The following is a 53,574-nucleotide window of genomic DNA, read 5'->3' on the forward strand; positions in this document are numbered from 1 at the left end:
AGGGATATAGAGGTTATGGAAGAAGATCAGGATTTACTAATCTATTATCAGTTGATGGCTTTCCGCCACAGTATAATGATTGAATATATAGCACCTTCGGGTGAAAAACAGATGGAATTATCAGAATATTTGAAGAGAATTGAAGGGAATAAACGAAAATTAGATCATATGCTTACGTATTATTATCATTTTTTTCGAGGGATGTACGAATTCAGGAATGGAGAATATACGAAGGCAATTACTTATTATAAAAGAGCGGAACGTCAATTTCCTGCTATATCAGATTCGATTGAAAAAGCGGAATTTCACTTTAAAATGGCTGAAGTCTATTACCACATGAAAATGACCCACGTTTCGATGTACTTTGCAGAGCGTGCATATAACATTTACAAAAAATATGAACTCTATTCTGTTCGCCTTATTCAGTGTCATTTTGTCATTGCCGGGAATTATGATGATTTAGAGAATCATGAAAAGGCTCTTCCACATCTAAATCAAGCACTTAGAGGTGCAGATCTATTAAAAAAGAAAAATCCACAGATATACGCTTCTGCTTTTTACAACCTTGGCAACTGCTATCACAAAATGGACAACTTAAATAAGGCTGCAAGATATATTGAACAAGCTCTCATTCAATATAAAAAATTAAAATCAAAAAATTTGCCGCAAGCATACCACGACTTGGCGCTAATCAATTTCAAACAAAATAAGTATGATAAAGCCAAGGATTATTACCGAAAAGGGCTTAGAAGTGCTGTGGAACTTAAAGATTATCTGTTTATAAGCCTTTTTGAAGCTCTCGAGTCACTTTATATAAAACAGTGTGAAACTACATCACTTTTTAAAATTTTCAATCGACTGGAAACAAGCAAAGGATTCCCGTATTTGGAAGAGCTGGCATTGTTAGCCGGCACCTATCTAGATTATAATGGAAAAACAGAGGATAGTCTCATCTGTCTTAAAAAGATGGTCTATGCTCAAAAGCAAATATTGAAGGGGGAATGTTTGTATGAAGTCTAAAATGAAGATCGGTTTAGGAATTATGATAATTGGACTTGGCTTTCTCAGTCATTTTTCGAACAACGATGATATCAACACAGCTTCAAGAAACATCACAAGCGCACCCAATCATTATTTTGTTATTTAATCTAAAAATGAGTTTTTGGAATATCCTTTTAGCCGTTTAATTAGCGGCTTTTTTTATGTATTTCAATCCCTTAACAAATAGGTTCAATGACCTAATCTCAAAGATTCATTTTCATGGATTGACAGGTTTTATTCACCAATTCTTTTCTATAAAGTGGTAAAATATCTCGAGATATGTCACTTTAGTATTAGAGGAGAATGCTATGAAGACTCTGGATGTTCAAGCGTTGCACAAAGCCATTGATCAAACGCTGGAACAATTAAAACATCAATCAGACGAAATTGCCGAAGTTAAAAAAAGTGTTGAGGGCATTACATCACTTGATGATGCTTTAAAGGGGAAAGGGGGAGACGCGATACGTAACTTTTATGAAGAATGCCATACTCCATTCCTTCAGTTTTACGAAACTCTTATTGGGGAATATCAGTCTGCATTGAAAAAAATCAAAAATGCGCTGAATTCCTTTGAACCGAATCATAACGGATTTATATCGCAAACCTTTCTCGAACACGAGCTCGAACAAGGGGTGAATTCAGCCGACCGCACAACGAAGCGTTTGGTATCTAAAACAAACGCCACGATCGCAAAAGTCAGCCACATTGTCGATTTGCCTGATTTGAATGACAGCGGCTTTCACGAACAGAATCAGAAAGCCTTAAAGGAAATCAATCAGACAATTGAAAAGCTGCACACTTTTGACCGCGAACAGACAAGTGCTCTTAAAACCGCTGAAAACGACCTGGAAACGATGCAGAGGTACATAACCAGGCTTGAAAAAATGTACACAGGGCCTAAAATTGAAATTACCGGCTATCAAAAAGGTTCGATTTTAAAGCCAGATGAGATGGATACTTTGCGTGGTGGACAAGACACAGCAATGGGTGTCATGTTGGATAAGCTGGATAAGAGATCGAAGCTTGAAAAAGAAGTTAGCGAAGTTAGTGAACATGATGTTAAACTTTATAAGCTGAGAAAAAAACTCGAAAATACATCCGATTCAGCGGAATACCTTAAGATTGCTAAAGAAATTGGTTATGATAATCTCACACCAGAGCAAATGGAGCATGTTAAATCTATTGAGTTCTGGGATGACCCCCTTCAAACGACAATTGACAATGTTAAAGAGGTCGGCAAAGGCTTTTTAGACGGTGTAGCGGACGCAGGGGGAAAATTAGATGAGGCAGGGGAGAAATATTTAGGTCCTGTATATAAATCAGTTAAAGGCAGCGCTGTCGCTGGATATGATCTTGCGAAAGATTTTGTTGATGGCGGAATTCAGCTGGGGTGGAATATTGGATGGACAATTGACCATTTACATAAAGACCCACAAGTCGTTTTAGACACGGTTCTTGGATACGATTATAAAGGCGCTTTTATGAGTATGGTTGACACGTTGGCGGAAAAATGGGATGAGAAAGTAGTACATGGGGATGCGTATTCAAGAGCGCATTATTTTACTTATATGATCGGCAGCCTTTGGGGCTTGAAAAGCGGAAAATCTTCTGTTTCGACAGGCTCGAAAAATCTTGCAAAAGCGGGGAAAGCCGCGGTCAACAAGGCGAAGAAAGCCGGTAAGACTATAAAACAGTCAATTAAGCCACCTAATAATCGTTACACTCCTGCATTGCAAGGGATTCTTCAGGATGCACCGAATTCTATTAACGTGAAGAATACACCTCTGATACGTGAGCTGGTTGAGGATAAGAAGAAGAGTGTTTTATTTAAATTAACAAGTGGAAAAGTGAATGCTGTTGCTAAGGGCAAAAAAGAAACGTTGAAAAAATTAACAAAAGAACAATTGGCAACTAAGCCTAAAAATTCTCCTGTTCCGGAAAAATGGGAGAAAAAAGGCGGCAAAGTAGAAATAGATAAAGACGGTACTTGGGTATACACAAATAAAAAAGGACAAACGGTTAGATATACTGGAGGTTATCCAGACTTCACTCCATATATGCACCCTACTGTAAAACCTGTAGAGATTGAGGTTGCAAAACCAACCAATCGTTCAGCAGACTTCAAGCAGGCAAATTTAAAGGCTGGTTTAAACAAGGACTCTGATCCGCCTGTAGGTGCTTTAAACGAGCCACCAGAAGGATATACCTGGCATCATCATGAAGATGGAAAAACGATGATGTTGGTTGATAAAAAAGTGCATAGAGAATTTACCCATGTTGGAGGAGTTAATACTGTTAACGGTAAATAAAGAGGAGGAAATATGATATGGCGCAGATCATTAATTCACACGATCAACTTTCATTGGAACAAATCGAACAATTTGAATCAGAAAATAATGTTAAGCTGTCAGAGCTTTATAAAGAATTTTTATTAAAGTGGAATGGCGGTAAAGCAAGGCCAAATATATTTAAAATTTCAGATGAACAAGGTTCCAGTGTCTTAAACGTTTTTTATGGAATTGGGGATATGTATGATAATTTAGTGGATTTCTTGGACATAATGGAAGACCGTTTGCCTGAAGGATTTATTCCTATTGCAGAAGACCCCGCAGGAAATGTTATTTGCTTAGGAAATAAAGAGCCTTATTATGAAAAGATCTACTTTTGGGATCATGAAGAAGAGTCAGAGAATCCGGATGATATGAGCAATATGTATTTTCTAGCTGATAACATCAATGAATTTTTGGACAACCTTTATGAAGATGATGAAGAATAAAATGTGCTTTTAGAACCTTGATTGGCAACTGCCTTTCAAGGTTTTTTTATGTTTCAAATCCGAGAAAAATCCGACAAAAAGGAGTCTATGCAGGATTGCCGGCAGCATATAATCTCATCATCGGAAAATGACTGGACGCGGCTTGAAGAATTTATCCGATACTCTCATTTTGATGAATCGGCCGAAATTGTTGTCGGATACGATTTGGAAGACCGAGAGAAAACAGGAAACGGTCTCCTTAAAGTCATCCGGGACGGAGCAGGGAAACTAAAAGGAGTGAAATACCTGGCTGGCAAAATCATGAGGGTGTGACGCTATTCGGAGTCGATCGAAGAGGGTGAAAATTTTAGAGAAACTCATATTTCTTAAGCGTAATATTTTACCTTTTTAGAAGAATGAAAAGGATTTAACGATGTCGAAAAATGTCGATCGAAATATATGGAAAAAAACGATTTTTATAATATAAATATATAGGTAAAAATGATCAAAGGAGAGCAATCGGGAATGAATAAAGGGAAAATTAATAATTTAATTTCTAAAGCTGCACTAACTTCATTGTCAACCTCACTTTTATTTACAAGTGTAGGGGCTAGTTATGCTAAGGCAGTGGACGAAAGCGAAAAATTGGTTCAGACTTATGATGAATCAGGTGCTAAATTATTTTATACGTATGATGATAAAGGAAACATTATTAAAGAAACTACAAAAGACAAAAACAATAAGACCATCAATGAACTTAAATATGAATATAACGAACAGAATCAAGTCACAAAAACAATTGATTTTGACAATAATGTTACTGAATTTAGTTATAATAAAAAAGGACAGGTAGTCAAAATTAAGAATCCAGAAAAAGAAGAAATCAAGGTAAATGTAGGTAAAGATGGAGAAGTGAATTCTCTTATTTTAAATAAAACTGATAAGTATCAGATAGAAAAGTCGAATTATATAGATAAAGATGCTGGGGAGAAAGAAACAGATGGAACAGTTTTAGGTAATCAAATGACAGAGTACACTGTTAAAAACGATAAGCAAAAACTAGATAAAGTCACAACATTTGATGATCTATCACGTCTAAGGGAGTTAAAAACAACTGATGGAGAGGTTACATGGGTATATAATCAACTTACATTAAGTTCTATAAAAATTAAAAATAAAGAGCAAAAAATTAATCAAGATTTTATATATGATCAAGACAATAATGTTACAGACATTAATAATGATAATGGACAAACCAAAATTGAATATAATGAAGACGGTCAAACCACTAAATTACAATATAAGAATGGCGTACATGAAAAATTATCCTACGATAAAGAAGGGAAAATGATTGAGAGAACTGTCTATAATTCCTCTGATCAATTAATACATAAAAATAAGTATAATTATGATGATAAAGGAAATGTAATTGGTGAGACAACACTACAAGGAAAAACAGAATATAATTACGACGAAAATAATCAATTAATTGAAGAAAAAAATGATGCCCAAACTATTAAATATCAGTATGATCTTAAAGGGAATCTTCTAAACAAAGAAATAACAAACAATGTTTCAGGAAAAACAAATATTGTTAAGTTTAATTATAATAAATTAAATCAATTTGAATCACAAAATAGTAAATTTAATGCTAATGGTCAACTTAAAGAAAACAACAAATATAATTATATTTGGGATGAAGCTGGCAGATTAGCTGAAGTTAAGAATAAAAATTCTGGAGAAATTATAAAATATAAATATGATGAATATAACAGAAGAATACAAAAGCAGGTTGGCAACGATATCACGAATTATGTTTATGATGATAGTAATAATAAAGTGCTTTACGAAACTGATAACAACCATAATATTACCAAGGCCTACACTTATCTAAAAAATGGCGAAGTAAACAGTGTAAGTGACTTTAAGAAAAATGAAACATTTTATTATCATCATAATATAAGAGGGGATGTCACAGAAATTACAAATAGCAAAGGTCAAACGGCAGCGAGCTACGAATATGATTCGTGGGGAAATGTAGTTTCTGAAAATGGATATTATGCTGATGAGAACGATATACGCTATGCTGGGTATAAATATGATAAAGAGACCGAACTTTATTATTTAATGCATAGATATTATGATTCATCAAATCATACATTTTTATCAAGAGATCCATGGTATGGCTCTGAAGATGAATTGGTTACACATAACGGTTATAATTATGCTAATAACAATCCTTTAAAATATTATGATCCTACAGGTCAAAATCCTATAGCTTTAACGGCAATCGCAATTCCGGGAATAGGTGAAGTAGTTATCGGAGCGGCTCTGGCAGGAGGACTAATTTATGCAGGATATCTTGGTTTTCAAAGTTTATTCTCAAATCACAAAACCACTGTATTAAAGTTTGATATACCAAACAAATTGTTAAAAGACAATAAAACAGTAAACCTAGGGGCTTTTGATCAAAAGGTTAAAGGCAAAAAAGCTTACAAAAATAAAAAAACTGGCTGGACTGTTGAAAAGGATACCGCTGGACATGGGGGACGGAAATGGAAATTGAAAGATAAAAATGGTAAACGCGTTGCCTCGTTGGACGGAAAAGGTAGAATATTATCTAAGTAGGTGAAGAAATGAAATTAGCAACAACAGAATTATTAAAAGAGTTGTCAGAATACCAATTTTTCAACTGGGAAGATGATGAACAAAACGAATTTAATTTAATTATTGGTATGCCAGATGAAAAATTGAAGAAAAAAGACTTTTACAGTTCTTTTGGATTTGAATCAGTCGAGAACCCCTATTCTGAAATTTGCATTGAATCAAAAGAATGGATTGAGTTAGAAGATCAATTCTTTAAATGGGTCACCCCTTATTTAACCAATTTTGAAAATACAATAATTACTCCTTTTTTAAGTGCGTATTGGGAAGGAGAAATAGATTTAGAAGATATAGATGATCAAGATCAAGAGCTTAGCATCGCGTATAAAGAGTATAAAAATTTTCTGATTTCTAAAGGGTTATACAGTATGGAACCAACTTTGCTTGAAACATGTAGAGGATATAAGATCGAAAATATTAATGAATATTCCATTATTGGGAAGATGGCGGCAAGATCAAATCAATACCTATTCTTTTCAGATCATAATAAAGTTTTTATGTTTACTGACGCTCTTACATTGAAAATTTATTTTAAAGATCAGGATGTTATGGAAAAAGAAAAGGATTTGATTAATAAAACCTTGAATCCTAAGTTTTTATAAAGGCTAAGACAAACAACTTGCGGACACTGAACTTACGCTTGATGCGTTCGTTTGGTGTCTCTTTTTATATTAAGGAGGGGGTCATAATGTCTGCTGAACATTTGTCTTTTCTGCCATCCATAGACGAGAAAGAAACAAATACGGAGCTGAAAAAATTTGTCAGGTGGACAGGGCGCTCAAATACAGCCTTGATGATGAGTAAAGATCATAAAGGCCAAGTATCCCCTCTGAAAAATCAAGGACTTTGAAATTGATATGGGGATCGGGCTGAAAAAAGATAAATCAGATCAAGTGCCAAACCATTTATCATTTGGCAACAGCCCCTCGGAATTACTTGAGGGCTGTTGTTTTAAGAACAAAAAAGCAAGCAAATAACCTGCTTAAAACCTGATTTTGCCCTTGAAAAAGACTCGCAAAATCAAATCTCGGGTCTTTCTATTAAGCAAAGAGAGGGCCAACAAAGCGAGAAATATTACTTTGCGATGCAATTTTTAAATTGCCGCTCCAGTTCCTCTTTGTCCAAGTCCTTTCCAATGAAAACAAGTTCGCTTTGTTTTGTCTCGTTTTCGTTCCACTTGCGATCCGGACGTCCTGAAAACAGCATATGCAACCCTTGGAATACGATTCGATATTCTTCCCCTTTAATAGAAAGGATCCCTTTATAACGTAATAAATCTTCGCCTTTTTCCCGTACGAGATAACTCATCCAATGATCCACTTTTGCCAAATCAAGAGGCTTCTCTTCCCGAAAAGCAATAGAAGACACTTTATCATCATGATGATGGTGATGATGATCCTCTAGAAAATGAGGGTCGATTTCAAGTTTTCGATTGACGTCAAACGTATTGATCCCCAGGATATCTTTTAAATTGATCTTGCAATCTCTGGCATGCAGCCTCTTAGCCGCAGGATTAATGTTGACAAGTCTTTGCTCCAAGGATTCCAAATCGTCATTTGATACTAAATCTGTTTTATTGAGGATGATGACGTCAGCAAAAGCAATTTGTTCTTGAGCTTCATCCTGATCATCCAGATGTCTGGCGATATGCTTGCTGTCTACTACCGTGACGATGCTGTCAACTTCAAATATGTCGGACAGCAGCTCATCCATAAAAAAAGTCTGGGCAACAGGTGCTGGGTCAGCCAGTCCTGTTGTTTCGATTATAACCCGGTCGAATGCAACTTTCCCTTGATCCATTGAGAATACAAGAGTTCTCAGAATGCGAATCAAATCTCCGCGGACCGTGCAACAGATACAGCCGTTGTTCATTTCCAAAATTTCTTCTTCAGAATCAACGACGAGCTGATTGTCTATCCCGACTTCTCCGTACTCATTGACAATAACCGCAATCTTTTGATTGTGTTTTTCTGTAAGTATTCGATTTAAAAGTGTGGTTTTCCCGGCGCCTAAATATCCAGTGAGAATAGTGACAGGAATTTTCTTTTTAGTTAAAGGCATGATCAATCGACCTCATTTACAATTTTTTCGATACTTTGATTACTTTTTCTTTGTCTTTTGGAATCCCGGCGATGACGCCAGATGAACGTTCGAAACGTTGGCCATCATACAAATAACTTGCTTTTTCTTGATAATCTTCATTGGTACAAAGCGAGTCAATCAGGAGGGGGACATCCTCCGGTTTTAAATCTTTATACCATGTTCCTTTCGGATAGTGGATGACCACGCACTTATCTTGGCATCTTCCATTACACCGCGTGCGCGTTGTATGAATGACATCGTCAAGCTCCCGGTCTGAAATTTCTTGCCGAATCACTTGAGTCAGTTCCTCAGCTCCGACCCGATTGCAGCTGCTGCCGTTGCAGATAAAGATATGATGTTTCATATTACTTAAATCCCATGTCGCCATATGTATCTTTCCTCCGAATAAAACAGAATTATTACGATTTGAAAGAGGTAAAATGATAAAGAACTAAGTAAGCCCCGGTCGATAACTGTCCCGAAAGGTGATACCGATAACCGGGGAGACGGTGGGGTAAGCTCCGCATTTCATCGTCACCTTGAGCTTTTCACACCTTTCGCAAGCTCTCTATATTTCAGCCTTCTCTTGCCGCCTTTGGTTGTTTATTTATATGGTCTCTCTTTCAATACGGCAAACAAAACGTAATTATTACGATTTAAAAATCATTTTATCTCTTTTTCAAGTCAAACGCAAATAGAAGAGGTTAAACGGTGCCAATGAGATCTGAGCAGCTTTTTTTCAGCCAGAGCCTATCTGGCTCAGGGGAGGGTTTGCATTATACTATTGTACTGAATATAAAAGAACTTTACCCCTTTTCCTAAGCCGGAAAAATTGATAAAATTTTTAGCGGAGAATGAAAAAACACGATTCGGTTGGTAGTCCGGGTGCATGATTGATCATGCCAGTAACCTTCCCCTCCTCGGGATGTCCGTCATTCTCTGAAGTACATGTTGATGGAGGAGGGAATCGTTATGAAATTAACGGTTTACTATGATGGTCAGTTTTGGATAGGAGTCATTGAAGTTGTGATTGAAGGTAAGCTGAGAGCCGTCCGGCATTTGTTTGGCAAAGAGCCGAAGGATTCGGAAGTTTTGCATTTTGTTCATCATCAACTTTTACAGGCACTGTCACAAGCAGATCAGGAAGGAGTTAGGCTGGACGCCCGCCGCCCGCGCAAAATAAATCCGAAAAGGCTGCAGCGGCAAGTGTCTAAAGAATTGAAAAATGCTGGTGTGTCTCATAAGGCGCAAGAAGCGATAAAACAAGAGCTGGAAGCAAGAAAACGAAAGAAACAGCGGCTGACAAAAGAGCAGCGGGAAAAGGAAAAAGAACAAAAGTATTTACTCAGAAAGCAAAAAGCGAAACAAAAGCATAGTGGAAAATAGAATTTCTTTGGAGCAAAGTGAAGCTCAATAGAGGCGCGTTTTCCTGTATTGTATTAAAAAAAGGCTCTTTTTAAAAAGAGCCTTTCATAATGGAGTCAATAACGATAAGCAAGAGGGGAGAACATGTAAAATAAGGAGAAGGTCATAGGTTATTGCTTTTTAAAACAGAACCATTTTAGAACTTAATAGCCTCCATAACCACCGCCGAACCAGCTGGCACCAATGATGATTAAGAGAATGAACAGGACAACAATTAAAGCAAAACCGCTTCCGTATCCGTAACCTCCGCTCATATGTTTCACCTCCCTAAAGATACATAGTTTATCCTATGTCACTTTATCAATTCGGTATAGGATATTGATTTACATTTTTAAAAATAGTTGACCCATTTGCAACTGCGCCCTCATGCGGAGTCTTCGTGCAGAGAGGATGAAAATGGTGATTGGCGTCCTTTAAACGGAATATAATGCAATAAATCCACCGAAAAGGGCGCTGAGTAAATTGAATTTTCAATTAACTGAGGGAGACATGCTTTATATCATTAGAAACGGCCTTCAAACAACACAGTATCCCAAGCAAGTAATGATCGTTGGTGCCGGGTTGTCCGGGCTTGTCGCAGCGTCTTTATTAAAGAGTGCCGGGCACAGAGTGACGATCGTGGAAGCGAATGACAGAGCGGGAGGACGTGTTTTTACTTCCCGTGCGCCCTTTAGCGAAGGGTTGTATTTCAATGCCGGTCCGATGCGCATCCCCGATATTCATACTTTAACGATAGAATACATTAAGAAATTTAATCTGCCTGTCAATGAGTTTATCAACAGAACCCCCATGGATATTCTTTACGTCAACGGCGTGAAAACCCGTCTTCATGAGTTTGAAAGACATCCGGGTGTTTTAAGATTCCCGGCTGCTCCCCATGAGCAGGGGAAAACGGCTGAACAGCTGATGCTTTCTGCATTGCAGCCTATCCTCAATTTTATCAGCCAAGATCCGGCGAGAAATTGGCGTATTGTTGAAAAACAATACAGAAACGAATCGTTGGGCTCTTTTCTCAACACTCATTTTTCACACGGCTCCATTGATATGATTGGTGTGCTTTTGGACATGGAAGCGTACATGGGATTGTCACTTGTCGAAGTATTAAGGGAATCGATCTTTTTTACATCGCCGTCTCGTTTCTATGAGATTACAGGTGGCATGGACTTGCTGACGCAAGCTTTTCTTCCGCAATTAAAGGGCGATATTTTATTTGGTCATAAATTGATGAAAATATCTCAAACTGAAAACAATGTGACAGCCCATTGTATCCACCAACAGTCGGCAGAACATTCAGCTCTGACAAGTGATTTCACAATCGTAACAATTCCTTTTTCAACTTTGCGATTTGTGACATTTGAGCCGTTTGATTCGTTTTCCTACCATAAGCGGAGAGCGATTCGGGAGCTTAACTATATTGCCGCGACAAAAATAGGAATCGAATTTAAGAGCAGGTTTTGGGAAAGAGTCGGGCAGCGCGGCGGGAGATCCATTACCGATTTGCCGATTCGCTTTTCATATTATCCAAGCAGCGGTATAGGGACACACGGTCATGCTGTTATTTTAGCGAGCTATACGTGGGCTGATGAAGCGCTGATATGGGACAGTCAGCCGGAAGAAGAGCGGATCCGCTATACGCTGAAAAATTTAGCGAGAATATATGGAGATATCGTGTATTCCGAGTTTGTATCAGGCGCTTCTTTCAGCTGGACGCAAAATCCTTTTTCAGCGGGAGCATTTACAGCTTTCGAACCTGGTCAGGAATTGGAGCTGTATCCTTATATTCCTATGCCTGAGGGAAGGGTGTATTTTGCCGGGGAGCACGCTTCCCTCACTCACGGGTGGATGCAGGGAGCGATTGAATCGGGAATACGGGCGGCATATGAAGTGAATCAGTCCTCCCGCGTGTAACCATGAACTTTGCAAGTATTGAAGGAATGGGAAAGAGTCGCTTTTAAAAGGCGGCTCGTTCGTTTTTATTTAAGGCAAACAGACGGATCATGCAATAAACGCCGATCGGCTGCTTCCTAAACAGTAAGAAATGTGTTCCCGGTTCTTAAAAACAAGTTTTTAAGAACTTCATTTATAAAAAATTTTAATGCTTATGATACAATTGAATTGTAGATGTAACACGATGAGCGATAAGTGTTTTGCTGAGGTGCATGATCGGATCGCCCGCATTTTTTCGTTAAGAACCCCTCTTTTTCTAACAATAAAAAAGCCCCCAAATCGAGTTTTCCCTTAGGAAAGGCTCATGACATACCGGATGGAATGGTTTAACATTCCGCCGGGCAGAATAGCTTCGAAAGGATTGAATCACATTGAATGCTGCTCTTGAACGAAACATCATGCTTTTGCTTCTCTGTTTGACAGCAGGTATTGTAGATGTGATTGGGTACTTAAGTATCGGTCACGTATTTACTGCTAATATGACCGGGAATATCGTACTGTTAGGATTATCAATCGGCAATTCTCTTCATGCGACCGCCGTGTACTCGCTGATCGCATTGTTCGGATTTATCATCGGCGTGATTATTTCAGCAGCCATTGTCGGAAAACAGGAAAAATCGTTCTGGCCGTCAGGCGTCACGATTGCACTTGCTGTTGAAGCAGCCGTATTGCTTCTATTTGCTTGTCTGACTTTCTATGAAAGTTCGCCACACTTTTTGATCTTGCTGTTAAGCATGGCGATGGGGCTTCAGACTACAGCAGCCAGAAAGCTCGGCATTGCAGGGATTTCCACTACTGTCCTAACGGGGACGCTCGCAAACTTTTTCGAAGATGTGACAAAACGGTTCCTCAGCAAAAACGACCAAAAGGTCATCCATAAGGACGCATGGCTTCGCGCTTTGACGATTGTGCTCTATTGCCTGGGGGCCGTCATCGCCGCACTTGCTGAGCCTGCGCATCCGTTTGCCGTGATTTGGATTCCAATCACAATCATTATTGGGATTATTGCGATTGCAGGCACAAAGTTTCACGGACGGAGTGAAGACTGAAGGATGGGTCCCATACACGAGCATACGCGAACATCGTTTGTTACATACGTTTTATGAGGGTGCCTGTTCGGGTAAAAGAACGGGGGACAGCACCAGTATCGGTTAAGATTGGGAGGAGGATAAATGGTTGGAACACATTAATATGGAGCAGTTTATTTTATTAGCGGCCTTATTGCTGATTATCGGTGTACTGACAACGAAATTTTCGACTAGGCTCGGAGTGCCCGCTCTCGTCTTGTTCTTGATTGTCGGGATGATCATGGGGAGCGACGGTCTCGGAATTATTTATTTTAATAATCCCGAGCTAGCCCAGCTGATCGGAGTTATCGCACTCGTCGTCATCCTTTTTGAAGGCGGTCTGCAAACAAAATGGTCTTCAATCAAAGCGGTCGCCGTTCCTTCATTGTCGCTCGCAACGATTGGCGTTTTGCTGACCACCTGTGTGGTTGCGGTTGCGGCCAAACTGATTTTTAATGTTTCCTGGATGGAAGGCTTTTTATTCGGAGCGATTGTCGGTTCTACAGATGCGGCCGCGATTTTCGCCGTTTTGAAAGGCCAGAATATTAGAGACAGATTGAGCTCTACACTGGAAGCAGAGTCGGGTACAAATGATCCGATGGCGATGTTTTTGACTTTATCGCTCATCCAGCTGCTGACGGCTGATCATTCATCTTATTTCATGCTTGTGATTTCATTTTTCTGGCAGATGGGAATGGGGCTTTTGCTCGGATATGTACTCGGGCGGTTCGCCAGCTTTGCCATCAATAAAATCAACTTGGATTCAAGCGGACTTTATCCGATCTTTGCTCTTGCTTTTGCGCTTCTTACCTACAGTCTTACAGATGTCATCGGGGCGAGCGGCTTGCTTGCCGTCTACATTGCTGCGCTTGTCATCGGAAATCAAGATTTGACTTACCGACATTCTATTTTCAGGTTTAATGAAGGCTTTGCCTGGATGATGCAGATTTTGATGTTTATTATTCTAGGATTATTGGTTTTTCCTGCCCAATTTTTATCTTTCGATATCATTTTCAAAGGCTTCCTGCTTTCGCTGATTTTAATTTTTATCGCCAGACCGGTTGCCGTTTTTCTGTCGACCATCAAAATGGGCTTTCATTTTAACGAAAAAATCTTCTTGTCGTGGGCCGGATTAAAAGGGGCCGTTCCGATCGTTCTCGCAACATTCCCCATGACGATGGGGCTTGAAAACAGCCAATTGGTCTTCAATGTCGTATTCTTCGTCGTTTTAACATCTGCTTTGATCCAAGGATCAACCATATCGGTCTTCGCAGAAAAATTGAAATTGAACGGACCGCAGAAAGTCGAAGCGCCGCATTCGCTCGAGCTTGTTTCCATCGGCAAGGCGAACGCCGAAATTATCGAATTTGAAGTCGATGACCAAACAGCCATCACCGGGCAGGCACTGAAAGACATCAGCTTTCCGAAAGATGCCCTGATCAATGCGATCATCCGAAACGGGGATTTGGTCACGCCGCACGGAGAAACGAAAATTAAATCAGGCGATATTTTGTATATTCTCGTATCGAAAAAACAAAAAAAGGAACTGAAAAAATTATTAAACAGGGAATTTGATTAAGCTTTCGGAAAAGCACAGGACAAGGCTGGCTTGCTCAGTATGTCACGAATAAAGGTCAATGAAGGGTACTGCACCGGTATTCTTCATTGGCCTTTTTTTGCAATGTGAAAGTTCAGCTTATGTTCCTTACATTGATCCCTTTGTTGATCAATTGTATAATTTAAAAATCAAATATGAGGAGGCGCATGAATGATGAAGTGCAAAAAAATAAATGGGTTAACATTCGAGGGGAAAGCGCATCATTAACCCTATAAACTGCGTGATTCCCCTATAATTTTGGGGGTATCATTCAATTGAAAAACAGTAAAATGCAGTCCTTCAAGCATCAAAAGAAGGCGTTTTGGTGGCTTAGCTTTGTCGCTTTCTTCAGTGTGATGAACGAAACCGTATTTAATGTTGCATTGCCGGACATAAAAAATCAATTTGACGTGTCGCCTGCCGCGGCAAATTGGGTGAATACGAGTTTTATCATTTCCTTTGCTGCCGGTTCGGTCGTTTACAGCAGGCTTTCTGATATGTACGGTGTCAGAAAGCTGTTTGTGGCCGGACTAATCATCTATGGCGGAGGTTCGTTAATAGGTTTTTCGGCTCAGTCTTATTTCACGGCCGTGATCTTTGCGCGCTTTGTTCAAGGAGCCGGGGCTTCCGCTGTACCCGCGCTTATCCTGGTCATCATTACACGCTATGTCCGTCCGGAGGGCCGGGGCAAAGCGTTCGGCCTTGTCGGATCACTGGTGGCAATGGGCGAGGGAATAGGTCCGGCTATCGGCGGAATGATTGTACATCATATTCATTGGTCGTTTCTGTTCCTTCTTCCGATGGCGGCGCTGATGTCGATTCCTTTCTTCCTCAGAAATATGCCTGCTGAAGCCGCTGTAAAAGCAAATCTGGATATCATTGGGATCGTCCTGCTGACAATCAGCATTGTGATGTTCGCTGTATATATATCGCTGTATCATGTCTTTTATTTAGCGGCGGGCATTTTTTGCTTGATTGGAGCTGCGGTTCATACCCGATATGCGGAACATCCTTTTATTGACCGGTCTTTAATCAAGAATCGCAGATATATAGGCGTCGTTTTGGCAGGATGTGTCGTATTGGGAAGCGTTGCGGGAATCGTCTCTGTCGTTCCATATATGATGACAGTCTTGTTCAGTTTAAATGCCGATATTATCGGAAGCGGCATTATGCTTCCGGGTAGTGTGGGCGTTATCTTTTTCGGCGTCGCGGGGGGAGCCCTTACCGATCGCTTCGGCAGCCGGTTTGTTTTTACTCTTGGATGGTTATTGATCTTGGCAACCATAGCGGCCGCGTCACAGTTCGGTGACCGGACACCATGGTTGATGACGATGCTGCTCGTGTTTATATTTGGCGGTCTTTCATTTGTGAAGACGTCGATTTCCAATAGTGCCGCAGAAAGCTTGGAAGAAGAGGCTGCAGGCGCTGGAATGGGGATGCTGAATTTTGCCTGTTTTTTATCTGAAGGAATAGGCGTCGCATTTGCAGGAGGCTTGATGGCAGTGCGCGGGTTCGGCTATTCTGCGCTTCCGGCAATGGACAATGCCTGGGGCGCTGTATTCAGCCGCTCGTTTGCCATATTCACAGTCTTTGTATGGGCTGGCGGATTGCTATATTTATTGACTTGCAAACGCAAAAAATCTTAACATATTCGAATGGTTGGGCGGGACCGCCCAGCCGTTTTTTATGTTGTATGGATTTTCTGAAACATGATGAAAGTAAAGGATGAAGAAATTATGAAAGAAGCATCGGCACCTTTGAAATTGACGGACTGACAATTGAATATTCGCGAATAGGTGAAGGGAAGCCGATTCTAGTGATGCATGGAGGCATTTGAATTGAATTTGGGTATCAAGAGAGGTTGACGTAGAGACGACGGGAGGGGAGCCGATTCACATTACCTCATATTGAAGCGGGAACCGTCGAACAAATTAATATACATGCAATGTAAGGGAAGTCTCGCAAACTGCTCTTAAAAGTTCATGATTTGTTTTAAAATAAGGCGGACAATCCGTGTAGTGTACACTATAGTTGATATCAAGGAGGGATTACGGTGTACGAGTCCAAGAAACATTTAAAAGAAGAAATTCATAAGCGCTATTTGTTACTAGATGGGGAGTTTGACGATATCCCCGATCAGTATAGAGATGTTCGGGATCAAGATGTGGATCGAACGCCAGGGGAAATCCTTGCTTATCAGCTCGGATGGTTAAACCTGTTGATGAGCTGGGACAGGGATGAGCGCTTGGGGAAAACCGTTGTCACTCCCTCTCCTCATTATAAATGGAACCAACTGGGTGCTCTTTATCAATCTTTTTACGATATGTATTCTCACTTTTCGTTAACTGAGCTTCGCCAAGAATTCAAGAAAGCAGAGGCACAACTTCAGTCTTGGATTGATACGCTCACGGATGAAGAATTATTCACCCAAGGTACTTTGAATTGGACAGGTGAAAACCCGAAGTGGCCTGCTATAAGGTTCATTCACGTCAACTCTGTGGCTCCATTTAAAAACTTCAGGACTAAAATAAGGAAGTGGAAGAAGAATCAACTGGGATGAAAGAGTGTTAACATGAAGAAGTGCATTCAAAAGAAACTCAATTTTTCTTGTGAAGCTGAAATTAACAATGCTATAAAGTTATCTATATTCACTTCTTTCGAGGCATTTTCCATTTTGTGAAAAGCCCGCGATTGAAACGATGCGGCTATGCAATGTGGTAAAACTTTGCATAAAAAACTTAACATTTTAATAATCCAGCCGATATGATGGATAAATAACTGCACGCTTCCGGCGGATATGGTATGGTAGCTAGTAAGTATAGGAAAAGGGAGGATACTAATGATCATCGTCACAACAGATACAATCGCGAATCAAAATATCGTCGAAGTCAAAGGGCTTGTCACCAGCAGCATCGTTCAGTCGCGGAATATCGGAAAAGATATTCTGTCAGGATTGAAGTCGGTCATTGGCGGAGAATTAAAAAATTACACCCAAATGCTTGAGGATTCGAAAAAAGCTGTGAGAGAACGGCTCGTGAATCAAGCTGAAGAACTCGGAGCAAACGCGATCGTCGGTCTAAGGTTCGAACTATCTGCAGGCCAGGGTACCTCCGAACTAATCGGATATGGTACGGCTGTTGTAATCGGCTGACGTTCAACCGAAAAACGAAGGCGGCGGCTATCATTGCCGCCTCAGCGGGTCAAGAAGGCTTCCCTGTCTGTTTGGTCTCTTTATGTTTTTGAGTCAGATGGGGATACTTTCTGTAGATGACAAGCGCTATGATCGCCATGTATAAGCCGTAGACACCGATAGAGATCAGCTTGTTTTCACTGAAATTGGCACCTGCGATCGAGACGACGAGAACGTTAGGGATTTTTCCAAGTGTCGAAGCCGCGAAAAAGACAGCCCATTTCACCTTGCTTAAACCGCAGACAATATTCATGACAACGGCGGGGATAACGGGGATCAGTCTGCCCAATAGTACGGCTGTAAAAGCATTTTGGTTAAAATAGGCTTCATATTCGCTCATTTTCGGGTATTTCGTTAAGCGTTTGCGAGCCAAATCTCTGAATCCGTAACGTGAGAGGAAGAACAAGAGCATGGTGCCGAGCATCGACCCTGTCAGCGTGATCAGCACGCCGTTTGCGATTCCGAACAAAGCGCCGTTTAATCCGGCAATGAGCGCAAACGGGACGATCGGGAAAAATACACAGGCCGCCACAAGCAGCATGCTGAATAGCACCGAATAAATGCCTCCGTCCCTGATGACGCCGAGCCAGGAATCTTTGCAGACGAATCCGACCGCGATGATACTTGCCATGATGATGATAGTGAATAGTTTTCTGATCATACCGCTCCCGCTGCCTTTCTTTGTTTTTAGCTTCTATATTTGCAATAAAGCTTGTTCCACGTTTGCCAAAATCTCGTCTGTTTTTGACAGGTTGCAATTGCTGAGCATAATCAGCAATTTTTTCTCGTTTATGTATCGGTTAATCGAGCTGATAAAACCGTGGATTTCTCCATCATGCCATATTTTATACTTGTTTTGATGATTAATAAACCATCCGTATCCGATCGAATTGTTTTGAATGAGTGCCGGAGAAGGGCCTTCGGCTGTAAAAGCCGGTTTTTTGACACAGCTGTAAAGCGCTTCTTTCAAAGCGCCATTTGTGACAAGCTTTTCAGTGTAAAGCGCCCTGTCCCATAAGTACAAGTCTTCAACGGTTGAATACAGCCCGCTTTCCCCGTAGCCGTATACGATAGGCGCTTTGATCATTTCGCGATTCAGGCATAAATATCCGACTGTGGGCGAAATATCTTCCGGGGAAGCGAAGAAACCGGAGTTTTTCATGCCTAAAGGGTCAAAGATCAATTCTTGAATGACATCTCCATAAGCGTCATTTGTGATTGTTTCAATGATTTTTGTGAGTAATATGTATCCTGAATTGCTGTAATTAAACCTTTGTCCCGGGCGAAATTCGAGCGGTTTGTCAATAAACCGGCCGATAAATTGGTCTAACGGTGCGCGCTCCAGCTCAATATCGAGCAATTCTTCCTCTAGAAAATCAGGAATTCCGGACGTATGGCTTAATAAATGTTTGATGGTAATGCTGTCGCCGTTCGGATAGCCTTCTAAATAGTTTTGTACCGGATCATCAGTACGAAGCAGCCCCTTTTCTTGCAGCTGCATGACCGCTATGGCTGTGAATTGCTTTGTCAGCGAAGCAATTTGGTAGCGTGTAGACGGTTTATTCTTCACTTTGTCCTTGCAATTAGCATAACCGTATCCTTTCGATAACAGAATACCGTTTGAGTCTGCCAGCAAAATGCTGCCGTGAAAATGATTGTTGGATGCTTGTTCCATTAAATAATCATCAAGATGTTCCACTGTATATACCAATAACAACAGTCCTTTCATATCTAATTATGATGAGAAGGAAACGATAAACGATAGTTTTGAAAGGAAATGAAGCAGGAAGCGCGACAAAATAACATTATAAAAATTTTTTTGTATTTACCATCATTTACAGAATAATTTAAACTAAATTTAAAATATGGCAATTTCATGACATCCGTTAAAACGAGTGCTGTTTTGACGGTTGTTTTTTGTTTTAAAACGATTGAAATATAAGTCGGCAGTATCGAAAAGGGGAATAAAGTCGAGTGCGGCCTTAAACTAAGGTCTAAAGTTTGGTGTTTTTTTGTGAGAAAAAGGACTATATTAGTATTTTTCAATTTTAATTTAATTTTGAAGGGTTTTTCCTTTATTATCTATAATATGTTGTTTAACATAGTGAAAGAGATTTAAAATCATCGTTACTGTTATGAAGCGAAAAATAACGGGAGGTTAAAAAATGGGCCAAAAACATATCGCGATTTTTAATATTCCCGCTCACGGGCATATTAATCCGACGCTTGCTTTAACGGCAAGCCTTGTCAAACGCGGTTATCGGGTAACATATCCGGTAACGGATGAGTTTGTGAAAGCTGTTGAGGAAACTGGGGCAGAGCCGCTCAACTACCGCTCAACTTTAAATATCGATCCGCAGCAAATTCGGGAGCTGATGAAAAATAAAAAAGATATGACACAGGCTCCGATGATGTTTATGAAAGAAATGGAGGAGGTTCTTCCTCAGCTTGAAGCGCTTTATGAGAATGACAAGCCTGACCTCATCCTTTTTGACTTTATGGCCATGGCGGGAAAAATGCTGGCTGAGAAGTTTGGAATAGAGGCGGTTCGCCTTTGTTCTACATATGCACAGAACGAACATTTTTCATTCAAATCAATGTCTGAAGAGTTTAAGATCGAGCTCACGCCTGAGCAAGAAGCCGCTTTGAAAAATGCGAATCTTCCGTCATTTAATTTTGAAGAGATGTTCGAACCGGCAAAATTGAACATTGTCTTTATGCCTCGTGCTTTTCAGCCTTACGGCGAAACGTTTGATGAACGGTTCTCTTTTGTCGGTCCTTCTCTAGCCAAACGCAAGTTTCAGGAAAAAGACACGCCGGTTATTTCGGACAGCGGCCGTCCTGTCATGCTGATTTCTTTAGGGACGGCGTTCAATGCCTGGCCGGAATTTTATCATATGTGCATCGAAGCATTCAGGGACACGAAGTGGCAGGTGATCATGGCTGTCGGCACGACAATCGATCCTGAAAGCTTTGACGACATACCTGATAACTTTTCGATTCATCAGCGCGTTCCCCAGCTGGAAATCCTGAAGAAAGCAGAGCTTTTCATCACCCATGGGGGTATGAACAGTACGATGGAAGGATTGAATGCCGGTGTACCGCTTGTTGCCGTCCCGCAAATGCCTGAACAGGAAATCACTGCCCGCCGCGTCGAAGAACTCGGGCTTGGCAAGCATTTGCAGCCGGAGGACACAACAGTTGCTTCATTGCGGGAAGCCGTCTCCCAGACGGACGGTAACCTGGATGTCCTGAAACGCGTAAAGGACATGCAAGAGCACATTAAACAAGCAGGAGGAGCCGAGAAAGCCGCAGATGAAATTGAGTCATTTTTAGCACCGGCAGGAGTGAAATAACCATATGAAGGAACCCGGGAAATCCCCGGGTTTTTTGTTGCAGCCGAAAGGAAGCGGGAAAAGTATACAGAGGCGCTTTTTGAACATACTACCTTCTATTAAATGTATTAAAAAGGAGGAAGTGATTTGTCAAATCAGGGCAATTTCAAAAAAACGATCTCTCTGCTTGACCTGATTTTGATCGGCATGGGAGCGATATTCGGCTCGGCTTGGCTGTTTGCCGTCAGCAATGTCGCTTCAAAAGCCGGGCCCGCGGGAAGCTTTTCGTGGATTATCGGCGGCGTCATTATCCTTTTAATCGGCCTCGTTTATGCCGAGCTGGGAGCTGCTTTGCCGCGGACGGGCGGGATTATCCGCTATCCGGTGTATACCCACGGCCACCTTGTCGGATACTTGATTTCATTTATCACGATCGTTGCCTATACAAGCCTGATTTCAATCGAAGTGACCGCTGTCAGGCAATACGTAGCTTATTGGTTTCCCGGTTTGACGATAAAAGGTTCTGAATCGCCGACGATTATCGGCTGGCTTTTGCAGTTTGTGCTGCTTTGTTTGTTCTTTTTACTCAATTATTGGAGTGTCAAAGCGTTTGCGAAATCAAATTTAATCATTTCGGTTTTTAAGTATTTTGTTCCTTTGACGATCATTGTCGTATTGATATTCCATTTTAAGTCGGCCAACTTTGCGGGAGAATTTGCCCCGTTTGGCTTTGGCGGGGTGCAGGCGTCCATTTCGACCGGCGGGGTGATGTTTGCATACCTCGGTCTTCATCCGATCGTTTCGGTCGCCGGTGAAGTGAAAAATCCGCAGCGGAACATCCCGGTCGCTCTGCTGATTTGCATCATTGTTTCGGCTTGCATTTATACGATACTGCAAGTGGTGTTTATCGGAGCCATCCCGACTGATATGCTGAATGACGGCTGGAAAGCGATCGGCAAGGAATTTTCTCTTCCATTCAAAGACATCGCGGTGCTTCTTGGGATGGGCTGGCTTGCCACTCTTGTCGTTCTGGATGCGATCTTATCACCCGGCGGAAACGGCAATATTTTTATGAATACGACGTCGCGCTTGGTTTATGCATGGGCGCGGAACGGCACGTTGTTCAAAGTGTTTGCCAAGGTGAATAAATCGACGGGAATTCCGCGTCCGTCGTTGTGGCTGTCGTTCGCGCTCGCCGTTTTTTGGACGCTTCCTTTTCCGTCTTGGGACGCGCTCGTCAATGTTTGCTCTGTAGCCCTGATTCTTTCCTATGCGATTGCTCCGGTTTCAGCGGCAGCGCTGAATGTGAATGCCAAGCAGCTCAACAAGCCTCTGCAAATCAAGGGGATGGCTGTCATTGCTCCTGTCTCCTTCGTATTTGCGTCGTATATCGTCTATTGGTCAGGCTGGAACACCGTGTCATGGCTGCTCGGATCCCAGCTCGTGATGTTTGCCGTTTATTGCGCGTGTAAAAAATATGTTCCCCAAGACGATGTTTCGTTTGCACAGCAGCTTAAATCAAGCTGGTGGATTGTCGGTTATTATGTCATGCTCTTGATTTTGTCGTATCTCGGCTCATTCGGTAACGGCGTGGGCCTATTGAGGACGCCGGTCGATTTAATCTTGATCGCAGCAGGATCGATTGCGGTATTTTACTGGGCGAAATATACGGCCCTTCCAAAGGCAGTCATTGATTATGATGAGAAAAAAGAAGAAACCGTTTAAATAAGAATCCCCCGCGTATGGACTGCGGGGGATTCACGCGTTTTCATTACAGTTGCGGAAGATCTTTAGCTGTTTCGGCAGCTTTGGTATCAACTTGAATTTGTTGAGATAAATTGGCAGGATGGTAATAACCTTTTGACATCATATAGTTTGTGATCTGTTCATGAGTATCAATCGCGTCGTTTAAATACTGCTTAAGCGTTTCACGCACTTCTGGAGAAGATGTTTCTGTGATAGCAGTGGCAATGTTTTTGACACCGGTTTTCGCTGAGATTAAAAAGTCGGTCGCTATCACTTGTTCAGTCATCGCGCCCATTCCTGTCATGTTTTGGATGAATTCGTTCATACGGTTTCACCTCTCATTGACAGCAGTCCTTGCAAATGCTCGATCTGATGCTTTGTTTGGGAAGCATCCCGTTCCAAGATGTCGCGAAGCTCTTGATCCTGCACCATTCCCGTCATTGTTGATGACTTAGTCAGGCAAAGGTTTTTAAACATTAACAGCTCATGCAGTTCCAATGTTTCATGAATCCCATTATTCAATTGCAAACATTCCTTTCAGATTTGTTATGGTGTGAAGGACACATCATTAGTATCAAGGTTCGTTAGCGGGATTATTCTGTTTGCTATTTTACAATAAATTACATGTTGCTGTCAGGCTTTTCTGACGCGAAAGAATTTGGTCAAGAGCCAGGTTCCTTGCGGAAAACTGAGCGTGAGCTGCCAGACACCGCCGCCGCCAAGTCCGTATTCGATGATGAGTTGCAGTTTTTTTCCAATACTGCGTGCGTCTTCAAACCATATGATGTGCCTTCTGCCTTGTTCATCTGTGTATTGGAGAAAAGGGGACTCAGACTTTGTATCATATTGAATCGGTACCTGGTGCTTCATGGCGAGCTGAACGGCGCCTTGGTTGGCGATTCCCGGGTATACGGTACCAGGCTGATAGGGCAGCGTCCAGTTATAGCCGTAAAGCGGAAAGCCGAGAATGATTTTTTCTTTTGGAATATGGCGAAGGGCAAATTGAATCGTCTGCCGGACTTCATTGATCGGAGCGACGGGGCCGGGTTCGCTTGTTCCGTGGTGCCAGTCGTATGCCATGATAAAGACAAGGTCGCTCACTGCGCCGATTCCGCCATAGTCATACCCTTTCAGCCAGGCGATATTTTCATTTGTTTTCGGCGGAACGGCAACCGTCAACACATAACCGGAAGGCTTCAGCCGCTCTTTCAACAGGCGGAGAAAACCTGAAAATAAATCTCTGTCTTCCTCCACAATCTGTTCGAAATCAATATTGACGCCAGCATATCCTTTTCTGGAAATCGTTTGAACAATATTGTCGATGAGTCGGTTTCTTACGACAGGCTGATTTAATACGCGGTGCGCAAGAGACGGACTAAAGCCTGTTTCTGTCAGATTGGTGACTGTCATGAGGGGAGGAACGCGCCGCCTCCAGGCCGTTTGTACCGCCGGTGAATCATTCAGCTCGCTTAACGATCCGTCGCTTGAAATATGGTATTCAAAAAATGCCAGATATGTGGCGTAGGGGGCAAAATTATGAATCAATTCCTGGTCTAAGCCGGGGTTTCTCAATGTGTAATATCCTAAAGCGGTGATCGGTTTTTTCCGTAATTCCGGAATCGTCACTTTCATCCCCGGCCTCATATTGGCAGGCGTTACAGACGGATTTGCTTTTTGCAATGCTTCGGCGGTTACAAACGTTCGGCGGGCGATCGAATCATAATTGTCTCCCGGCTGAACCGTATATGTATAAAGCGGTATTAAAAGAGCCTGTCCGGGGACAATGTTTGTTTCGACCAACCCGTTTACCAATCGGATCTGGTCAATCGAAATTCCGAACCTGGCACCGATGACAAATAATGAATCTCCCGGCTGAACCGTATAAATAAACAACGGGCACACTTCCTTTTGTTCCTCTGTATGTGACAGGGGTTTTATGCTATGTCTATGACCGGAGCTGAAGGATCATGCGCCGATTTTCTCAATCGGATTGGTGAATAGATCCGTGAAGCGGATAATTCTTGACTGATCGATCTAAAAAGTGTATTCTTCAAATAAAGGAGGTGATAAAGGCTTGGGAAGAAGCAAAGAATTCGATACCGCCCTCGTCCTTCATAAAGCAATGGAGGTTTTCGGCCAATTCGGCTATGAAGGCGCATCGATGCAAGAGCTGCTCAGCCGCCTGGGAATTGCCAGGCAAAGTCTGTACAATACATTCGGCACGAAACGGGATCTGTTTATAGCCGCTCTTACAAGATATCTTGATGATAAAAATGCTCAAGTAATCGCCAGGCTTGAAAGCCCCGGCTCAGTGAAGCAATCGGTTCGGCAGATCTTTCAGGAAAGCTTAAACGCTCTGAAAGACCCCGAGCGCTCAAAGGCATGCTATATCATCAACAGTGCAATTGAACAAATTCCCCGTGATCAAGAGGTTGCCGAATACTTTGATAAGCAGACAAAGCAACTGGAAACCGCCTTTTACAAAGCGCTTGTCCGGGCCGAGTCACAGGGGGAACTAAAGAAGGGAGGTCAAGATCTTTCAGCAGTTGCCCGTTTTTTAAATCAAACCCGGCTGTCGCTCACGTTTCAGGCGAAGTTAACGGGGGACTTTGACGCCCTTCAGGATTTGATCGATGTCAGCCTGTCTGTTCTTGATTAAAGAATTTTTTCGTCAAGGAAGATGGGCTGCCGCTCGTTTTTATCACTATTTTAGACCAAATGGTCAAAAAAGAATGGGGGAAAGAAAATGGCGCATACGATAACCGATGTGATGGAACAATTTTTGCAGTCGATGCTCGAAAAGGATATGGAAAAGTGGATACAGCTTTGGGATCAAGACGCGGTGTTTGAGCATCCATATGCACCGCCAGGTTTTCCTAAAAAACTAGAAGGAAAGTCGGCGATTTACGAATATATAAAGGATTTTCCCGAAAAGATCGATATTGTCCGCTTCACAGCGCCCACTATTCATCAAATGGCAAATACGGGCTATGCAGCTGTCGAATTTGAATGTGAAGGCACGGTGTGCGAGACGGGTCTTCCTTATAACCAACAGTACATCAGCCTTGTAAACATGAAAGAGGGCAAAATTGTTCACTACAAAGATTATTGGAATCCTCTGACTGTCATCGAATCGTTCGGGGGACGGCTGCAGACTTTTTAATGACGTAACAAGGAGTGATAAAAGTGGAGAAAAAAATATTGATTACCGGCGGAACCGGCACGACTGGAAGCCGAATCGCCAAACGGCTTGTACGTTCGGGGGCCGGCGTCCGGATCGCAAGCCGGAGAATGCCTGCAATGGCCGGAACGGAACATGTGTATTTTGACTGGAATGATCAAAAAACTTACAGAGACGCATTAAAAAACACGAACTCATTGTATTTGGTTGCACCTGTCGGTGTATTCGAACCGTCGCCGCTCGTTGTGCCGTTTTTGGAAATGGCAGCGGCATCCGGCGTCCGCCGCATTGTTCTGCTCAGCGCTGCCATTATTGATGAAGACGGACCCGTATTCGGGAAGCTTCATCACGCGGTCAGGCGATATGTTCCTGAATGGACGGTGCTAAAGCCTTCATATTTCATGCAGAATTTTGACCATCAGCATGGCGCTTCGATTCGGAAGAAAAATGAAATCGTCACGGCGTCAGGCAGCGGCAAAGTCGGGTTTATAGATGCAGACGATATTGCTGAAGTGGCTGTGCGCGCATTGCTTGATCAAAAGCCGCATAATACGAGCCATATCTTGACCGGGCCGGAAGCCTTGAGTTATGCTGAAGCCGCGGCAATCATCGGCAGAGCGGCAGGCCGCGACGTCAGGCATGTCAATGTCGAAGTGTCCGCTTTGAGGGAAAGGTATATAAAAGCAGGATTATCTCCCGATTATGCCGGATTCATGTCGGAACTAGACGAGAAAATCAAGAATGGCAAAGAAAACCGCATCACAGATACAGTGGAACGCATCACGGGAAAAAAACCGCGTTCACTGGCTGATTTCGCCAATGAACACGCCGGACGCTGGCGTCTGCTTTAACTCGTTCCTGAGACTGAACGGTCTTTTCTCTTTATTTTTGACCGTTCAGTCTAATTAGTAGAATGTTTCGTTGATTTCCCATGACTCAACTGTACAGTAGGCCAAGTGAGGGTCCATACCCATGCCCATTAAATAAGCCATTGCCGCTACTTCTTCCATGGCGTGGTGATAGGAAGTGGTTTGCGCTTCATTTAAACCGTAATGAACAAAAGGCGCAACTGTGCACAACGTCTTATGTTTCAAGTGCGGAAACAACGGACATTTGATGTGGTGCACGGCTGCTTCGGCGTGCTGATACTGGGGGATATGCATATGCTGTTCGGGAGCCGGTGTCTGCTGTAAATGTTCTACATTCTCCATTTCTTTTCGTCCTTTCTTGCGCGGATTTTCGTTGTATTCTATGTTCCGCTCATGCCCCGTGTGTTAGACGGCTGTCACGGTTTACCGGTTTTTTAGGCAAATCAACAGACAGAAAGGTCAAATACCGGTAGACTTTAAGCAGGATAAAAAAAGGAGGTATTTTTATGGCTAAACATCATTTTTACCTTCAGGCAGACTGGCCTGGAAAACGTAACGACATCGGAAGGATTGAAAGCGGGAATTTAAAAACAGAAATTTCAATTCCAAAGGAAATGGACGGTCCGGGGGCAGGGACAAACCCTGACGAAATGCTGCTCGGCGCCGCTGCGACTTGCTATATCATCACGCTTGCAGCCATGATGGAAAGAAGCGGATTGGAAAAAGAGAGCCTGACGATGGAATCCGAGGCTGTTGTCGATGTGACAGGCGGGGTGTTTACGTACGAAAAAATCATTCACAGACCTCTGATCCGCCTTCCGAAAGAAGCGGCGGAAAAAGAGGTCCAACTTGCCGAAAGACTGGCTGAAAAGGCGGAGACATCCTGTATGATATCAAGGGCGGTTCAGGGCAATGTCGCCATTGAATTAGACCCGAAGATTGTCGTCTCCAAAGCGGATTAGATTTCGATCGTGAGCTGAGCCTTTTGGTCTGCGGCGTCAGCATGCTTTGAATTGAGCAAAAAGACGCCGCAGATGATCAATACAAGCCCAATAAGAGTTTTGAGATTGAATGGCTCCTGAAATATAAAATACCCGATCGCAGCTGTCAAAGCCGTCCCGGTGCCGGCCCAAGTCGCATAAGCCGCAGATAAAGGCAGTGTTTTTAATGAAAAGCTCAGAAACGTAAAAGAAGCCGCAAAACCGATTATGACACCGGCCGCGGGCAGGGGGGCGCTAAAGCCTTCTGACAGCTTCAGCATCGTGCTTCCGAATACTTCGGACAAAATGGCAGCCGCCAAAAAGATCATGCCTTTCATGACATTCTCCTCCTTATGACAGATTGATCAGGACAACGCCTGACACGAGACAAATAATGCCGGCGATATTTCGCCGGTTCAGCTTTTCTTGAAACCACAAGACGCCGATGATTGCAGTCAGAACGGTGCCCGCTCCGCTCCAAGTCGCATAGGAGAGGCTTAGCGGGATGACCTGCAATGTGAGCGACATCATGTAAAATGCGAGACCGTAGCCGATCACTACGAGAACCGACGGCCGCCAGCGCGCGAACCCGTCAGAGATTTTCAGCATGGCGGCTGCCGCCGCTTCTGACAAGATGGCGATCAGCAGAAAAATGTAGCCTGCAATCATATGAAATCCTCCTCTATCAATGTTATTCCATGATTCAAAAGGAGAGCTTTCTCTTCGTCAGCCAGCAGTTCCAATTGAAACAAAAGACTTTGACCATTTGCCAGCGCTCTTTTCACACAACTCACGCTGCGGTTTAAGACATGCTGCCGCAGCAAGGGCGCTTGTACAAAGTTAGTTTTCATTCGAATATCAAAAAACGCAGCCCATAAACGATCTTAAAGTGTTAAAGGTGTATTCCGCAATCGTCATGAGGCCGCTTCAAAGATTTCTTCTTTTTTAGACATAAAAAAAACCCGTATTACTAACCGGTTGGTAAAATCCATCTTAATTGATGCAAAAGTTCTAAGTCAAGAAAAAAGTTATGTAAAAAGGCCCCTGGAAGAGCCTTTATCTGTCAGAAAAAAGGATAGTAAGGATACGGCGGATACGGATATCCCCAAGGGCCGAGAAGCGCTCCGGCAGTAAGTCCGCCCAAAAAACCTCCGAAGAAGGGGCCCGGACCGAAAAACGGACGCGGGCCGAAAAACGGGCGCCCAAAAGGTCCGCCAAAGAAAGGTCTGCCGATGATGCGCTGGTTGTCGTCGCCGTATACAGGAGCGTGCTCGAAATGATTCATAAAAAAATCCCTCCAATAATAAAATGAAACCTGACTAACATCACTGTATTCTGCCCAGCCGTTTTTGCTTGGGCGCCCGTCGTATTTTTTAGTGAAGCCGCCCTTAAAAAGGAGTGAATGAAACATGACGCTGTATCAGTCGGATTGGTCAAAAGCGCCTCCCCATGCCCACGCCTACAGGGCGAGAACATCGACTGCCAATGGCCATTACCACCTAATTGAAGGCTTTTCCCAGCCGGCAAACGGGAGCAATACAGATGGGCACGTTCATTTTTATTCCGGCATCACTTCTTTCGATAAGGGACATTATCACAGGTATTACGCGATTACGGGGCCCGCGATTCCGCGGGCGGACGGCACGCATTATCATGAAATCGGGGGCACGACCTATCTGGCATATTCTGCGGCTCCCCCGATCAGATTTGGCGGAGTCGTGTATGTAAGCGATGGAATAAAGGAGAGGCACCGGCATACTTTTAAGGGTTCCACAAGAGAAATCGTGGGGAATGAGCCGATAGGGTGGTGAGGGAATGTTTGGAAAACAATGAAAACGGGTAAAATGAAATGGGTGTTTTTGAACGTGAAATGGTATAATGGGAGGAGCTTGTTTAAAGAGAGTGATCAGCAGTGAATAAAACGAAACCGCCGGTCATCGTTTTGATCGGACCGACCGCTGTCGGTAAAACAAAATTAAGCGTGATGCTGGCCGAGCATTTGAATGCGGAAATTATCAGCGGAGATTCGATGCAGATTTACAAAAGAATGGATATCGGCACAGCAAAAATTAAAGAAGAAGAAATGAACGGGGTTCCGCATCACTTGATCGATATTAAAGAACCGACGGAATCTTTCTCGGTTGCTGAATATCAGGAGATCGTCAGACAAAAAATCGCAGAGATTGGCAGGCGAGGGAAGCTTCCGATGATTGTGGGGGGGACAGGGCTCTATATCCAGTCTGTCCTTTACGACTATTCATTCACAGAGGAAGCGGGCGACCCTGAGTTCCGAGCGGAGATGGAGGCGCTCTCTGACAAGAGAGGAGCCGAATATGTTCACTGTCTATTGAAAGAGCGCGATCCCGGAGCGGCAAAAGCCATTCATCCAAACAATAAACGAAGGGTCATCAGGGCGCTTGAAATTTTCCATACGACAGGAAAAACGATGTCTGAACATATGGAAGGACAGCGGAAAGAGCTTTTATACACCACGGCTCTCATCGGTTTGACGATGGAGCGGGAAGTGCTGTATGACAGGATCAACAGCCGCGTAGACCAGATGATGGATGAGGGGCTGCTGAATGAAGTGAAACAGCTTTATGATGAAAACATAAGAAATTGCCAGTCTGTTCAGGCCATCGGGTACAAAGAGCTTTATGCGTACCTTGAAGGCAGAGCGTCCTTGGAAGAGGCGGTTGAGACGTTGAAGCGGAATTCGAGACGCTACGCCAAAAGACAGCTGACATGGTTCAGAAATCAAATGGATGTCGCCTGGTATGACATGACGCCCCCTGTCAATATCGAGCAGAAAAAACAGGAAATTTTCACTTACATAGCAGGAAAGCTCGAACTTTAATCGAAACAGTATGGTATAGAGAAACAAGGAGGACCAGAAACATGAAATCGATAAATATTCAAGATCAGTTTTTGAATCAGATTCGGAAAGAAAGTACATTTGTCACGGTCTTTTTACTGAATGGATTTCAGCTGCGCGGACAAGTAAAAGGATTTGACAACTTTACAGTGTTGATTGAATCGGAAGGAAAGCAGCAGCTTATATACAAACATGCCATTTCCACATTTGCACCGCAAAAAAACGTTCAACTCGAACTCGAATAGCGATTTACGGCTAAAAGACCATGCCTGGCATGGTCTTTTCAGATTGCCTGACAAAATCCTGAAACAGTTTACTGTTTTGGGATTTTGTCGTTTTCGAGGCGACTTTACAATCAACTGCGGCCGTTGCCGGTCCGAGCAGGAGTCTGGGAATAAAAGGAACGGAGACCAATTGCTGGACATCCTGTCTAAAACGCCGCCGTCATCACGTCCTGTGAAAGACCGAGGCATTCAAATTTACAAAGCGGCATCTAATCGCTAAACTAAGTAGTGTTTACATCAATTCAGTTTGAAAATGAAAAGGAATGAGCGAACAATGAAACCTAAGATCGTCATCAACCATTGGGAAGAGACGTGTGAAGATGATTCCTGCTATGAATACGGCACAAGTATTCTCGTCAACGGAAAAGAACTTGTCAGGGAAGCGTCGATCATGACGGCTGTTCAGTCGGTTCTTAAGGAACTCGGCATCGAAGCCGATATTAAAGAGGTATGCGAGAACAAGTGCTGTGACACTTACAAAAAATAAGCGAAAAAGTCTAGTCTACTAACTCAATTTTTTTCGTGTTATGATAGATTTCGGTTTGTGAGTAGGATGAGCGAACGGCTCTCATTCTACTCATATTTCTTTGGCCTTAGGCCTCCTAAGCTGAAGCAAATTGTGAACTTTCATCAACCTGAGCACAATATATTGTGTTTTCTTGAATGATAGTATACTATATATTGTGTAAGGTTCGAGTTGAAAGACTCGGAAACAATTTTACTAGGTCGTGATAATGATGATTCAGATCGTATTTGATTCAAAAACGGGAAACGTTCAGCGCTTTGTGGATAAGACGCCTTTTCGCAATAAACGGAAAGTCAGCACAGAGGAGTATCTAGACGAACCGTTTGTTTTGATCACGTACACGACAGGGTTTGGGGAAGTTCCGAAAACGACTGAGATGTTTCTTGAGAAAAACGCCCATCTTCTTTTGGGAGTTGCGGCAAGCGGAAACAGAGTGTGGGGAGACAATTTTGCGAAAAGCGCAGAAAAAATCTCGAAGCAGTATCAGGTTCCGATTCTCGGCAAATTTGAGCTCAGCGGGACGGCCAAAGACGTTGAACTGTTTACTCAGGAGGTAGAAAGAATTGTCACAAAATCAAGTGCCAAAATGGATCCAGTTAAACAATGAGATCATGATCCAAAAAGACGGGAAATTCCAGTTTGATAAAGATAAAGAAGCTGTACATAGTTATTTTGTAGACTATATCAACCAAAATACGGTATTTTTCCATGATCTGAAAGAGAAAATCGATTACTTAATCAAGAATGACTACTATGAAGAAGAGTTTTTAAGCCGCTACACGTTCGAAGAAATCAAGGAAGTGTTCAAAGAGGCTTACGCTAAAAAATTCAGATTCCCGTCCTTTATGAGCGCTTTTAAGTTTTACAATGACTATGCGCTGAAGACAAACGACAAGAAAAAAATTCTTGAACGCTATGAAGACAGAATCTCTATCGTAGCTTTATTTTTTGCAAACGGGGATAAGGAGAAGGCGAAGGAATTCGTCAGAATGATGATCAACCAGGAGTATCAGCCGAGCACGCCGACGTTCTTAAATGCCGGCCGCAAACGCCGAGGAGAGCTGGTCAGCTGCTTCCTCTTGGAAGTCAATGATTCCTTGAACGACATCTCGAGAGCGATTGATATTTCAATGCAGCTGTCAAAGCTAGGCGGAGGCGTATCGTTGAACCTTTCAAAACTGCGTGCGAAAGGCGAAGCGATCAAAGACGTCGAAAACGCGACAAAAGGCGTCGTCGGCGTGATGAAGCTTCTTGACAACGCATTCCGTTACGCTGATCAGATGGGACAAAGACAAGGCTCAGGGGCTGCATACTTAAACATTTTCCACCGCGACATCAACGATTTCCTCGATACGAAGAAGATTTCGGCTGATGAGGATGTCCGGGTGAAAACATTGTCCATCGGAGTCGTCATTCCAGATAAATTCATCGAGCTTGCAAGAGAGGATAAAGCGGCATACGTATTCTATCCGCACACCGTTTATAAAGCGTACGGCGAGCACCTCGATGAAATGGACATGAACGAGATGTACGACCGGCTTGTGGAAGATCCGCGCGTCAAAAAAGAAAAAATCCACCCGCGCAAGATGCTCGAAAAGCTTGCGATGTTAAGATCGGAATCAGGATATCCGTACATTATGTTCCAGGACAATGTCAACAACGCGCATGCGAACAATCATATTTCCAAGGTTAAATTTTCCAACCTTTGCTCAGAGGTTCTTCAGGCTTCACAGGTTTCTTCATACACAGACTACGGTCAAGAAGATGAGATCGGCCTTGACATCTCCTGCAACCTTGGTTCATTGAACATATTGAACGTCATGAAAAACAAATCGCTTGAGCAGACGGTTAAGCTTGCAACCGATTCGCTGACGCACGTTTCTGAAACGACGAACATTACGAACGCACCGGCGGTCAAAAAAGCGAACAAAGCGATGAAATCCATCGGCCTTGGAGCGATGAACCTGCACGGATTCCTGGCACAGAACAATATCGCCTACGAAAGTGAGGAAGCGAGGGACTTCGCGAACACTTTCTTTATGATGATGAACTTTTACTCGATTGAACGGTCTGCCGAAATCGCCAAAGAAAAAGGTGAGACGTACCATAACTACGAAGGTTCGGCTTACGCAACGGGTGAATACTTCGAAAAGTATGTTACACAAGATTTCTCGCCTAAATTCGAAAAAGTGGCCAAGCTTTTTGAAGGCATGCACATCCCGACAAAAGAAGACTGGGAACAGCTGAAACAGTTTGTCAAAGAACACGGATTGTATCACAGCTACAGACTGTGCATCGCACCGACCGGGTCCATTTCATATGTACAGTCAAGTACGGCATCAGTCATGCCGATCATGGAGCGGATTGAAGAAAGAACTTACGGCAACTCCAAGACGTACTATCCGATGCCTGGACTTGCGCCGAGCAACTGGTTCTACTATAAAGAAGCGTATGATATGGACATGTTCAGAGTTGTCGACATGATCTCGACGATTCAGCAGCACGTTGACCAAGGCATAAGCTTTACATTGTTCCTGAAAGATACAATGACGACACGCGATCTGAACCGGATCGATCTTTATGCCCACCATAAAGGAATCAAAACACTTTACTATGCAAGAACGAAGGATACAGGGCAAGAAGGCTGCCTTTCTTGTGTCGTTTGATTAAAGGAGAGTATGCGAAAGTGACGAAAATTTATGATGCAGCAAACTGGTCAAAGCATGAAGATGATTTTACCCAAATGTTTTACAACCAAAATGTGAAGCAATTTTGGCTTCCGGAAGAGATTGCGCTTAATGGAGATCTTCTGACATGGAAGTACTTGGGTAAAAATGAACAGGACACATACATGAAGGTGCTCGCGGGGCTGACGCTTCTCGATACAGAGCAGGGGAACACGGGAATGCCCCTTGTCGCTGAGCATGTGGAAGGGCATCAGCGCAAAGCGGTGCTGAACTTCATGGCGATGATGGAAAACGCGGTCCACGCCAAGTCCTATTCAAACATTTTCATGACGCTTGCCCCGACAGAGACGATCAACGAAGTCTTTGAATGGGTTAAACAAAACAAATATTTGCAGAAAAAAGCTCAGGTCATTGTCGGACTCTATGAGAAAATCCGCCAGGGCGATAAAATTTCGCTGTTTAAAGCGATGGTCGCATCCGTTTATTTAGAAAGCTTCCTGTTTTACAGCGGCTTCTACTACCCGCTTTATTTTTACGGACAGGGCAAGCTGATGCAAAGCGGCGAAATCATCAACCTGATCTTGCGGGACGAAGCGATTCACGGCGTCTATGTCGGCCTGCTCGCTCAGGAAATTTACAATCAGCAGACACCTGAGAAAAAAGAAGAGCTGTACGCGTTTGCCATTGATCTATTAAAAGAGCTTTATGAAAATGAGCTTGAATATACAGAAGATCTGTACGACCAGGTCGGCCTTTCACACGACGTGAAGAAGTTCATCCGCTATAATGCCAACAAAGCGCTGATGAACCTTGGCTTTGAAGCTTATTTTGAAGAAGAAGAGATCAATCCGATTGTGTTGAACGGGTTGAATACGAAAACGAAGTCACACGACTTCTTCTCAATGAAAGGAAACGGCTATAAAAAAGCAACAGTTGAACCGATAAGAGACGACGATTTTTACTTTGACGATAAGTAAGCCGGCCGGGCTAAAAGGGCGCATCCGCGCCCAAGCCCCGCCTTTCAGTTATAGATACACGGCAAAATGAGAGCAGAACGAATCTGCTCTTTTCACTTTGAGGAGGAAACGGATACAATGGGAAAAATGGATGAAATCATTCTCGTGGTCCCGCGGGAAAACGTATTTGCAAATGAAACGCTGACCTTCCAGGGCGTCAACAGCGACGGTGAGAAGGTCGGGAAGATCATGGCGCATATTGAACAGCACTTCAGTGAAATGAGAAGGGGAGACGCCGAAGATGATCCTGCGTTTAAACAGCCGATCCCTTATGTTGTCATCAAAAGAGAAGACGAAATATTTGTATACGAGCGGCTCGAAGGCGGAGGGGAAGCGCGGCTTCACAACAAGCTGTCACTCGGCTTCGGCGGCCACATGAACTTTGCCGAAGGGCTTGATTTTTCCGGTATTCTGAAGTTAAACACAGACCGTGAACTTGATGAAGAGCTTCTGATTGAGGAATCAGATAAAGAAAAAATGGTGACGCTCGGACTGATTAATGATGATGAAAACAGCGTCGGAAAAGTACATATCGGAATCCTTTCAGCGCTTGAATTAAAACCGGGCGCACACGTTGAAGTCAAAGAAAAGGAGCAGATTGCCGGCCAGTGGATGAAAGCCAGTGATCTGAAAGATAAAAGCGTCTATGACAGACTTGAATCTTGGTCACAGTTTGTCGTTGATATCTTAGTTTAAATGGGAAAACTCGCTGATTCAGCGAGTTTTCTTTTCGTATTGGACCGGTTTCCATTGAAAAAGTGAGCCCTGCTTTTCAATTAACCCGAAACCAGGGTAGGGGAAATGACACCCGTGGAGCAGGACCTGTCCGTTATAAGCCTGCCGGGCCAGCAGTCTTCTTGTCTTTTCTCCCTCTTTAGGGTCATGCTCAAGCGAAACCCGCAGCTTTGGATTGGAAATGCTTTCGGGAATGTGAAATACGTCATTGATGATCTGACAGACCCCGTCTTTTGTCTGTAATTCAATAGTCAAGTGTCCAGGTGTATGTCCAGGCGTATGGATCAGCTTCAGTCCGGGAAGCAGTTCGGTATCTTTTGTCAGCAGCTTCAGAAACGGCCGGACAGTGGAGAGAATGCGAAACTGTTCAGAGGCAGGCGATTGTTTTGCGTACAGCCATTCTGCTTCACTGATCAGATGAACAGCGTTTGGAAAAGTGGGTTTCCCGTTATTCAGAAGACCTCCCGTATGATCTAAATGACTGTGTGACAAAATGACATAGTCTATGGAATTAGGCTTAATTCCTGCCTGTGTCAGGTGATGAATCAAGTGCCCGCTTTCTTGTCCGCCTGTTTCGCCAAATCCCGTATCAATCAGTATCCGTTTTTCGTTCGTTTCCAGGCAGATAAAGTTCAGCGCTACTTCAAATTCTTCAGGATAATGTTCTGCTTCATGAGGGTCTCCTCCCGCCAAAAAGAAATCCCTTGAAACTCGAAATGCTCCATCAGATAAAAGTGTCATGTGAAAAGAATCGAGTTGAATGCGGTCTGGCTCCTTCATAATAAACCCTTCCCCCTTTGCGTTTGACCGATCTGTCTTTTTATTAGAAGAGGCAGTTTCATTGTGTCTTTTCATTTGCGGTGAGCTTCTTGATCGGTTATTATTAAATCGTAATGATTACGATTTAATAACGGAAGTATAACTAAATCCGTTTGTTCTTTCAACCAAAATACAACTGTTTAAAAGGGAAGGAGCATCATTTCATGCCAAAACTGGAAGAGCTGTATCGGTCCGTCATTATGGATCATGCAAGATACAGGCGAAATTTTCGAAAAATCGATAAACACAGCGCGTATTACGTCCATTACAAAAATCCAACATGCGGTGATGTGATGACTTTGTTTATCGACATTAAAAATGAAAAGATCGAAGACGCAGCTTTTATCGGAGATGGGTGCAGCATCAGCATGGCTTCCTCATCAATCATGACGGAACTGATAAAAGGAAAGACGTTAAAAGAAGCCGGGCTAATGCGTGAAGCGATGGAAAATATGATCAGAAAAGGAGAAGAACCGGCAGAGGATCTGCTGGGAGATGCCGTTTCCCTGATTGGCGTCCATCCGTTACGGGCCCGCCATAACTGTGCCCTGATGCCTTGGCAGGCGCTCGATCGGATCAAGGAGAACGTTTATTAAATGAACATCACATCTAAAGCACTCCGTTTCTAAGGCCGCCAGGCAAAGAATATCGGAAGATTCAAGGGAAAAAAGGGGCAGTGACGAAAGAGGTATGGAAAACGAAACGAATGTAAAGCAGGAAGCGATGGCGCAGCTTAAACGGAAAGGCATTCGAATGACGCCGCAGCGGCTGGCTATCTACCATTATTTTCTAGTCAACAGGAACCACCCCACAATAGCTGAAATTCAACAATCATTGAGGGAGATATATCCTGCCGTCAGTACAGCGACGATATACAACACCATCCGCTATTTTAAACAAGAGGGCCTTATAAAAGAAATGGGGTTTACCGATCCGCTTCGTTTTGATCTGGCTCTAGAGGAACATGATCATGTCATATGCGAAGTATGCGGGAAGATCGTCGATTTTCATTGTCCGCAACTGGAGAAAGTAAAAGACATTGCGGCACGGCTGACCGGATTTAAAGTGACACATCACCGATTGGAACTGTACGGCATCTGCAAAGATTGCCAGGCGAAAAGAAAATACGCCGCTAAAGAGAAAGGGGTTAGATAAAAAATTTGGTTGTGCATAAAACCAAAATCCGATATATTGGTTTTATGATGAAAAATAACATTAAACGAATCAAACGAATTTCGCTTCGGGAAGAAGTGTATCAAACGCTGAAGCGCACCATCGTACATTTGGAACTAAAGCCGGGGGAGCGCCTGCATGATCAGGAGCTTGCAGAGCAGTTTGGCATCAGCCGCACACCTGTCAGGGAGGCGCTCAAACGCCTGGAAGATGAAGGACTTGTTGAAACTGTTCCGGGTTCAGCAACACGTGTAGCACCGTTAAATCGCGAGGAAGCTGAACATGCTTTTACAGTCACTGCAGCACTGCATGCGCTGGCTGTCAAGCTGTCGTTTCCTTTTTTAACGGATTCAGACCTTGATCAACTGGAGGCGCATAATCAAACGTTGCAGCAAGCGATTCAAAAAGAAGACATTATCGAAGCAATCGAATCGGATGCTGCTTTTCATGAGGTGTTTTTACAAGCATCAAAAAACCCGGAAATTACCCGGGCATTGGAGAGAATTTCTTCAAAAATTTATCGCCTTGAGATGTCGCAGTTTTCCTCGATCGGCAGCTTGAAATCTGTCGAACAGCATCAGAACATCATCGATGCCTGCAGACAGGGGGATCGGAATGCGGCCATCAAGCTTGCCGAGGAAAACTGGCTCAGTCTCGGAGACCGATTGGCCGGACATCAGGAAAAGGAGTGAGGGGATTGTGAGGCCGATTATACTGGGCGTTTTTGCAGCCTTCTTTTTTGCTTTTACATTCGTTTTAAACAGGGCGATGGAGCTTGAAGGGGGAAGCTGGATCTGGAGCGCATCGCTAAGATTTATCTTTATGGCGCCTCTTTTATTTGTCATTGTTTGGCTGAGGGGGAACGTAAAAGAACTTTTTCAGGAAATCAAAAAAGCACCGGGCATTTGGCTGAGATGGAGCATCGTCGGCTTCGGCCTCTTTTATGCGCCGCTCTGTTTTGCGGCGGCTTACGGGCCGGGCTGGCTGATTGCAGGAACATGGCAAATCACGATTATTTCCGGCTCCCTTTTGGCGCCGCTTTTTTACGAAACCATCCAAACAAAAACAGGTCCCGTACAGATGAGGGGCAAAATTCCCTATAAAGGGCTGGCGATGTCGTTGATCATTTTAATCGGGGTGGCGCTGATGCAGGCTGAGCATGCGGCACAGCTTTCTTTGCATGAGATGCTGCTGTGCGTCGTGCCGGTTATGTTGGCTTCATTTGCATATCCGCTTGGGAACAGAAAAATGATGGAAGCATGCGCCGGGCGCCTTGATGCTTATCAGCGGGTATTGGGGATGACGTTGGCAAGCCTTCCGTTTTGGCTGATCCTCTCACTGTACGGGCTGGCATCGGCGGGTGCGCCCAGCCGGGGACAAGTCATTCAGTCAGGTTTGGTGGCTGTCTTTTCCGGAATATGCGCAACTGTGCTGTTCTTTGCCGCAACCGATCTTGTAAAAGGGGATATGCGAAAATTAGGGGCTGTCGAGGCCACACAATCGTTTGAAGTGCTGTTTGCTGCCGCTGGTGAAATTTTGCTTCTTTCAAGTCCGCTTCCTGGTGCCATCTCATGGAGCGGCATGGCACTTGTGATTATCGGAATGGTGTTGAACAGCCATGCATCGAATCAAACGCAAAAGCCGGCGATTCAAAGTAAAGCTGCAAAAGCATGAAAAAAGCCTGCGATCTATACGAGACAGATCGCGGGCTTTTCTTGATGATTGTCCCTATTCCTGGTAAATGAAAGCGTCAAATCCGGCGTTTTTGGCTTGCTGAACGAGCGCTTCGGCATTTTCTTTTGAAGAAAAAGCGCCAATTTGCACTTTGTAAAGGCTGTCCCTGTAAATCACAAGGGCATCAAACCCTTTCGCTTCCGCTTGAGCGGCAAGCGAATCGGCATTGGCTTTGGTCCTGAAAGCGCCGATCTGCACTTTATAGAGAGCTGCTGCGTTTTTGGAAAGGTTAAATGCCCTTGCGAGTCCGTTGGCGTGGCCTCTGGCAATGGATTGAATAAACGCGGAAGACTTCAGTTTCTCGGCGTCGCTTGTATTGTCTACAAAGCCATTTTCCGTAAGGAGTGCGGGCATGGCTGTTTCTCTTAGAACATGAAAATTGGCCGTTTTCTTGCCGCGATCCCTGAAATCGACAACTTTTAAAATCTCTTCATGCATGATATCCCGATAGGTGGTGGTAGGTGCGCCGACGCCGGGATAAATGTAATCCTCGAAACCTGTCCCGCCCCCGGCATTCATGTGAATCGATAGAAAGTAGTCCGCTCCCCAGCTGTTCGCGGCGTTCGTGCGTTGCGTCAGACTGACAGTTTGGTCGCTTGTCCTGCTCAACAGGACTGAAACATTTTGATATTCATTCAGCAGCATATTTCTTAAAGCCAAGGCGGTTTGCAATGTTAACTGTTTTTCTTGCAAACCATTAGCTGAAGCACCTGTATCAGACCCGCCATGGCCGGGATCGATAAAAATTTTTACCACAAGACATCACCTCAATAGACAGTCTATGAACAGATGGACATGAAGGGTTGTACGAACGCCACAATATTGCAGAATTTTGTAAATATTCAACTTATTATAGAGCATCATATTCTCTTCAGGCAAGAGGTTGCATTTTTAATGTTTTTATCATATAATTCAATTACGCTGCATTGTACGTAATGATAATTAAGTTTTAACCTTTAAGCTGTAATAGGGAGTTTTATATCGGAACCGGAATGTCATGCCTTCCTCGAAAGGACGACAGGAACGTTTCTGCAGACACCCACTTTGAGGAGTGTGGTTTAAAACTTTCTTACTTGCATACGGCAATTGCAGCACTTCACTTAAGTCATTTGAATAAAATGGCTTTTTTTATTTGCTTAAAATCGGTTTACTGTAAATGTTTTATGTAAACTAACTTGCTGTAAATAAAGGGCGGACACCGCCCTTTTATTCATTTTAAAGAAAAACGAATGCCTGAATTCCAGCAAGTAGAAGGTGCAAAAATGACTGGCATCAAAAATGCTGAATGATGATAATTCCCGTGATCATCAGGACAATTCCCAGCATGCGCTGCACATTTAAGCGGTGTTTGGGGGTTCCGAACCAGCCAAAATGATCGATGATGAGGGCGATGATCATTTGGCCGCTTAAAGCCAAAACAACAGTAAGTGACGCTCCGACAATCGGCAAAAGCAAAATATTGGATGTGATAAAGATGACGCCAAGTATTCCGCCAGTCCAGAGCCACCAAGGGCTGCCCGTGATAAAGGTTTTTGCTGTATGTAAATTGTTTAAATGAAATAACCGCCGATGTTCAATGATCGACGTAAGAAAGAGAAGAATGACCATTCCAACCAAAAACGAAATAAGTGAAGCGATAAAAGGTGATTGGAGAGCATTTCTCAGCTCTGAATTAATAGATGTTTGAATCGGTGATGCCATTCCGGCAAAAAGCCCGAGCATCATGTAAAGAAAAACGTTCATAGTGTTGTTTTTCATCGGTGATGAACTCCCTTGCTATTAATATTTTTTGATAATGAAAACCCCGGAGATGATGAACAAAATGCCGATGATTCTAGGAAAGTTTAATTCATGAACGGGAATATGAAACCATCCGAAGTGATCGATGGCCAGAGCCATCACCATCTGCCCAAGCAAAGTGACGACAACTGTCAGTGCTGATCCAAGACGCGGAAGCAACAAAATATTTGAAGTTAAATAAAAAACGCCTAAACATCCGCCTCCAATGAGGATCCACAAGGGGATGGAAGGGAGAAGTCCGATGATAGACAAAAAATGGCGCTCTGTCACTAAGGCGACAATGACCAGGATAAGCGTACCGGCAAAAAAAGATATGGCCGCCGCCCCGTAAGGAGACCCGATCTTCATGCCTAGCCGTGAATTAATTGAGGTTTGAACAGGAATGGCCATTCCGGCCAAAATCCCGGCTATAAGTATTAAAATGATCATATTTTTAAAAACTCCTTTTTGCCGTAATTGGAACGATTATTTCAAAGCTGAAAGTCTTGTTGTTTTTGAGGGACACTTTGTATTTTGGCGAAAAGGAGTTCATGATGCAAGTGCTGATTGATGAAAAGAATTCAAAATTTGCAGCTTTGTATCTATATCATGTTTTTCTTTTTTGAAAATCATGTTTCAAGAAGATTTTGAGATTCAATAAGGTGATGTAGCGATAAAAAAACCAAAGAGGACTCCGGCTGAGTTCTCTTTGGTTTTTGTAAGTCCGGTTCCTCGTGTTCAAAGCCGTAAAATCTCTCCATAAAAAGTAAGTTGGAATCCCGGCAAAATTCAGCTCATCCAAATCGTACAAGCAAATTTTCATGAAAGAAGAATTGTTAAACTGAAAAAAGTCCTATAAACTACAAGTAATATTTTGTTAGGGGGTGGGAACGTGTTCAACGAAAGAGAGGCGCTCCGATTAAGACTGGAACAACTGAACAATGCCGAGATACAAGCCATACGCGAACTCCAAAATGAGCGGAAAGACATTTATTCGAGGCTGCGGGAATTAGATCATCAAAAAGTTTCATCATCACATCATAAAAAAACGTTATTAGAATTAGTCGATGAAACTGTAAATCTCTTGAAAAAATAAACCGAAAGCCGTTTGATCCAGTGGCCGTGAGAGGGATGAAAGAATGAAATAGAGGTTTTGCTTTGCTCATATTTTGTAATTGCGCGAAAAATGGAAAGGTTAGCAACTTGACTAGGAAAAAAACATTGTATAAGATTATTCTTACAAATCCAATAGGATTAACGGCCCTAAAACTGACTGACTTGTCAATCGAGATTGAGGGTAAGGAGGGAAACACTTGGGAAATACGGATACAAGAGAAGAATTGCTACATATCGCGCTTGAGATTTTTGCTACGAAAGGATATCATGCGACAAAAATATCAGACATCGTAAAACAGGCTGGCGTTGCACAGGGAACTTTTTACTGGCACTTCAAAAGCAAAGAAGAAATCGCCAAGGAAATCATAGACAAGGGGAAAGAAAACCTTCTTGCAGCCATTCATCAAGGCTACAGGCAGACGTTTGCTCTTACAGATGACATGATCCAATCCACGACAGCCCTTATGAAAAGAATTTTTACGTTTGCACAGGAGAACCGAAACTTAATGACGTTTTTATTAGTCAAGGGACAAGGCGCCGATCCGGAAATCAGGGAGGCAATCGAAGAGGCGCTGATCAGTGTTGAACAAGCATTTAAAAAGAACATCCAAAGGGCTACAGAGCTTGGCATGCTAAATTCCTCCCATAATACTGATCTGCAGGCCACCATGTTAACAAGTCTTGTGTTGGGCACACTATCAAAATGGCTGTTTGGGCCAAAGCATGATCTGAATTATGTCCCCAAGTTTTCAGTTGATGAAATGACTGAAGAATTGGTTCATTTTGAATTTTTCGGGCTGATTGGCCAAAGGAGGAATTAAACTTGTCTATTATTCAAAAAACAAATGGAGAGTTTGGGATTTTTCATGAAGCCGGTATGCAGGCCAAGGGGTCTTTCACTCCGAATTCAGACGGCCTTTCGCCGATTGAGCTGTTGGAAGCTTCATTAGGGATGTGTATCACCATTTCTTTGCAAAGGATGTTTGAAAGGGACGGCATAGAAGTGCAGGAGGATGAATTTTCAGTTTCTGTTTCCGCCGCTAAAGCGCCCGATGGCCCGTCCCGTGTTGAAAAATGTACGGTTAGCGTCAAATTGCCCGAGCATCTTCCGACCGACTATAAAAAGAAATTAATCACCTCTGCTGAAAGGGCATGTACAATCGGCAATACGTTAAAACGAGGGGTAACGATTGATACGAATATGGTGTAACAACCTACATGATGAAACGAAGGAGCATGAAAATGGAAAACAACAGTAAAAAACCTTCCTATACAAATGCTGATGATTTTGCTGTTACATCAGTGCCTGAAAATAAGAGAAAATCGATTTTTAACATTACGATTACAAGCTGTGCCTGGATTATCTCATTGTCGACGATTGTGACTGGAGGAGCGCTGATCCAGGGATTGAATTTTGCGCACGCCGTTTTGGCTGCCGTCTTAGGTATGCTGATTCTTGCGGTCTATGGCTTTTTTCAAGGTGTAATGGGTGCAAAATACGGAATATCGACAACCGTTCTTGCCCGTCAGGCTTTTGGACGCTACGGATCGAGCCTTTTTGGAATCGTCTTGGCGCTGACGCTGGGAATCGGCTGGTTTGGCTGGCAGGTTGCTTTTTTCGGCACGACCATTTCTGAAATGTTTCCGGGTGTTTGGCTTGCGAAGCCTGAAGTCGCCATCGTTTGGGGCGGTATTTTAATGATCCTTACCGCTTTTATAGGATATCGCGGACTTGCCGCTTTAAGCTTTATCGCTGTACCTTTAGTCGTCATCTTTTCTATATGGGGCATTGTGAGTGCTGTCAATTATTCTGGAAGCTGGTATAACTTGCTGACGTTTCATCCGACAGGGGACCCTATGACGATATTTGCCGGAATTACAATCGTAGTTGGAAATGCTGCATTGGGTGCGGTTGTTTTTCCTGATGTGACGAGATATGCAAAAGGAGCGGTTTCAGGAGGAATAGGTGCGTCTGTCGGTTATTTCCTTGGAGGTGTTTTCTGTCTTGTTGCAGGAGCGGCAATGGCCATTGCTGCGAATGTTCCGGATATCGGGTCAACACCGAATATTCCTGCCGCGATGAGCAAGCTCGGACTTGGATTTTTGGCATTTTTCATCATCGTTTTTGCACAGTGGACGACGAATGATAACAATTTGTATACCGGATCTCTGGGGCTTCGCAATGTTGTGAACATTCCTAAGAAAGCACTTGTGGCGATCATGGGCGTGATCGGCATCATGATTGCATTATTAGGTGTCCAGAATATGTTTGTGCCATTCTTAACATTTTTAGGTTTGTATGTTCCGCCGATCGCAGGCGTGATGATCGCAGATCATTGGATCACAGCACCTGTCATCAAGAAAAAACAATATCGATTCGGGGCTGGAACAACTTATTCGAAGCTGAATGTTGCGGCGATTCTTTCGGTGATCATCGGAGGTTTTACCGCTTCAAAGGTAACGTTCGGCATCGGACCGATTAACTCTACTATACTTGCATTTTTGATTTATATCGTTTTTACATTTATTTTCACAAAATTAAATCTCCGTTACGAAATCGGAGAAGCGACAGAGGAATCGTCTGGTTTTTAAGCGGATAAGGAGGAAAGGTTTTCAATGATGAATGAAAAAAACCAATGGGTATTTGGAATTGATGTCGGCGGGACGTTTACAGATTTAGTGGCTGTCAACAAGGGAGGGAAAATGGTTTCGACGAAGACGCCTTCAACCCCTGATCAGTCTGATGGTGTCATGAACGGAATTAAAAAAATGGCTGAAATCATCGGAATAGACGTAAAGGACCTGTTAGCCAATAGTCCATTAGTGGTCCATGGAACAACAGTTGCCACTAACGCTTTGCTGGAATATAACGGAGCAAAGGTGGGGCTTCTCACAACGGAAGGCTTTCGGGACGAAATCGAATTCCGCCGCGCGTACAAAGAAAGCGTGTTTTCTCCGCGCTTGGAAGCACCTTATCAAATTGTCCCAAGAAGATATCGTGTGGGGATTCCTGAACGACTGGATCATACAGGAAATGTCGTAACTGAGCTTGATGAAGAAGCCGTCCGCCGGGCAGTCCGAGGGTTTATCCAAGAGGGGATCGAGGCGATTGCTGTATGCTTTCTGTTCAGCTTCATGAATCCTTCGCACGAAATCCGCGTTAAAGAGATTATTCAAGAGGAAGCTCCCGGCATGTTTGTATCGTTATCGTATGAAGTGCTGCCGCAGATTCGGGAATTTGAACGGGTGAGCACGACCATTGTCAACGCGTTTACCGGCCCTTCCATGCAAAGCTACTTGAACCATCTTGACGAACGGCTTCGCGAAGACGGATTTGCCGGAGAACTGTTTGTCATGCAATCTAACGGCGGGGTCCAAAATGTCATTCAAAGCGGAAAATTTGCCGCAGGAGGCCTTCTCTCAGGTCCAGCCGGAGGAGTGACGGCTGCTTCCTTTATCGGAGAAAAATCGGGCTACGAGAACGTCATTACCGTAGACATGGGCGGAACAAGCTACGATGTCTCGGTTATCGAAAAGTTAAATCCGGCGATAACGACTGAGAACTGGATCAGCAGATACCGGGTTGCCCTGCCGATGATGGATATTCACACGATCGGCTCCGGCGGCGGAAGCATCGCCTGGATTGACAGCGGCGGAGCTTTACAAGTCGGCCCGCGAAGCGCAGGCTCCAATCCGGGGCCGGCCTGCTACGGAAGAGGCGGAGAAGAACCGACAGTTACGGACGTGAATGTTTTCTTAGGCTATATTAACCCAGATAACTTTCTAGGCGGAGAAATGAAGCTTGACCGTTCACTGGCTGAAAAGGCGATCCGCACACAGATTGCCGATCCGCTCGGAATTTCGACAGTAGAAGCCGCTCTTGCAATCTCACAAATCGTCAATAGCGATATGTCAAATGCAGTCCACTTTGTGACGACACAACGGGGTCATGATCCAAGGAATTTCGCCCTAATGGCTGTCGGCGGCGCCGGAGCCATCCATGCAGGCAAGCAGGCGGAAGACCTCGGCATTAAAACCGTTATTGTTCCGTCCCTTGCCCCGGTCTTCTGTGCGCTCGGCGATGTGGCAGCAAACCTTAAAGTAACGGAGCTCAGGACGCGCTTTGAAAGTCTGAAAAACGTTGACCTGCAAGCGATGAATGCCGATTTTGAAAAGATGGAACAGACGGCCCGCGAAAAACTTGGAGGCCAGTCGGTCACCAATCAATATGAAACCCGCCGCTTTATCGATATGCGCTACGCCGGGGAAGTCCATGAAGTAACCGTACCGGTAAAATCGAGGACGCGGAGGATTACAGAATTGAATCTTGAAGCAACGGCGGCAGATTTCCATGACCTTCATGAAAGAATGTTTGCCCATAAAGATCCCGAGCACGACATTGAAATTTTAAATCTCCGCCTTGACCTGGTTGGCGTCAGAGAGCCGTTAAAGCTTAAAGAGGAGCCGTTTGAGCAGGAGGACCCTTTAAAAGCGAAAACAGGTGAGCGCGATATGTATTTTGACATCGAACCGACGAGGACGCCTATTTTCAACGGATCAATGCTTGAGCCGGGCAACTTGATTGTCGGTCCGGCCATCATTGAGCAATGGGGTACGACCATTGTTGTTTATCCGGGACATGAGGCTCTAATCGATTCTTACCGCAACTGTGTCATTGAAGTAAAGCACTCTCAGCAGGCGACTAGAGGTGGAAATGCATGATCCAAGCTCAAATTCTTTATAGCAAGCTGCAATCGATCGGCAGAGAAATCGGGGATAATTTGCAGCGAATCTCCCGTTCCTCTTTGCTTTCGCAAGACCGGGCATTTGCTACAGCGATTTTTACGAATGAGCTGAAAATCGCGGTTCAACATCAATATGAGCCTGAACATTTGTTCGCATTAAAAGAAAGCGTGGAAAATCTGTTCGACTATTTTTCATTTGATATCGCAGATGGAGATGTGTTGCTCGTCGCAGATCCATACAGCGGCGGAACGAAAGGACAGTCGCTCACCATGGCGGCGCCGTTATTTCTTGAAGGGGAGCTCGTACTCTTCCCTGCTGTCCGCGCTCAGATGATCGATTTGGCCGGCGAGTATCCGGGCGGATTCCATCCCGATGCATTTGAAGTATGGCAGGAAAATATCAGAATTACACCTGTTAAGCTTTATAAGCAAGGCGTTCTGCAGACCGATATTCTTCGTTTCTTATTATCAAACAGCCGGGTGCCCGCTTCTTTTAAAGCGGATTTGGAAGCCATGTATACATGTTTGCATGGCGCCAAACAGCAATTGAAAACGTTTCTTGGCAGCTACGGCCAGAAAACAGTGACCGAATCGATCGACAGCATGTTTGAATACAGCCGCAAAAGGGTTGAGCACCATGTCTCTTATCTGCCTGAAACAGAAATGAGCGCTGTCCAGGAGTTTGAAGTTTCCGAAGGAAGCAAGAGTACAATTCATGTGCAAATTTCAAAGAAGGACGATGCGGTTGAAATCGATTTGAGCAGATCATCGGCGCAATCCGTAAAGCCGGTTAATTCGCCTGCCGCTTTAACGAAGGCGTTTGCCGTTTGGCCGTTCCTGGCGAGAATTGCCGATGAAATACCGATCAATGAAGGAACGCTTCAACCTTTTCAAACGAAGACGAGGCTGGGTACGATTTTGGATCCGGAATTTCCTGCAGCGACAGCATTAGCTCCAAGCATTACCGGCCATTTCATCGCTGAAGCGGTATATAAAGCCATTCAAAACGGACAAAGCACGAATGAAGAATTTCCGCCGATTTACGGGACAGGTCCGCAGGCCGTTTTTTATCCGGAGCTTGGCGCTGAAGCTGAAACGAAATCAATCGTTTTGGCGCCCGGGTATCCATCAGCTTCAAAAGGCTTCGGGCCGCCTGCTTTATTTGGTCAACGGATGCTTGTCTCTGCAGAGGAATTGGAGCTTTACCACGGTTTTAAAATGGTTTCCCGGGAGTGGACGGACAATGGGGAGGAAATGAAAGTGTCTCTGCTTAACCAGGAGGACGATATTTATTTCAACCTTCTTCTGCCTTTTAGTGAAAGGGGAGAATACGGGTCTCTGTCAAGAACGGGAGATCGTGACGAAATCTTTTATGAAAGCACGGTAAACCAACATGTGAAAAAAGGCGAGCTCCTCGTCTTTACGTACTCTCAAAAGGAGGAGCAGCTATGATTAATCAGGACTTTATTCTATCACAGGTGGTCGGCGGTTCCCTTGATGCGGTTGCCAGGGAAATGAGCGCCACTGTTACGAGAACGGCCCGTTCACCATTGTTTAACGAAGCACACGATTTTACGACGGGCGTCTTTGACCTTTCTGGCAAAAAATCGCGCCTTGTCGCGCAAGCCCCGGGCTGTACGCTGCACCTTTATGCGGTAGTAGGCGCAGTTGACCATTTATTGGACGCTTTTCGGTACGATCTTCATCCCGGAGATATTCTCCTGGTGAATGATCCGTATCATGGAGGCTCGCACAGCCTTGACTGGACAATCGTCATGCCGGTTTTTTATAATCGCAAGCCGATCCTGCTTCCTGCTGTCCGAAGCCATATGGCCGATAATGGAGGGCCGGTTGCCGGAGGGTACAATCCGCGCTCAAAAGACATTTGGCATGACGGGCTGCGGATTCCGCCATTAAAAATTTATGAGCGGGGAGAAAAGCGCAGGGATGTATTCGATTTAATTGTTGCAAACAACAGGCTTTCCCATTGGCTTGAAGGCGACTTAAACGCGATGATCGGGGCATGCAAGGTCGCTGCCTCCCGAATCCAAACGATGCTGGATAAGTATGGCGCCGAGAAGGTGATTACGGCCATTGACAACCGGATTCAATATACAGAAAACAGGGTTCGCGATGAAATCACCAGCTGGCCGGACGGCACCTATGTCGGTGAAACATTTGCTGACCACGACTTTCAAGGCAACCGCGATATTAAGGTTCGCGCAACGGTGACCGTCAAAGGCAGCGATCTTCACATTGACTTTACCGGCTCCTCTCCGCAAGTAAAGGGCTTCATCAACAGCCCGCTTTCAAATACGACTTCATTTGCTTTTGTCGGTATTTCGACTTGCTGTGATGAGGATATTCCGATCAATGAAGGATATATGAATCCGGTAACAGTAACTGCGCCTGTAGGAACAGTTGTGAACCCGCAGCTGCCGGCACCGTGCGGACACGCAACTGCGTGCGTAGGAGCAGAAATAGCCGAGGCTGTTCTCCAGGCCATTTCCCAATGTGCGCCAAAACGCGTCGGAGTGAACGCCCATAAGCTTCCTCTCGCTTATTCCCACGGAAAGTACGACGACGGGAAGCCGTGGGTGAACCTGAATTTTTACGGCTATACCGGCGGTGCGGGGGCTGCATACGAAACGGACGGATGGGGGCTTTATCCGCCTGTTATGACAGGAGTTATTCTGCCATCTATTGAAATGACTGAAGTTCAATACCCGAGCCGTGTATTAAAGCATGAATATACGAGCGATTTTACGGGAGCAGGCCGATGGAGAGGCACCCCCGGGTTGGATGTTCAGATCCAGCACTTAAAGGAAAGCCGCACAAGCGTCATGATGGCAGGGGTCCGAAATACAACAAAAGGCTTCTGCGGAGCTGGCCATGCACCAAGCAACAAGGTGATCGTCGGGTATGGAACAGACGAAGCCAAAGAGATCGAGGAAACGGCTTTTGAAGTCAAAATGCCTGCGGCCGGCATCATCCAATTTTACCGTGCAGGCGGCGGAGGCTGGGGAAATCCGCTGGAACGTGAACCCGAAAAGGTGCTGGACGACGTCTTCAACGAGTTTGTCAGCATTGAATCAGCATTGCAAGATTACGGTGTCGTGATTGACCCTGAGACACTTACCATTAATGAAATGGAAACAAATCGTGTGCGGGCTTCCCGCCTTTCATAAATAAAAAAGCTGATCTGAAAGGAATGAAGACACCTTTTCGGATCAGCTTTTTAAATACTCATATGGTAAAAAGAGGACAATCGCTTTCAGGAGAGAATGTAAACATAACCGGTTTGATCTTTTAAGCCGGCGGGTACATAACAGATTAGCAAGTAAAGGAGGACAAATCATATGAAAAACAAAAAAGCGTTTTGGGGACCTTTTCTGTTCGGTGTGGGTATCATCGCCATGATCGATGGCATTGTTTTTCACCAATTGCTTCAATGGCACAGCGTGTACATGGACACAGACCGCTCTCACCAAATTATGAGCGACGGACTGTTCCATCTGTTTTCGCTCGTCATTCTTTTTATCGGCGGGATCCTGTTGTGGAACAGAGGTGACTTGAGCAGCAGCCGGCCGCAACACATCTTTTGGGGAGCCTCTTTGCTGGGAGCGGGCTGGTTTAATTTCCTCGAGGGCATCATCAATCATCATCTTCTTCAGATTCACCACGTCAACCCACTAAGCCCGAACCGCCTCTTATTCGACCTTGCCTATGACGCATCAGGCCTTTTGATCATTCTGGCCGGATGGCTGATCTACAGAAAAGGCAAACAGAAATGAAAAATTGGTTTGACTCGCACAATTATTTCTCGGGAAAGCGCAGGTTTCAACAAGACCTGCCCTGTTTTTGTCAAAATTTGAAGAAATAAAAAACTCCATTTTAAAAGTTGATATGATCAGTGACCGCCGCTTGAAGAATTCGTTTTATGTAACAAGTTTTTAAAGCGCGGCAAAGTGCAACTGTTCACTTCAAGCAAAAAGGGGGTTCACATATTCAATGGAAAAAGGTGTTTATATCGTTTGACTGCCATCTTTTAATAGGAGGTTTACATATAAAATGTTAAGTGTGCTGCTGCCTAATTTGCTTATCCTTTCTGCTATCATTTTATTTTTATATTACATGATCGTATTGGTAAAGGAAAACAAGATAAATCGCAAACAAAACGAGGAAACTCAACAGTTGCTTAGGGAGATATTAAAGGAAGTGAAAAGCAAAGATTTAGAGCGGAAATAAAAGATATTATATTTCTGGAGTGATTTAGTTGTGCCTCAGAGGAAACATTTGAGCATAAGACTGTACCTTTTGTTCAAGTGAAAGTGGGGTTTAGATTTGCAAGGAGGCTGTTTCATGCAGCTATTGGTTTGCTGCTGTGTACCCCTAAACTTTTAAATAAAATAACCTTAATTAATCCGAATTCACATAATACGGTAATTGGAAATCCTTAAAAGACAAACTTGTGATGATTACGACATCCTGAACAATTTGCTTCCTCTTCAAATAGATGCTCATAAGAAAGATTCATGTTGTTGGAGAAATAAATAATCTGTAAATGCGAGGGGATGCACTTGACAAGTTTTGTTCAGAATACCGTGCATGGTTTAAAGAGCTTATTAGATCAAAATGGAGTCATTAGGATTCTTGGCTCTGAAGGTGAAATTACAGATGCTCTTGTCACATTCTCTGGCAGCGGAGCCTCTCAAAGCGATATACGAGCTTTCGAAACACATCACCAATTATCTCTTCCTGATGATTATAAAAAATTTTTAACTCTACATAATGGAGCTAGAATTTTTGATAGTCTTTTAGATGGAGTGAATATTGGCGGAGGTCTGCATTTATTTAACCTCAAGGAAATTGATACAGAACTGAAAGATGAGGAATTTTATGCGGATGTTAACGGTATTCCAATTGGACATTTGTTGGAAGAGTGTGATCTAATGATTGACAAAGACAAGCTTAAAGATAAAGATCCCAACTATCTTTATTTACTTGAGGATGGTCTGGAGTATAAGCCTCTTAATTTGAATTTTGAAATATTTTTAGACCGATATGTTATGTGTCATGGGCAGCCATTTTGGGAGTGGAGATATTACACAGCTGAGAATTATTATAGAACATGACGACCGGATTTTTGGTCGTCTTTTTTGAATAGTTTTTTTTTCTAATTCTAAGGAATCATTTTCATGGATGATCAGGATTTATTCCCCAATTCACTTCTATAAAGTGGTAAACTCTAAAATGATTGTAACTTTAGTATTAGAGGAGAGTGCCATGAAGACTTTGGATGTTCAGGCGCTACACAAAGCCATTGATCAAACCCTGGAACAATTAAAACATCAATCAGACGAATTCGACAAAGTCCAAAAAAGCGTTGAGGAAATCGCATCACTAGATGATGCTTTAAAAGGAAAAGGCGGCGACGCGATCCGTGCCTTTTACAAAGAGTGCCACACCCCTTTTCTACAGTTCTATGATACTTTCATAGAGGAATACAGTTCCACGCTGAAGAAAATGAAAACCGCATTGAATTCGCTGGAACCAAACCATAACGGGTTTATTTCGCAAACCTTTCTTGAGCACGAGCTAGAACAAGGATTGAATGCGGCCAATCGAACAACCAAACACCTGGTGTCTAAATCGAACGCCACGATCGCGAAGGTCAGTCATATTGTCGATTTGCCTGGTTTGAATGACAGCGATTTTCATGAACAGAATCAGAAATCCTTAAAGGAAATCAATCAGACAATTGAAAAGCTGCATACGTTCGACAGGGAACAGACAAGCGCTCTTAAAACCGCTGAAAACGACCTGGAAACGATGCAGAGATACATAAGCAGGCTTGAAAAAATGTACACAGGGCCTAAAATTGAAATTACCGGCTATCAAAAAGGCTCGATTTTAAAACCGGATGAGATGGATGCTTTACGTGGTGGACAAGACACAGCGATGGGCGTCATGTTGGATAAGCTGGATAAGAGATCAAAGCTTGAAAAAGAAGCTAGCGAGGTTAGCAAACAGGATAATAAAATTGCTAAACTAAAGAAGAAGCTTGATGATTACAATTTTTCAACGGCTTCAGAGTTTTATGAGATGGCCACAGAAATTGGCTACGAGAACCTTTCCCCTTGGCAACAGCGATATTTCAATCAAATTGAAGGCGCTCGTGATTTTGGCAACGCAATTAAAGGAAG

The 53,574-nt window shown here is 43.6% G+C and carries 55 protein-coding genes, 1 other RNA gene and 3 pseudogenes (1 of these 59 cut by a window edge); 43 read left to right on the forward strand and 16 right to left on the reverse strand.

Annotation, left to right across the window (positions count from 1 at the left end; genetic code table 11):
- From LQ247_RS11755 to LQ247_RS11785, 7 genes and pseudogenes are all read left to right on the forward strand, one after another.
- On the forward strand, window positions 1-1,020 hold the 3' portion of the coding sequence (locus LQ247_RS11755; protein ID WP_231006079.1) for a response regulator aspartate phosphatase. 108 nt of this gene lie to the left of the window's left edge; 1,020 of the gene's 1,128 nt are visible here — the last part of the coding sequence; its start codon lies beyond the left edge, outside the window; it ends in the stop codon at window positions 1,018-1,020.
- Between the two features lie 329 nt (window positions 1,021-1,349).
- Window positions 1,350-3,350, forward strand: coding sequence for a T7SS effector LXG polymorphic toxin (locus LQ247_RS11760; protein ID WP_231006082.1), 2,001 nt, complete (start codon window positions 1,350-1,352; stop codon window positions 3,348-3,350).
- Window positions 3,351-3,367: 17 nt separating this feature from the next.
- Entirely contained in the window at window positions 3,368-3,817 is a 450-nt protein-coding gene (locus tag LQ247_RS11765; RefSeq protein WP_231006084.1) for an SMI1/KNR4 family protein, read from the forward strand.
- 120 nt (window positions 3,818-3,937) lie between these two features.
- A pseudogene (locus tag LQ247_RS11770) lies at window positions 3,938-4,126 on the forward strand (phage portal protein); the annotation flags it as partial.
- 195 nt (window positions 4,127-4,321) lie between these two features.
- Window positions 4,322-6,424, forward strand: coding sequence for an RHS repeat domain-containing protein (locus LQ247_RS11775; RefSeq protein WP_231006088.1), 2,103 nt, complete (start codon window positions 4,322-4,324; stop codon window positions 6,422-6,424).
- An 8-nt stretch (window positions 6,425-6,432) separates the two neighbouring features.
- Complete coding sequence (locus LQ247_RS11780; RefSeq protein ID WP_145624319.1) at window positions 6,433-7,062, forward strand: hypothetical protein; 630 nt, start codon at window positions 6,433-6,435, stop codon at window positions 7,060-7,062.
- Window positions 7,063-7,148: 86 nt separating this feature from the next.
- A complete protein-coding gene (locus LQ247_RS11785; protein WP_186826150.1) occupies window positions 7,149-7,310 on the forward strand; it encodes a hypothetical protein in 162 nt (53 codons plus the stop codon).
- Window positions 7,311-7,534: 224 nt separating this feature from the next.
- Here the strand turns inward: LQ247_RS11785 and LQ247_RS11790 are convergent, their stop codons facing one another.
- Window positions 7,535-8,521 (reverse strand): CobW family GTP-binding protein, encoded by a 987-nt coding sequence (locus LQ247_RS11790; protein WP_231006090.1) that lies wholly within the window; start codon window positions 8,519-8,521, stop codon window positions 7,535-7,537.
- A 16-nt stretch (window positions 8,522-8,537) separates the two neighbouring features.
- Window positions 8,538-8,930 carry a (2Fe-2S) ferredoxin domain-containing protein gene (locus LQ247_RS11795; protein ID WP_105978877.1) on the reverse strand — a complete coding sequence of 131 codons (393 nt, stop codon included), beginning with the start codon at window positions 8,928-8,930 and terminating at the stop codon, window positions 8,538-8,540.
- A 511-nt stretch (window positions 8,931-9,441) separates the two neighbouring features.
- On the opposite strand from LQ247_RS11795, the pseudogene LQ247_RS11800 reads away from it, so the two are divergent.
- Window positions 9,442-9,928, forward strand: a pseudogene (locus LQ247_RS11800) (YjdF family protein).
- Between the two features lie 182 nt (window positions 9,929-10,110).
- Here the strand turns inward: LQ247_RS11800 and LQ247_RS11805 are convergent.
- The gene (locus LQ247_RS11805; protein ID WP_020451477.1) at window positions 10,111-10,221 is read right to left on the reverse strand and encodes a YjcZ family sporulation protein; all 111 of its coding nucleotides are present in this window, start codon (window positions 10,219-10,221) and stop codon (window positions 10,111-10,113) included.
- Between the two features lie 235 nt (window positions 10,222-10,456).
- On the opposite strand from LQ247_RS11805, the gene LQ247_RS11810 reads away from it, so the two are divergent.
- The 6 genes from LQ247_RS11810 to LQ247_RS11835 all read left to right on the forward strand — a co-directional run bounded on the left by LQ247_RS11810 (window position 10,457) and on the right by LQ247_RS11835 (window position 17,729).
- Window positions 10,457-11,875: a flavin monoamine oxidase family protein gene (locus LQ247_RS11810; RefSeq protein ID WP_033155136.1), complete on the forward strand. Its 1,419-nt coding sequence runs from the start codon at window positions 10,457-10,459 to the stop codon at window positions 11,873-11,875.
- Window positions 11,876-12,285: 410 nt separating this feature from the next.
- Window positions 12,286-12,963, forward strand: coding sequence for a YoaK family protein (locus LQ247_RS11815; RefSeq protein WP_020451479.1), 678 nt, complete (start codon window positions 12,286-12,288; stop codon window positions 12,961-12,963).
- A gap of 127 nt (window positions 12,964-13,090) precedes the next feature.
- Complete coding sequence (locus tag LQ247_RS11820) at window positions 13,091-14,560, forward strand: potassium/proton antiporter (protein ID WP_020451480.1); 1,470 nt, start codon at window positions 13,091-13,093, stop codon at window positions 14,558-14,560.
- Between the two features lie 293 nt (window positions 14,561-14,853).
- Window positions 14,854-16,224: an MFS transporter gene (locus LQ247_RS11825; protein ID WP_231006091.1), complete on the forward strand. Its 1,371-nt coding sequence runs from the start codon at window positions 14,854-14,856 to the stop codon at window positions 16,222-16,224.
- A 401-nt stretch (window positions 16,225-16,625) separates the two neighbouring features.
- Window positions 16,626-17,138 carry a ClbS/DfsB family four-helix bundle protein gene (locus LQ247_RS11830; RefSeq protein WP_026579708.1) on the forward strand — a complete coding sequence of 171 codons (513 nt, stop codon included), beginning with the start codon at window positions 16,626-16,628 and terminating at the stop codon, window positions 17,136-17,138.
- A 279-nt stretch (window positions 17,139-17,417) separates the two neighbouring features.
- On the forward strand, window positions 17,418-17,729 hold the full coding sequence (locus LQ247_RS11835) for a YbjQ family protein (protein ID WP_003182008.1): 312 nt from the start codon (window positions 17,418-17,420) through the stop codon (window positions 17,727-17,729).
- Between the two features lie 49 nt (window positions 17,730-17,778).
- Here LQ247_RS11835 and LQ247_RS11840 read toward each other — a convergent pair whose 3' ends face one another.
- Both LQ247_RS11840 and LQ247_RS11845 read right to left on the reverse strand, forming a co-directional pair.
- Window positions 17,779-18,429: a TVP38/TMEM64 family protein gene (locus LQ247_RS11840; RefSeq protein ID WP_026579707.1), complete on the reverse strand. Its 651-nt coding sequence runs from the start codon at window positions 18,427-18,429 to the stop codon at window positions 17,779-17,781.
- Window positions 18,430-18,462: 33 nt separating this feature from the next.
- Window positions 18,463-19,479 (reverse strand): serine hydrolase domain-containing protein, encoded by a 1,017-nt coding sequence (locus LQ247_RS11845; protein ID WP_231006092.1) that lies wholly within the window; start codon window positions 19,477-19,479, stop codon window positions 18,463-18,465.
- A 454-nt stretch (window positions 19,480-19,933) separates the two neighbouring features.
- Here LQ247_RS11845 and yjiC point away from each other — a divergent pair, with 454 nt between their 5' ends.
- Both yjiC and LQ247_RS11855 read left to right on the forward strand, forming a co-directional pair.
- The gene (yjiC, locus tag LQ247_RS11850) at window positions 19,934-21,124 is read left to right on the forward strand and encodes a UDP-glycosyltransferase YjiC (protein ID WP_020451485.1); all 1,191 of its coding nucleotides are present in this window, start codon (window positions 19,934-19,936) and stop codon (window positions 21,122-21,124) included.
- A 126-nt stretch (window positions 21,125-21,250) separates the two neighbouring features.
- On the forward strand, window positions 21,251-22,828 hold the full coding sequence (locus LQ247_RS11855; protein WP_101560859.1) for an APC family permease: 1,578 nt from the start codon (window positions 21,251-21,253) through the stop codon (window positions 22,826-22,828).
- 46 nt (window positions 22,829-22,874) lie between these two features.
- Here the strand turns inward: LQ247_RS11855 and LQ247_RS11860 are convergent, their stop codons facing one another.
- The 3 genes from LQ247_RS11860 to LQ247_RS11870 all read right to left on the reverse strand — a co-directional run bounded on the left by LQ247_RS11860 (window position 22,875) and on the right by LQ247_RS11870 (window position 24,742).
- Entirely contained in the window at window positions 22,875-23,174 is a 300-nt protein-coding gene (locus LQ247_RS11860) for a spore coat protein (protein WP_020451487.1), read from the reverse strand.
- A complete protein-coding gene (locus tag LQ247_RS11865) occupies window positions 23,171-23,371 on the reverse strand; it encodes a spore coat protein (protein ID WP_023857660.1) in 201 nt (66 codons plus the stop codon). Before LQ247_RS11865 ends, LQ247_RS11860 begins: the two co-directional genes overlap by 4 nt.
- A gap of 111 nt (window positions 23,372-23,482) precedes the next feature.
- Window positions 23,483-24,742, reverse strand: a complete 1,260-nt coding sequence (locus tag LQ247_RS11870) for a glycosyl hydrolase family 18 protein (RefSeq protein ID WP_231006093.1) — start codon at window positions 24,740-24,742, stop codon at window positions 23,483-23,485.
- A gap of 181 nt (window positions 24,743-24,923) precedes the next feature.
- Here LQ247_RS11870 and LQ247_RS11875 point away from each other — a divergent pair, with 181 nt between their 5' ends.
- From LQ247_RS11875 to LQ247_RS11885, 3 genes are all read left to right on the forward strand, one after another.
- Window positions 24,924-25,508, forward strand: coding sequence for a TetR/AcrR family transcriptional regulator (locus LQ247_RS11875; RefSeq protein WP_020451490.1), 585 nt, complete (start codon window positions 24,924-24,926; stop codon window positions 25,506-25,508).
- Window positions 25,509-25,595: 87 nt separating this feature from the next.
- The gene (locus tag LQ247_RS11880) at window positions 25,596-26,012 is read left to right on the forward strand and encodes a nuclear transport factor 2 family protein (RefSeq protein WP_020451491.1); all 417 of its coding nucleotides are present in this window, start codon (window positions 25,596-25,598) and stop codon (window positions 26,010-26,012) included.
- A gap of 17 nt (window positions 26,013-26,029) precedes the next feature.
- Window positions 26,030-26,881 (forward strand): NmrA family NAD(P)-binding protein, encoded by an 852-nt coding sequence (locus LQ247_RS11885; protein WP_188016680.1) that lies wholly within the window; start codon window positions 26,030-26,032, stop codon window positions 26,879-26,881.
- 54 nt (window positions 26,882-26,935) lie between these two features.
- On the opposite strand, the gene LQ247_RS11890 is transcribed toward LQ247_RS11885, so the two are convergent.
- Complete coding sequence (locus LQ247_RS11890; protein WP_020451493.1) at window positions 26,936-27,241, reverse strand: hypothetical protein; 306 nt, start codon at window positions 27,239-27,241, stop codon at window positions 26,936-26,938.
- A 164-nt stretch (window positions 27,242-27,405) separates the two neighbouring features.
- On the opposite strand from LQ247_RS11890, the gene LQ247_RS11895 reads away from it, so the two are divergent.
- On the forward strand, window positions 27,406-27,861 hold the full coding sequence (locus tag LQ247_RS11895; protein WP_059231941.1) for an OsmC family protein: 456 nt from the start codon (window positions 27,406-27,408) through the stop codon (window positions 27,859-27,861).
- On the opposite strand, the gene erbB is transcribed toward LQ247_RS11895, so the two are convergent.
- The 3 genes from erbB to LQ247_RS11910 all read right to left on the reverse strand — a co-directional run bounded on the left by erbB (window position 27,858) and on the right by LQ247_RS11910 (window position 29,164).
- Window positions 27,858-28,217 (reverse strand): SMR family multidrug efflux transporter EbrB, encoded by a 360-nt coding sequence (gene erbB / locus LQ247_RS11900; protein ID WP_020451495.1) that lies wholly within the window; start codon window positions 28,215-28,217, stop codon window positions 27,858-27,860. The two genes, LQ247_RS11895 and erbB, sit on opposite strands and share 4 nt — an antisense overlap.
- A 13-nt stretch (window positions 28,218-28,230) precedes the next feature.
- A complete protein-coding gene (gene erbA, locus LQ247_RS11905; protein ID WP_080131392.1) occupies window positions 28,231-28,569 on the reverse strand; it encodes an SMR family multidrug efflux transporter EbrA in 339 nt (112 codons plus the stop codon).
- A 373-nt stretch (window positions 28,570-28,942) separates the two neighbouring features.
- Window positions 28,943-29,164: a hypothetical protein gene (locus tag LQ247_RS11910; protein WP_020451497.1), complete on the reverse strand. Its 222-nt coding sequence runs from the start codon at window positions 29,162-29,164 to the stop codon at window positions 28,943-28,945.
- 124 nt (window positions 29,165-29,288) lie between these two features.
- Between LQ247_RS11910 and LQ247_RS11915 the strand changes: the two genes are divergently transcribed.
- From LQ247_RS11915 to LQ247_RS11950, 8 genes are all read left to right on the forward strand, one after another.
- On the forward strand, window positions 29,289-29,690 hold the full coding sequence (locus tag LQ247_RS11915) for a YmaF family protein (RefSeq protein WP_020451498.1): 402 nt from the start codon (window positions 29,289-29,291) through the stop codon (window positions 29,688-29,690).
- A 101-nt stretch (window positions 29,691-29,791) separates the two neighbouring features.
- A complete protein-coding gene (miaA, locus tag LQ247_RS11920) occupies window positions 29,792-30,736 on the forward strand; it encodes a tRNA (adenosine(37)-N6)-dimethylallyltransferase MiaA (protein ID WP_025811482.1) in 945 nt (314 codons plus the stop codon).
- 41 nt (window positions 30,737-30,777) lie between these two features.
- Window positions 30,778-30,999 (forward strand): RNA chaperone Hfq, encoded by a 222-nt coding sequence (hfq, locus tag LQ247_RS11925; RefSeq protein ID WP_020451500.1) that lies wholly within the window; start codon window positions 30,778-30,780, stop codon window positions 30,997-30,999.
- Window positions 31,000-31,312: 313 nt separating this feature from the next.
- Window positions 31,313-31,525: a hypothetical protein gene (locus LQ247_RS11930; RefSeq protein WP_020451502.1), complete on the forward strand. Its 213-nt coding sequence runs from the start codon at window positions 31,313-31,315 to the stop codon at window positions 31,523-31,525.
- A gap of 250 nt (window positions 31,526-31,775) precedes the next feature.
- On the forward strand, window positions 31,776-32,171 hold the full coding sequence (gene nrdI, locus LQ247_RS11935) for a class Ib ribonucleoside-diphosphate reductase assembly flavoprotein NrdI (RefSeq protein ID WP_020451503.1): 396 nt from the start codon (window positions 31,776-31,778) through the stop codon (window positions 32,169-32,171).
- The gene (gene nrdE / locus LQ247_RS11940) at window positions 32,128-34,230 is read left to right on the forward strand and encodes a class 1b ribonucleoside-diphosphate reductase subunit alpha (protein WP_020451504.1); all 2,103 of its coding nucleotides are present in this window, start codon (window positions 32,128-32,130) and stop codon (window positions 34,228-34,230) included. The genes nrdI and nrdE overlap by 44 nt, the downstream gene beginning before the upstream one ends.
- Window positions 34,231-34,250: 20 nt before the next feature.
- A complete protein-coding gene (gene nrdF, locus LQ247_RS11945; protein ID WP_020451505.1) occupies window positions 34,251-35,228 on the forward strand; it encodes a class 1b ribonucleoside-diphosphate reductase subunit beta in 978 nt (325 codons plus the stop codon).
- Window positions 35,229-35,345: 117 nt separating this feature from the next.
- Window positions 35,346-35,963 (forward strand): hypothetical protein, encoded by a 618-nt coding sequence (locus LQ247_RS11950; RefSeq protein ID WP_231006094.1) that lies wholly within the window; start codon window positions 35,346-35,348, stop codon window positions 35,961-35,963.
- A gap of 18 nt (window positions 35,964-35,981) precedes the next feature.
- Here LQ247_RS11950 and LQ247_RS11955 read toward each other — a convergent pair whose 3' ends face one another.
- Window positions 35,982-36,782: an MBL fold metallo-hydrolase gene (locus LQ247_RS11955; protein WP_231006095.1), complete on the reverse strand. Its 801-nt coding sequence runs from the start codon at window positions 36,780-36,782 to the stop codon at window positions 35,982-35,984.
- Window positions 36,783-36,985: 203 nt separating this feature from the next.
- Here LQ247_RS11955 and sufU point away from each other — a divergent pair, with 203 nt between their 5' ends.
- From sufU to LQ247_RS11975, 4 genes are all read left to right on the forward strand, one after another.
- Window positions 36,986-37,417: a Fe-S cluster assembly sulfur transfer protein SufU gene (gene sufU / locus LQ247_RS11960; protein ID WP_020451508.1), complete on the forward strand. Its 432-nt coding sequence runs from the start codon at window positions 36,986-36,988 to the stop codon at window positions 37,415-37,417.
- A gap of 94 nt (window positions 37,418-37,511) precedes the next feature.
- Window positions 37,512-37,976, forward strand: coding sequence for a Fur family transcriptional regulator (locus tag LQ247_RS11965; RefSeq protein ID WP_231006096.1), 465 nt, complete (start codon window positions 37,512-37,514; stop codon window positions 37,974-37,976).
- A gap of 44 nt (window positions 37,977-38,020) precedes the next feature.
- Window positions 38,021-38,686 carry a GntR family transcriptional regulator gene (locus LQ247_RS11970; RefSeq protein ID WP_026579697.1) on the forward strand — a complete coding sequence of 222 codons (666 nt, stop codon included), beginning with the start codon at window positions 38,021-38,023 and terminating at the stop codon, window positions 38,684-38,686.
- Window positions 38,687-38,693: 7 nt separating this feature from the next.
- A complete protein-coding gene (locus LQ247_RS11975) occupies window positions 38,694-39,668 on the forward strand; it encodes a DMT family transporter (protein WP_020451510.1) in 975 nt (324 codons plus the stop codon).
- A 54-nt stretch (window positions 39,669-39,722) separates the two neighbouring features.
- Here LQ247_RS11975 and LQ247_RS11980 read toward each other — a convergent pair whose 3' ends face one another.
- Complete coding sequence (locus LQ247_RS11980) at window positions 39,723-40,484, reverse strand: N-acetylmuramoyl-L-alanine amidase (RefSeq protein WP_023857646.1); 762 nt, start codon at window positions 40,482-40,484, stop codon at window positions 39,723-39,725.
- A gap of 159 nt (window positions 40,485-40,643) precedes the next feature.
- Here LQ247_RS11980 and ssrS point away from each other — a divergent pair.
- Window positions 40,644-40,827, forward strand: a non-coding RNA gene (ssrS, locus tag LQ247_RS11985) — 6S RNA.
- Window positions 40,828-41,000: 173 nt separating this feature from the next.
- Here the strand turns inward: ssrS and LQ247_RS11990 are convergent.
- Window positions 41,001-41,486 (reverse strand): DMT family transporter, encoded by a 486-nt coding sequence (locus tag LQ247_RS11990; RefSeq protein WP_020451514.1) that lies wholly within the window; start codon window positions 41,484-41,486, stop codon window positions 41,001-41,003.
- A 21-nt stretch (window positions 41,487-41,507) separates the two neighbouring features.
- On the reverse strand, window positions 41,508-41,957 hold the full coding sequence (locus LQ247_RS11995; protein WP_023857645.1) for a DMT family transporter: 450 nt from the start codon (window positions 41,955-41,957) through the stop codon (window positions 41,508-41,510).
- Between the two features lie 442 nt (window positions 41,958-42,399).
- Between LQ247_RS11995 and LQ247_RS22315 the strand changes: the two are divergent.
- From LQ247_RS22315 to LQ247_RS12045, 10 genes and pseudogenes are all read left to right on the forward strand, one after another.
- Window positions 42,400-42,522, forward strand: a pseudogene (locus LQ247_RS22315) (hypothetical protein); the annotation flags it as partial.
- Window positions 42,523-42,820: 298 nt separating this feature from the next.
- Window positions 42,821-43,444, forward strand: a complete 624-nt coding sequence (locus LQ247_RS12005; RefSeq protein ID WP_025811499.1) for a TetR/AcrR family transcriptional regulator — start codon at window positions 42,821-42,823, stop codon at window positions 43,442-43,444.
- Between the two features lie 2 nt (window positions 43,445-43,446).
- Window positions 43,447-43,833, forward strand: a complete 387-nt coding sequence (locus LQ247_RS12010; protein ID WP_020451518.1) for an OsmC family protein — start codon at window positions 43,447-43,449, stop codon at window positions 43,831-43,833.
- Between the two features lie 32 nt (window positions 43,834-43,865).
- Window positions 43,866-45,215, forward strand: coding sequence for a cytosine permease (locus tag LQ247_RS12015; protein WP_231006097.1), 1,350 nt, complete (start codon window positions 43,866-43,868; stop codon window positions 45,213-45,215).
- 24 nt (window positions 45,216-45,239) lie between these two features.
- Window positions 45,240-47,345 (forward strand): hydantoinase/oxoprolinase family protein, encoded by a 2,106-nt coding sequence (locus LQ247_RS12020; RefSeq protein ID WP_026579694.1) that lies wholly within the window; start codon window positions 45,240-45,242, stop codon window positions 47,343-47,345.
- Entirely contained in the window at window positions 47,342-48,820 is a 1,479-nt protein-coding gene (locus LQ247_RS12025) for a hydantoinase B/oxoprolinase family protein (RefSeq protein ID WP_023857640.1), read from the forward strand. The genes LQ247_RS12020 and LQ247_RS12025 overlap by 4 nt, the downstream gene beginning before the upstream one ends.
- Window positions 48,817-50,556 (forward strand): hydantoinase B/oxoprolinase family protein, encoded by a 1,740-nt coding sequence (locus tag LQ247_RS12030; RefSeq protein WP_128822444.1) that lies wholly within the window; start codon window positions 48,817-48,819, stop codon window positions 50,554-50,556. Before LQ247_RS12025 ends, LQ247_RS12030 begins: the two co-directional genes overlap by 4 nt.
- 171 nt (window positions 50,557-50,727) lie before the next feature.
- Window positions 50,728-51,162 (forward strand): DUF2243 domain-containing protein, encoded by a 435-nt coding sequence (locus LQ247_RS12035; RefSeq protein WP_020451523.1) that lies wholly within the window; start codon window positions 50,728-50,730, stop codon window positions 51,160-51,162.
- 780 nt (window positions 51,163-51,942) lie between these two features.
- A complete protein-coding gene (locus LQ247_RS12040) occupies window positions 51,943-52,503 on the forward strand; it encodes an SMI1/KNR4 family protein (RefSeq protein WP_231006099.1) in 561 nt (186 codons plus the stop codon).
- Between the two features lie 151 nt (window positions 52,504-52,654).
- Window positions 52,655-53,574: ribonuclease YeeF family protein (locus LQ247_RS12045; protein ID WP_231006105.1), on the forward strand; the 920-nt coding region annotated here is incomplete at its 3' end.

Origin of the sequence: Bacillus sp. BS3(2021), assembly GCF_021043345.1 — a bacterium.
Taxonomy (GTDB): Bacteria; Bacillota; Bacilli; order Bacillales; family Bacillaceae; genus Bacillus; species Bacillus paralicheniformis.

Bases quoted from the DNA above. Each gene is read 5' to 3' on its own strand.
- LQ247_RS11760 (WP_231006082.1), top strand. From the start codon at position 1,350: ATGAAGACTCTGGATGTTCAAGCGTTGCACAAAGCCATTGATCAAACG.
- LQ247_RS11765 (WP_231006084.1), top strand. From the start codon at position 3,368: ATGGCGCAGATCATTAATTCACACGATCAACTTTCATTGGAACAAATC.
- LQ247_RS11775 (WP_231006088.1), top strand. From the start codon at position 4,322: ATGAATAAAGGGAAAATTAATAATTTAATTTCTAAAGCTGCACTAACT.
- LQ247_RS11780 (WP_145624319.1), top strand. From the start codon at position 6,433: ATGAAATTAGCAACAACAGAATTATTAAAAGAGTTGTCAGAATACCAA.
- LQ247_RS11785 (WP_186826150.1), top strand. From the start codon at position 7,149: ATGTCTGCTGAACATTTGTCTTTTCTGCCATCCATAGACGAGAAAGAA.
- LQ247_RS11790 (WP_231006090.1), bottom strand. From the start codon at position 8,521: ATGCCTTTAACTAAAAAGAAAATTCCTGTCACTATTCTCACTGGATAT.
- LQ247_RS11795 (WP_105978877.1), bottom strand. From the start codon at position 8,930: ATGGCGACATGGGATTTAAGTAATATGAAACATCATATCTTTATCTGC.
- LQ247_RS11805 (WP_020451477.1), bottom strand. From the start codon at position 10,221: ATGAGCGGAGGTTACGGATACGGAAGCGGTTTTGCTTTAATTGTTGTC.
- LQ247_RS11810 (WP_033155136.1), top strand. From the start codon at position 10,457: ATGCTTTATATCATTAGAAACGGCCTTCAAACAACACAGTATCCCAAG.
- LQ247_RS11835 (WP_003182008.1), top strand. From the start codon at position 17,418: ATGATCATCGTCACAACAGATACAATCGCGAATCAAAATATCGTCGAA.
- LQ247_RS11840 (WP_026579707.1), bottom strand. From the start codon at position 18,429: ATGATCAGAAAACTATTCACTATCATCATCATGGCAAGTATCATCGCG.
- yjiC (WP_020451485.1), top strand. From the start codon at position 19,934: ATGGGCCAAAAACATATCGCGATTTTTAATATTCCCGCTCACGGGCAT.
- LQ247_RS11860 (WP_020451487.1), bottom strand. From the start codon at position 23,174: ATGAACGAATTCATCCAAAACATGACAGGAATGGGCGCGATGACTGAA.
- LQ247_RS11880 (WP_020451491.1), top strand. From the start codon at position 25,596: ATGGCGCATACGATAACCGATGTGATGGAACAATTTTTGCAGTCGATG.
- LQ247_RS11890 (WP_020451493.1), bottom strand. From the start codon at position 27,241: ATGGAGAATGTAGAACATTTACAGCAGACACCGGCTCCCGAACAGCAT.
- LQ247_RS11895 (WP_059231941.1), top strand. From the start codon at position 27,406: ATGGCTAAACATCATTTTTACCTTCAGGCAGACTGGCCTGGAAAACGT.
- erbB (WP_020451495.1), bottom strand. From the start codon at position 28,217: ATGAAAGGCATGATCTTTTTGGCGGCTGCCATTTTGTCCGAAGTATTC.
- LQ247_RS11910 (WP_020451497.1), bottom strand. From the start codon at position 29,164: ATGAATCATTTCGAGCACGCTCCTGTATACGGCGACGACAACCAGCGC.
- LQ247_RS11915 (WP_020451498.1), top strand. From the start codon at position 29,289: ATGACGCTGTATCAGTCGGATTGGTCAAAAGCGCCTCCCCATGCCCAC.
- hfq (WP_020451500.1), top strand. From the start codon at position 30,778: ATGAAATCGATAAATATTCAAGATCAGTTTTTGAATCAGATTCGGAAA.
- LQ247_RS11930 (WP_020451502.1), top strand. From the start codon at position 31,313: ATGAAACCTAAGATCGTCATCAACCATTGGGAAGAGACGTGTGAAGAT.
- nrdI (WP_020451503.1), top strand. From the start codon at position 31,776: ATGATTCAGATCGTATTTGATTCAAAAACGGGAAACGTTCAGCGCTTT.
- LQ247_RS11950 (WP_231006094.1), top strand. From the start codon at position 35,346: ATGGGAAAAATGGATGAAATCATTCTCGTGGTCCCGCGGGAAAACGTA.
- LQ247_RS11955 (WP_231006095.1), bottom strand. From the start codon at position 36,782: ATGAAGGAGCCAGACCGCATTCAACTCGATTCTTTTCACATGACACTT.
- sufU (WP_020451508.1), top strand. From the start codon at position 36,986: ATGCCAAAACTGGAAGAGCTGTATCGGTCCGTCATTATGGATCATGCA.
- LQ247_RS11965 (WP_231006096.1), top strand. From the start codon at position 37,512: ATGGAAAACGAAACGAATGTAAAGCAGGAAGCGATGGCGCAGCTTAAA.
- LQ247_RS11970 (WP_026579697.1), top strand. From the start codon at position 38,021: ATGATGAAAAATAACATTAAACGAATCAAACGAATTTCGCTTCGGGAA.
- LQ247_RS11990 (WP_020451514.1), bottom strand. From the start codon at position 41,486: ATGAAAAACAACACTATGAACGTTTTTCTTTACATGATGCTCGGGCTT.
- LQ247_RS11995 (WP_023857645.1), bottom strand. From the start codon at position 41,957: ATGATCATTTTAATACTTATAGCCGGGATTTTGGCCGGAATGGCCATT.
- LQ247_RS12015 (WP_231006097.1), top strand. From the start codon at position 43,866: ATGGAAAACAACAGTAAAAAACCTTCCTATACAAATGCTGATGATTTT.
- LQ247_RS12020 (WP_026579694.1), top strand. From the start codon at position 45,240: ATGATGAATGAAAAAAACCAATGGGTATTTGGAATTGATGTCGGCGGG.
- LQ247_RS12025 (WP_023857640.1), top strand. From the start codon at position 47,342: ATGATCCAAGCTCAAATTCTTTATAGCAAGCTGCAATCGATCGGCAGA.
- LQ247_RS12030 (WP_128822444.1), top strand. From the start codon at position 48,817: ATGATTAATCAGGACTTTATTCTATCACAGGTGGTCGGCGGTTCCCTT.
- LQ247_RS12035 (WP_020451523.1), top strand. From the start codon at position 50,728: ATGAAAAACAAAAAAGCGTTTTGGGGACCTTTTCTGTTCGGTGTGGGT.
- LQ247_RS12040 (WP_231006099.1), top strand. From the start codon at position 51,943: ATGCACTTGACAAGTTTTGTTCAGAATACCGTGCATGGTTTAAAGAGC.